General features: G+C 72.3%; 35 protein-coding genes and 1 pseudogene (1 of these 36 cut by a window edge). 24 read left to right on the top strand and 12 right to left on the bottom strand.

Features of this window, described 5'->3' with window-relative positions; translation table 11 throughout:
- A partial coding sequence (locus Cba03nite_RS26620) for a glycoside hydrolase family 6 protein (RefSeq protein ID WP_203751587.1) occupies window positions 1–459 on the top strand: 459 nt, incomplete at its 5' end.
- 67 nt (window positions 460–526) lie between these two features.
- Here Cba03nite_RS26620 and Cba03nite_RS26615 read toward each other — a convergent pair.
- The 3 genes from Cba03nite_RS26615 to Cba03nite_RS26605 form a co-directional block, all read right to left on the bottom strand.
- Window positions 527–2,827, bottom strand: a complete 2,301-nt coding sequence (locus Cba03nite_RS26615) for a transglycosylase domain-containing protein (protein WP_203751585.1) — start codon at window positions 2,825–2,827, stop codon at window positions 527–529.
- A gap of 105 nt (window positions 2,828–2,932) precedes the next feature.
- Window positions 2,933–4,810: a class I SAM-dependent methyltransferase gene (locus Cba03nite_RS26610; protein ID WP_203751582.1), complete on the bottom strand. Its 1,878-nt coding sequence runs from the start codon at window positions 4,808–4,810 to the stop codon at window positions 2,933–2,935.
- On the bottom strand, window positions 4,807–5,712 hold the full coding sequence (locus tag Cba03nite_RS26605; RefSeq protein ID WP_239126015.1) for a hypothetical protein: 906 nt from the start codon (window positions 5,710–5,712) through the stop codon (window positions 4,807–4,809). The genes Cba03nite_RS26610 and Cba03nite_RS26605 overlap by 4 nt, the downstream gene beginning before the upstream one ends.
- Window positions 5,713–5,882: 170 nt before the next feature.
- Here Cba03nite_RS26605 and Cba03nite_RS26600 point away from each other — a divergent pair, with 170 nt between their 5' ends.
- From Cba03nite_RS26600 to Cba03nite_RS26590, 3 genes and pseudogenes are all read left to right on the top strand, one after another.
- Window positions 5,883–6,452, top strand: coding sequence for a YceI family protein (locus Cba03nite_RS26600; RefSeq protein WP_203751579.1), 570 nt, complete (start codon window positions 5,883–5,885; stop codon window positions 6,450–6,452).
- 245 nt (window positions 6,453–6,697) lie between these two features.
- Window positions 6,698–7,115 (top strand): annotated as a pseudogene (locus Cba03nite_RS26595) (TOBE domain-containing protein); the annotation flags it as partial.
- 33 nt (window positions 7,116–7,148) lie between these two features.
- Window positions 7,149–8,198: an ABC transporter ATP-binding protein gene (locus Cba03nite_RS26590; protein WP_239126020.1), complete on the top strand. Its 1,050-nt coding sequence runs from the start codon at window positions 7,149–7,151 to the stop codon at window positions 8,196–8,198.
- A gap of 127 nt (window positions 8,199–8,325) precedes the next feature.
- Here Cba03nite_RS26590 and valS read toward each other — a convergent pair whose 3' ends face one another.
- Window positions 8,326–10,827, bottom strand: coding sequence for a valine--tRNA ligase (gene valS, locus Cba03nite_RS26585; RefSeq protein ID WP_203751571.1), 2,502 nt, complete (start codon window positions 10,825–10,827; stop codon window positions 8,326–8,328).
- A gap of 297 nt (window positions 10,828–11,124) precedes the next feature.
- On the opposite strand from valS, the gene Cba03nite_RS26580 reads away from it, so the two are divergent.
- The 6 genes from Cba03nite_RS26580 (at window position 11,125) to Cba03nite_RS26555 (ending at window position 15,431) form a co-directional block, all read left to right on the top strand.
- Complete coding sequence (locus tag Cba03nite_RS26580; RefSeq protein ID WP_203751568.1) at window positions 11,125–11,964, top strand: hypothetical protein; 840 nt, start codon at window positions 11,125–11,127, stop codon at window positions 11,962–11,964.
- A 127-nt stretch (window positions 11,965–12,091) separates the two neighbouring features.
- On the top strand, window positions 12,092–12,316 hold the full coding sequence (locus Cba03nite_RS26575; RefSeq protein ID WP_203751565.1) for a TM2 domain-containing protein: 225 nt from the start codon (window positions 12,092–12,094) through the stop codon (window positions 12,314–12,316).
- A gap of 115 nt (window positions 12,317–12,431) precedes the next feature.
- Window positions 12,432–13,103 (top strand): tRNA (guanosine(46)-N7)-methyltransferase TrmB, encoded by a 672-nt coding sequence (gene trmB, locus Cba03nite_RS26570; RefSeq protein ID WP_203751614.1) that lies wholly within the window; start codon window positions 12,432–12,434, stop codon window positions 13,101–13,103.
- A 171-nt stretch (window positions 13,104–13,274) separates the two neighbouring features.
- Complete coding sequence (locus Cba03nite_RS26565) at window positions 13,275–14,282, top strand: golvesin C-terminal-like domain-containing protein (protein ID WP_203751561.1); 1,008 nt, start codon at window positions 13,275–13,277, stop codon at window positions 14,280–14,282.
- Window positions 14,283–14,563: 281 nt separating this feature from the next.
- Window positions 14,564–14,761, top strand: coding sequence for a hypothetical protein (locus Cba03nite_RS26560; protein ID WP_203751558.1), 198 nt, complete (start codon window positions 14,564–14,566; stop codon window positions 14,759–14,761).
- Window positions 14,762–14,963: 202 nt separating this feature from the next.
- Window positions 14,964–15,431 (top strand): hypothetical protein, encoded by a 468-nt coding sequence (locus tag Cba03nite_RS26555; RefSeq protein ID WP_203751556.1) that lies wholly within the window; start codon window positions 14,964–14,966, stop codon window positions 15,429–15,431.
- Window positions 15,432–15,443: 12 nt separating this feature from the next.
- On the opposite strand, the gene Cba03nite_RS26550 is transcribed toward Cba03nite_RS26555, so the two are convergent.
- Window positions 15,444–17,213 carry a hypothetical protein gene (locus Cba03nite_RS26550; RefSeq protein ID WP_203751554.1) on the bottom strand — a complete coding sequence of 590 codons (1,770 nt, stop codon included), beginning with the start codon at window positions 17,211–17,213 and terminating at the stop codon, window positions 15,444–15,446.
- A 207-nt stretch (window positions 17,214–17,420) separates the two neighbouring features.
- Here Cba03nite_RS26550 and Cba03nite_RS26545 point away from each other — a divergent pair, with 207 nt between their 5' ends.
- The 7 genes from Cba03nite_RS26545 (at window position 17,421) to Cba03nite_RS26515 (ending at window position 24,907) form a co-directional block, all read left to right on the top strand.
- Window positions 17,421–18,257, top strand: coding sequence for an SDR family oxidoreductase (locus tag Cba03nite_RS26545; protein ID WP_203751552.1), 837 nt, complete (start codon window positions 17,421–17,423; stop codon window positions 18,255–18,257).
- Between the two features lie 105 nt (window positions 18,258–18,362).
- Window positions 18,363–19,187: an SGNH/GDSL hydrolase family protein gene (locus tag Cba03nite_RS26540; RefSeq protein ID WP_203751551.1), complete on the top strand. Its 825-nt coding sequence runs from the start codon at window positions 18,363–18,365 to the stop codon at window positions 19,185–19,187.
- A gap of 205 nt (window positions 19,188–19,392) precedes the next feature.
- Window positions 19,393–20,970 (top strand): cellulose binding domain-containing protein, encoded by a 1,578-nt coding sequence (locus Cba03nite_RS26535; RefSeq protein WP_203751550.1) that lies wholly within the window; start codon window positions 19,393–19,395, stop codon window positions 20,968–20,970.
- A 184-nt stretch (window positions 20,971–21,154) separates the two neighbouring features.
- Window positions 21,155–23,170 carry an MDR family MFS transporter gene (locus Cba03nite_RS26530; protein ID WP_203751549.1) on the top strand — a complete coding sequence of 672 codons (2,016 nt, stop codon included), beginning with the start codon at window positions 21,155–21,157 and terminating at the stop codon, window positions 23,168–23,170.
- A gap of 84 nt (window positions 23,171–23,254) precedes the next feature.
- Window positions 23,255–23,836: a TlpA family protein disulfide reductase gene (locus tag Cba03nite_RS26525; protein WP_203751547.1), complete on the top strand. Its 582-nt coding sequence runs from the start codon at window positions 23,255–23,257 to the stop codon at window positions 23,834–23,836.
- Entirely contained in the window at window positions 23,833–24,264 is a 432-nt protein-coding gene (locus tag Cba03nite_RS26520; protein WP_203751545.1) for a DUF4395 domain-containing protein, read from the top strand. The genes Cba03nite_RS26525 and Cba03nite_RS26520 overlap by 4 nt, the downstream gene beginning before the upstream one ends.
- Window positions 24,265–24,457: 193 nt before the next feature.
- The gene (locus Cba03nite_RS26515) at window positions 24,458–24,907 is read left to right on the top strand and encodes a VOC family protein (RefSeq protein ID WP_203751543.1); all 450 of its coding nucleotides are present in this window, start codon (window positions 24,458–24,460) and stop codon (window positions 24,905–24,907) included.
- A gap of 60 nt (window positions 24,908–24,967) precedes the next feature.
- On the opposite strand, the gene Cba03nite_RS26510 is transcribed toward Cba03nite_RS26515, so the two are convergent.
- A complete protein-coding gene (locus Cba03nite_RS26510) occupies window positions 24,968–27,253 on the bottom strand; it encodes an ATP-binding cassette domain-containing protein (protein WP_203751540.1) in 2,286 nt (761 codons plus the stop codon).
- 554 nt (window positions 27,254–27,807) lie between these two features.
- Between Cba03nite_RS26510 and Cba03nite_RS26505 the strand changes: the two genes are divergently transcribed.
- On the top strand, window positions 27,808–29,334 hold the full coding sequence (locus Cba03nite_RS26505; RefSeq protein WP_203751537.1) for a cation:proton antiporter: 1,527 nt from the start codon (window positions 27,808–27,810) through the stop codon (window positions 29,332–29,334).
- A 45-nt stretch (window positions 29,335–29,379) separates the two neighbouring features.
- Here the strand turns inward: Cba03nite_RS26505 and Cba03nite_RS26500 are convergent, their stop codons facing one another.
- Complete coding sequence (locus Cba03nite_RS26500; protein WP_203751534.1) at window positions 29,380–30,516, bottom strand: lytic polysaccharide monooxygenase; 1,137 nt, start codon at window positions 30,514–30,516, stop codon at window positions 29,380–29,382.
- A gap of 273 nt (window positions 30,517–30,789) precedes the next feature.
- Between Cba03nite_RS26500 and Cba03nite_RS26495 the strand changes: the two genes are divergently transcribed.
- The 3 genes from Cba03nite_RS26495 to Cba03nite_RS26485 all read left to right on the top strand — a co-directional run bounded on the left by Cba03nite_RS26495 (window position 30,790) and on the right by Cba03nite_RS26485 (window position 33,714).
- Complete coding sequence (locus tag Cba03nite_RS26495; RefSeq protein WP_203751531.1) at window positions 30,790–31,317, top strand: hypothetical protein; 528 nt, start codon at window positions 30,790–30,792, stop codon at window positions 31,315–31,317.
- A gap of 31 nt (window positions 31,318–31,348) precedes the next feature.
- On the top strand, window positions 31,349–32,248 hold the full coding sequence (locus Cba03nite_RS26490; protein ID WP_203751528.1) for a Gfo/Idh/MocA family protein: 900 nt from the start codon (window positions 31,349–31,351) through the stop codon (window positions 32,246–32,248).
- Window positions 32,249–32,346: 98 nt separating this feature from the next.
- Window positions 32,347–33,714, top strand: coding sequence for a serine/threonine-protein kinase (locus Cba03nite_RS26485; protein ID WP_203751525.1), 1,368 nt, complete (start codon window positions 32,347–32,349; stop codon window positions 33,712–33,714).
- Between the two features lie 90 nt (window positions 33,715–33,804).
- On the opposite strand, the gene Cba03nite_RS26480 is transcribed toward Cba03nite_RS26485, so the two are convergent.
- Entirely contained in the window at window positions 33,805–35,163 is a 1,359-nt protein-coding gene (locus Cba03nite_RS26480) for a GH1 family beta-glucosidase (protein ID WP_203751522.1), read from the bottom strand.
- 795 nt (window positions 35,164–35,958) lie between these two features.
- On the bottom strand, window positions 35,959–36,558 hold the full coding sequence (locus tag Cba03nite_RS26475; protein WP_203751519.1) for a GNAT family N-acetyltransferase: 600 nt from the start codon (window positions 36,556–36,558) through the stop codon (window positions 35,959–35,961).
- Window positions 36,559–36,787: 229 nt separating this feature from the next.
- On the opposite strand from Cba03nite_RS26475, the gene Cba03nite_RS26470 reads away from it, so the two are divergent.
- Window positions 36,788–37,543 carry an SDR family NAD(P)-dependent oxidoreductase gene (locus tag Cba03nite_RS26470; RefSeq protein WP_203751516.1) on the top strand — a complete coding sequence of 252 codons (756 nt, stop codon included), beginning with the start codon at window positions 36,788–36,790 and terminating at the stop codon, window positions 37,541–37,543.
- Between the two features lie 68 nt (window positions 37,544–37,611).
- Here Cba03nite_RS26470 and Cba03nite_RS26465 read toward each other — a convergent pair whose 3' ends face one another.
- The 3 genes from Cba03nite_RS26465 to Cba03nite_RS26455 all read right to left on the bottom strand — a co-directional run bounded on the left by Cba03nite_RS26465 (window position 37,612) and on the right by Cba03nite_RS26455 (window position 41,025).
- Window positions 37,612–38,571 carry a carbohydrate ABC transporter permease gene (locus tag Cba03nite_RS26465; protein WP_203751513.1) on the bottom strand — a complete coding sequence of 320 codons (960 nt, stop codon included), beginning with the start codon at window positions 38,569–38,571 and terminating at the stop codon, window positions 37,612–37,614.
- Window positions 38,568–39,587 carry a carbohydrate ABC transporter permease gene (locus tag Cba03nite_RS26460; protein ID WP_203751510.1) on the bottom strand — a complete coding sequence of 340 codons (1,020 nt, stop codon included), beginning with the start codon at window positions 39,585–39,587 and terminating at the stop codon, window positions 38,568–38,570. The genes Cba03nite_RS26465 and Cba03nite_RS26460 overlap by 4 nt, the downstream gene beginning before the upstream one ends.
- A gap of 91 nt (window positions 39,588–39,678) precedes the next feature.
- Entirely contained in the window at window positions 39,679–41,025 is a 1,347-nt protein-coding gene (locus tag Cba03nite_RS26455) for an ABC transporter substrate-binding protein (protein ID WP_203751507.1), read from the bottom strand.
- Window positions 41,026–41,359: 334 nt separating this feature from the next.
- On the opposite strand from Cba03nite_RS26455, the gene Cba03nite_RS26450 reads away from it, so the two are divergent.
- Both Cba03nite_RS26450 and Cba03nite_RS26445 read left to right on the top strand, forming a co-directional pair.
- A complete protein-coding gene (locus Cba03nite_RS26450) occupies window positions 41,360–41,563 on the top strand; it encodes a cold-shock protein (RefSeq protein WP_120320032.1) in 204 nt (67 codons plus the stop codon).
- A 180-nt stretch (window positions 41,564–41,743) separates the two neighbouring features.
- A protein-coding gene (locus tag Cba03nite_RS26445) for a trans-aconitate 2-methyltransferase (protein WP_203751611.1) crosses the window boundary here: on the top strand, window positions 41,744–42,176 show its 5' portion. 362 nt of this gene lie beyond the right edge of the window; 433 of the gene's 795 nt are visible here — the first part of the coding sequence; its start codon is at window positions 41,744–41,746; the stop codon falls past the right edge of the window.

The raw sequence follows: 42,176 nt of genomic DNA, 5'->3' as shown, positions 1-42,176 counted from the left end.
TCCAACATCGGCATGCTGATCGACACCTCGCGCAACGGCTGGGGCAACTGCGTGCAGACCCCGTGCCAGCCGATCCAGACCACGCGTCCCGCCGCGGCCAGCACCTCGACCGTGCTGGACACCTACATCAACCAGTCGCGTATCGACCGTCGTATCCACCTCGGCAACTGGTGCAACCAGGCCGGTGCCGGCATGGGCGAGCGCCCGACCGCCGCTCCGCAGTCGGGTATCGACGCCTACGTGTGGATCAAGCCTCCGGGCGAGTCCGACGGGTCCAGCTCGCTGATCCCGAACAACGAGGGCAAGGGCTTCGACCGGATGTGCGACCCGACCTACACCGGTAACCAGCTCAACGGCAACAACATGAGCGGCGCGCTGGGCAACGCCCCGATCTCGGGTCAGTGGTTCTCGGCCCAGTTCCAGCAGCTGATGGCCAACGCGTATCCCCCGCTGTCCTGACCGAGTAAGAAGGGCACCTTCTCATCGCTTTGCGATGTAGAAGGTGCCCTTCCTTGCGTCCTGCGGGTCAGCCGCCGATGCCGAACGGCAGGCGGAAGCGGCTGCCGCGGTCGTCCCGGCCGCCGGAGTCGCTCTCGTTCTCCGAGCCGCCGTCGTTGCCGGAGCCGTCGTTCCCGCCGTTGCCGTCGTCCCCGTTGCTCGGCGTGTCGCCGTCGTTGCCGCGGCGGTTGTCGTTGTCGCGATGACGGTCGTCGTCACGGGACTTCTCGGGCTTCGGCTTCTCCTCGGGCTCCTGCTGGCGCGGGGCGAACGCCCGCTCCTGCGACGGGGCCGGGAAGTCCTTGACCTCCAGCCCTTCCGAGCCGGTGGCCAGCGTCTGCGCGACCGCGCGGTACACCTTCGGCAGCACCGCGGCGCCCACCGCGTCGGCGTGGCTGTCCGGGTTGGCCGCGATCGCCGCCGCCGCGAGCTGCGGGGTGAACGCCGCGAACGTCTCCGTCATGTTGTCCTGCGAGCTGCCGGTCTTGCCCGCGACGGGGCGGCCGCCGAGCAGCCCGGACACGGCGGTCGCGGTGCCGCCGTCGCAACGCCCGAAGGCGCCGGTCTGGCCCACCGGGCAGCGCGCCGCGTCGGTCGCCGCGCGGGCCACCTCCGGGTCGAGCACCGGGTTGCAGCCGGGGTGGACCACGTCCAGCGCCCGGCCCGCGGCGTCGGTCACCGACTCCACCGGCTGCGGCGTGCAGTAGACGCCGTCGGCGGCCAGCGTGGCGTACGCGTTCGCGAGGTCCAGCGGAGTGGTCAGCGAGGCGCCCAGCACGAACGAGCCCCAGCCGGCCGCGTCGGTCGCGGCGTGCTCGGCGTCGTTCGGGTGGCGGAACTGCGCGCCGAGGCGCTGCGCCATGGCGATGGTCTTGTCCGCGCCGGTCTCCTGCTCCAGCCACACGAAGTAGGTGTTCACCGACCGGCCGAAACCGGTCCACATGTTGCGCCTGCCGTCCATCCAGGAGCTGTTGTCGTTCTTCGGGCACCAGTAGCCGTCGCAGCTGACCGGGCTGTCCTTCGGCTCCGGCCAGATCGTCTTCAGCCGCGACGGCGAGTCGAACGTGGTGTCCAGCGTCTTGCCGGCCTCCAGCGCGGCGAGCATGGTGAACATCTTGAACGTCGAGCCGGCCTGGTAGCCGTAGACGCTGCCGCCGCCCGCGACGAGCTGGTTCATGGTGTTGCCGGCGCCGGCCGCGGCGCTGTAGTGCCGGTTGACCGCCAGCGCGAGCACCTTGCCGGTGCCCGGCTGCACCACGGCCATCGGCAGGGCGCGCTTGTTCGTGTACCCGTACACCTTGGTGACCTGCTGCTGGGCCGCGTTCTGCAGCTTCGGGTCCAGCGTGGTGACGATGCGGTAGCCGCCCTGGCGCAGTGCCTGCTCGCGCAGCTCGGCGGTGTCGCCGAACGCGCTCTGATCACGCCACCAGCTGCGGAAGTAGTCGCAGAAGAAGCCCCAGCCGGCGCGCGAGGCGGTGCAGTCGTTCGGGCTGGCGCCGCGCTTGAACTTCGGGGTGACCGCGCGCGCCGCGTCGGCCTGCGCCTGCGTGATCGCGCCGGTGCCGGTCATCGCGGCCAGCACGTACTCGCGCCGCCCCAGCGCCTGCTTCTCGTCGCCGGTCAGCGGGTTGTCCGCCTCGGGCGACTGCAGCAGCCCGGCCAGCAGCGACCCCTCGCCCAGGGTCAGCTTCGCCGGATCCTTGGAGAAGTACGTGTGCGACGCGGCGTAGATGCCGTACGCCCCGGCGCCGAAGTACGCGATGTTCAGGTAGCGCTCAAGGATCTGCTCCTTGGTGAGCTGCTTCTCCACCGCCAGCGCGTAGCGCGCCTCACGGATCTTGCGGGTGGCCGACTGCTCCGTGGCGGCCGCCCGCTCCTCCGGCGACAGCGACGGGTCGCCCTTGAGCACGTTGCGCACGTACTGCATGGTCAGCGTCGAGGCGCCCTGGGAGACGCCGCCGCTGGTCCCGTTGGCGACCACCGCCCGCAGCACGCCCTTGAGGTCGACGCCGTGGTGGGAGTAGAAGCGCGCGTCCTCGGCCGCGACCACGGCCTGCGCCGCGACCGGGGCCACCTCGGCCAGGGTCACGTCACGCCGGTTCTCGTCGTAGAAGGTGGTGACCACGGTCTTGCCGTCGTTGGCGTACAGGTAGCTCGCCTGCGCCGTGGTGGGGTGCTTGAGCACGTCCGGCAGCTCGTCGTACGCCGGTGCGGACTGCTCCACGGCCCAGTTCGCCAGCGCCGCGGCGGGCATGGCCCCGGCGGCGACGACCGCTCCGGCGACCACGGCCAGCAACGTGAGTCGGGTCATCCGGTTGAGCTGCGGCATCACGGCACCTTCGGGGGAGGAGGCGGGGGATGCTCAAGCCTGCCCGGAGATCTCCGATCTGCCAGGTTTTGTGGGATACATCGCACTTGAGCTGGGCATATCCACCTACCTGCGGCGGAACCGCCGGGCCGCCCCCCGCGCCCAGCGGGCCGGGGCCAGCAGCGCCCGGCCCAGCCGGAAGCTCGCCGAGCCCTTCAGCTGCGCGACGGTCTGCCGCGCGGCCCGGGCCGCCTCCTCGGCCGCCCGCCGCTGCTGCTCCGCGCGGGCCGCCACCCCGCGCGCGTGTTCCAGCTCGCCGCGCAGCCGCCGGTCGGCCAGCAGCAGCTCCCGGTATGCGGCGACGTCCGGCGCGGTGCCGGTGCCGACCGTGGCGGCCCGCCGCGCCAGCCGGTCGCGCCCGGCCTGATCCAGCCCCGCGGCGGCGGCCCGCAGGTCCGCGTCGAACTCCACGGCGGCGGTCACCGCGGCCGGGTCCGGCCGTTCCCCGGCCGCGCCGACGAGGACCAGCGTCAGCTCTGCGGCGTCCAGGGTGCTGGGCCACGGGTGCACGGCGCCGCCGGTCAGCAGCCGCTCCGCGAACCGGTGCAGGGTGCGCGCCAGCACCACCGCGAGCGGCCGCGGCCCCGCCGACCACGACGGGTCGAGCACGGCCGGGCCGCCGGGGGACAGCGCCAGCCCGTCCAGACCCGTGCATGCGTACGCCCCGGCGACCTGCCCCTGCTCGTCGGTGCGGCCGCGCAGCCAGTCCGCGTACGCGGCCAGCAGCGCGCGCACCCGTGGCGTGTCCCGGCGGCGGCACGCGTCCCGCAGCACCCGCTCGAACCCGGGCCCGGCAGGGACAGGTCCGGCCACCGCCGCGACGTCCCGGGTGATCCCGAACAGCTCGCCGTCCGGGGCGGCTGAGGTGACGGCCGCACGTTCGGCTCCCGTGAAGGTCCAGGTCGCCGTGTGTGGTCCCGCTGCGGGCTCGGCATGGATCAGCTCTGGCAACACCGCGCCGGAGCGGGCGGCCGGCCGCTCGCCGCTCTCCGGCATCGGTCCGTGGCCGGGATGCATCCCAGAAGTGGCGAGGGAACCTTCTGGGATGCCTGGTCCGGCGGATGTGTCGGCCTGCGGCACCGTGGTGCTCGGCCGGACGGCCGCCACCAGCCACAGCGGGGCGAAGGCCGAGCCCAGCCCGTTGGCGAGCGCGTCGGCCGCGAGGGTGTGCGGGTCACTGAGCACCGCTGCTCCGTCCCTGCCCGCCCAGGCGCCCGCGAGCGCGAGGTCCACCGCCGCGCCCATACCCCCGGGCGCGTCGGGGCCGCAGGCCTCCGGGTCGAGCAGCAACACGGGGGCGAGCGGGTCGGGGTAGCCCAGCCACAGTCGGCGCACCGTCAGGCCGTCGCGGGCCAGCACCGCGCGCAGCCGGTCCGGGCTGCCGGGCCGGTCGGGATCGGCGGCGGCGGGCGCGTGCCAGTGCCGGTCGGCCGCCTCGTGCGGGGTGGGCGTCAGCGCGGTCAGCTCGTGTACGCCCAGCGGGTTGGCGACCCCGAGCAGCAGCAGCCCGCCCGGCGCGAGCAGCGCCGCGAGCGCGTCGAGCGCGGGCACCCAGCCCGCCTGCGGGCCCTCGGCCGAAACGACCCGGTCCAGCCCGTCCAGGGCCACGATCACGTCGTACGATCGCCCGGCTACCGCCTCCGGCCCGCCGCACACCACCTCCGCGCCGGCGGCCCGCGCCGCGTCGACGGCGTCGTGGCGCGAGCGCAGCAGCCAGGTGATCCGCTCGGGCGGCACGGGCAGCCCGGCGACGAGCGCCGGTTCGTGCGGCCCGGCGACCAGCACCCGTGCGAGCGGGGACACGGCACGGGCCAGCAGCGTCACGGCGGCGCGACCCCCGCACGGGCCCGGCGGGCCGGTGAGGTCGGACCAGTGCGGCATCTCCACCGGGGTCCGCGCGGCCGTCCCCCCGGCGGTCCGGCGATCGCGTTCGACCGTGCTCACGCTGCCTCCCTCACTGTCGCGACCGGCGTGGCGGGCCGGGCGCCGGCCGTGGTGGGGCGCGCCGCGAGGCCGGGCGGGGCCGCCGTGCCGGGCGGCTCCGGCCAGCCGAGCAGCGCGCGCAGCTCGGCGGGGGAGGCGAGGTGGGCCAGGCCCAGCTCGTCGTGGGCGATCGCGCGGGCGGTGGGCAGGTCCACCTGCTCGCCGTGCAGCGGCGCCCACTGGCGGCGGACCCGCTCGGCGCCGCCCATGGTCTGGTCCTCGCCGTCCAGGGTCATCGGGTCGCCGTACACGGCGGGTTCGCAGCCCGCGGTGATGCCGTAGAGGACCGCCGTGGACAGCCGGTTGGACGCCACCCGCCGGTGCCGCCGCAGCGTGGCGAGCTGGCGGTGCAGGAAGTCCGGGTCGCCGTCGCGCCGCCCCCAGCCGCGCCGGCCGTGGCAGACGACCTCGAACCCGGCGCGCTCGTACACGTCGCGGACCCGGGGCGCGGTGTACTCGTTCCAGTGCAGGCAGATGGTGACCGGCTCGGTCTCCACGGCGCGGATGGTGTCCACGAGCCGCCGGTGGTCGCCGAGCACCTCCTGCTTCTCCCAGCCGTGGAAGGGGTAGAAGACGGTCCCGGCGCGGGGCGCGGGCTCCTCGGGCGTCATCCGCAGCAGGTACGCCCACGGCGCGCCCAGCACGAACACGTTGCGGCGGCCGAGCGACCAGGCGCGGCGGCGGGTCTGCTCGGACCACACCAGCAGCGGATCGTGTCCCTCGATCCGGGCGTGCAGCTCCCAGCCGTCCCCGATGTTCCAGCCGTGCTGCAGGTAGCCCCGCACCCGTGGCTGCGGGTCGGTCAGCCCGCACCACGCGCCCAGGATCGCGGCGTGGCCGTAGAAGTGGTTCACGTGGTGCATGACTGTGGGCGCCCCCGCAGTTGCCTATATGTCACGCAATCCTCGCAGAAGCCGCACTGTCGCGTCCGACACGCCGGAAAAGTTCCGGCCCATGGGTGGAAATATCGTTGCGGCGCGTATAGTTGAACCATCACGTAAAGGCTTCCGCCACGAACCTGGAGGACATCGTCATGACCACGAACACCCGTACCTGGCACGGTCTCACCATCCCGACCGCCGGCACCTTCGTGCTCGACCCCGCCCACACGCGGGTCGGGTTCGTCATCCGGCACCTGGTGGTGAGCAAGGTGCGCGGCGCGTTCAAGGACGTGGCCGGTGAGATCGTCATCGCGGAGGAGCCGCTGGACTCCTCGGTCAACGCCGTGATCCAGGCCGTCAGCATCGACACCGGTGTCGCCGACCGGGACAACCACCTGCGCACCGGCGACTTCCTCGAGGCCGAGAAGTACCCGGAGCTGAGCTTCCGCAGCACGGGCCTGCGCGCGGTGTCCGGCGAGAACTTCATCCTCGTCGGCGACCTGACCATCAAGGACGTCACCAAGCGCGTCGAGCTGGAGCTCGAGTTCGGTGGCGTGCAGAAGAGCCCGTACGGCCAGGAGGTCATCGGTTTCAGCGCGACCACCGAGATCGACCGCGAGGACTTCAACGTGACCTGGAACCAGGCCCTGGAGACCGGCGGCATGATGCTCGGCAAGACGCTGAAGATCGAGATCGAGGGCGAGGCGGTTCGCCAGGCCTGACCTGGACGGGCTCCGCGCGGCCGCGACCACGCGCCGGCACGCTTTCGTTGGGGGAGCGTGCCGCGCGGACGGTCGCGGCCGCGCGTCCAAGATCCCCCGAGTTGCCTGGCACATGGGCGTATGACGGCTCAAGATACGCCCATGTGCCAGGCAACTCGGATGATCGAGACCCGGCGGGCGGGAGGCGGGGCGGGATCGGGTGAAGGGCGGCGGGTGGTCGCAGATGCGAGGGGTAGATTCGCTGCATGACCGCATTCCGGATCGGTGAGGCCGCTGAGCTGCTGGGTGTCAGCGCCGACACCGTGCGCCGGCTCGTCGACTCGGGGCGGCTGCCCGCGCGCCGCGACGAGCACGGGCACCGGGTGGTGGCCGGGGGAGACCTAGCGGCGTACGCCCGCGCGCGGGCCGACGACCCGGACGGCCGCGCCGACCGCTCCTCGGCCCGCAACCGGATGCGCGGCATCGTCACCGCCATCGTCAAGGACACCGTCATGGCGCAGGTCGACATCCAGGCCGGGCCGTTCCGGGTGGTGTCGCTGATGAGCCGCGAGGCCGTCGACGAGCTGGGCCTCGACATCGGCAGCGTCGCGGTCGCCGTCATCAAGTCCACGAACGTGGTCGTCGAACGTGACTGACCCGTCCGGGCCGCGCGCCGAGCCCGTGACCCTGGTTGGCGGGTGGCCCGCCGAGCGGGCGCTGCTCAGCGCGCATCTCGTCGTCGAGCGGCCCCGGTTCCGGCTGGACGTGGCGCTCACCGCCGGGCCGGGCGAGGTCGTCGCGCTGCTCGGGCCCAACGGCGCGGGCAAGACCACCGCGCTGCGCGCCCTGGCCGGGCTGCTGCCGCTGCACGGCGGCCGGCTGCGCCTGGGCGAGGTGCTCCTCGACGACCCGGCGGCCGACGTGTACGTGCCGCCCGAACGCCGCCGCGTCGGCGTCGTGTTCCAGGACCACCTGCTCTTCCCGCACCTGTCCGCGCTGGAGAACGTCGCCTTCGGGCCCCGCTCCCGGGGCGCCGGCCGCCGCGCCGCCCGCGTCGAGGCGCAGCGCTGGCTGGAGCGCTTCGGGCTGGCCGAGTACGCCGCGCGGCGCCCCCGGCAGCTGTCCGGAGGGCAGGCGCAGCGGGTGGCGCTGGCGCGGGCGCTGGCCGTACACCCTGATCTGCTCCTGCTGGACGAGCCGCTGGCCGCGCTGGACGCCCGGACCCGGATGGAGACGCGGGCCCGGCTGCACCACGACCTGCGCGCACACGAGGGCGCGACGCTGCTGATCACACACGATCCGCTGGACGCGCTGGTGCTCGCGGACCGGCTGGTGATCATCGAGGACGGGCGCATCGTGCAGGAGGGCGACGCCGCCACGGTCACCGCGCGCCCGCGCACGGAGTACGTCGCCCGCCTCGTCGGGCTGAACCTCTACCGCGGCCGGGCCGCCGGGCACGACGTCACCCTGGACGGCGGGTTCACCATGATTGCCGACGACGAGGTGCACGGGGAGGCGTTCCTGGCGTTCCCGCCCGCGGCCGTGGCGCTGTATCCGCAGCGGCCCGCGGGCAGCCCCCGGAACACCTGGGCGGCGACCGTGGTCGGAGTGCTGCCGCACGGCGACCACCTGCGCGTCGAGCTGGGCGGCCCGATCCAGGCCGCCGCCGAGATCACCCCCGCCGCGGCGGCCTCCCTCGGCCTGCTCCCGGGCTCGGAGGTCTGGGCTGCGGTGAAGGCTTCCGAGACCCGCGCCTACCCGTACTGACCCGGCCGCCCCCGGCCGTGGTCCGGTTACGCGGGCGGGTTGGCGAAGATCGCCGTCTCGTGTCAGAAAGTGGGGCTGGACCACACTTTCTGACACGAGACGGCGATCATGACGCGCTCGCCACCGCTCAGAGGTGAGCGAGGTAGGTGGGGTGGGGGTGGCGGGTGACGGACTCGATCACGCCGGCGTCGCGGATGTCGCGCTCGATGAGCGGGAAGTAGGCGTCGTCGGGGGCGGTGAGCAGGGGCACCGGGGTGCGCATGGACACCTTGGCGGCGGACTTGGCGCGGCGCACCGCCTCGATCGCCTCCGTCGCGGCGGCCAGCAGCGCGGGGTCACCCGCGTGGCCGTCCAGGTCGGACGCAGACGGCCAGGGGGCGCGGTGGATCGAGCCGGGCTGCCACCAGGACCAGGCCTCCTCGGTCACGAACGGCAGCACCGGGGCGAGCAGCCGCAGCAGCACCGACAGGGCGGTACGCAGCGCGAGCCGCGCCGAGTCCGCCGCCGCGTCGCCGTGCTGCCCGTACGCGCGCTGCTTCACCAGCTCCAGGTAGTCGTCGCAGAACAGCCAGAAGAAGCGCTCGGCGGCGTCCAGGGCACGGCCGGCGTCGTACTGCTCCAGCGCGTTCGACGCCTCGCCGATCACCGGGCGGAGCGCGGTGAGCAGGGCGCGGTCCAGCGGCTCGGTCACCGTGGCGGCCGGACCGGGCTCGCCAAGCCCGAGCACGAACCGGGTGGCGTTGAGGATCTTCATGGCGAGCCGCCGCCCCACCCGCATCTGCCCGGTGTCGAAGGCCGTGTCGGCGCCGGGCCGGGCGGCGGCGGCCCAGTAGCGCACCGCGTCGGAGCCGTACTCCCGCAGCAGCCCCAGCGGCGTCACCACGTTGCCGACCGACTTCGACATCTTCTTGCGGTCGGGGTCGAGGATCCAGCCTGCGATGGCGGCGGTGCGCCAGGGCAGCGTGCCGTGCTCGGTATGGGCGCGCAGCACCGTCGCGAACAGCCAGGTCCGGATGATCTCGTGGGACTGCGGCCGCAGGTCCATCGGGAACACCTTGGCGAACAGGGCGTCGTCGGACCCCCAGCCGCCCGCGATCTGCGGGGTGAGCGAGGAGGTGGCCCAGGTGTCCATCACGTCCGGGTCGGCCGTGAAGCCGCCGGGCCGTCCGCGCTGCTCCTCGGTGTAGCCGGGCGGGGCGTCTGAGCTGGGGTCGATCGGCAGCGTGTCCTCGGCCGGGGTGATCGGGCGGTCGTGCAGGGGCTGGCCGTCGGCGTCCAGCGGATACCACACCGGGATGGGCACGCCGAAGAAGCGCTGGCGGCTGATCAGCCAGTCCCCGGCCAGCCCGTGCACCCAGTGCTCGTACCGGGTGCGCATGTGCGGCGGCTGCCAGGCCAGCTCGCGCCCGCGCTCCAGCAGCCGCTCGCGCAGCGCGGCGTCGCGCCCCCCGTTGCGGATGTACCACTGCCGCGTCGACACGATCTCCAGCGGCTTGTCGCCGCGCTCGTAGAACTTCACCGGGTGGGTGATCGGCTCGGGCTCGCCGAGCAGGTCGCCGTGCTCGCGCAGCAGCGCGGTCACCCGTTCCCGCCCGGTTTGCACGGTGGCCCCGGCGAGCTGTCCGTACAGCTCGCGGCCTGCCTCGGACAGCCCGTCGGGCGCGTCGGGCAGGAAGCGGCCGTCGAAGCCGAGCACGGGACGGGTGGGCAGGTCCAGCTCGCGCCACCAGATCACGTCGGTGGTGTCGCCGAAGGTGCACACCATGGCGATGCCGGTGCCCTTGGCCGGGTCGGCCAGGCGGTGCGGCAGCACCGGCACCCGCGTCCCGAACAGCGGCGTGCGCACCGTGCTGCCGAACAGCGGCCGGTAACGCTCGTCGTCCGGGTGCGCCACCAGCGCCACGCAGGCGGGCAGCAGTTCCGGGCGCGTGGTCGCCACGATGATCGGCGCGGTCCCGTCGGGGTGGAAGGCCAGCCGGTGGTACGCCCCCGGCCGGTCCCGGTCCTCCAGCTCCGCCTGGGCCACCGCGGTCCGGAACGTGGTGTCCCACAGCGTCGGCGCCTGTGCCGGATACGCCTCGCCGCGCGCCAGTGCGCGCAGGAAGGCGCGCTGCGACACGGCGCGGGCCCGCGTGCCGATCGTCGTGTACAGCAGCGACCAGTCCACCGACAGCCCCACCAGCCGCCACACCTGCTCGAACGCCTCCTCGTCGCGGGCGGTCAGGCGTTCGCACAGCTCGATGAAGTTGCGCCGCGAGATCGGCAGCTGGGCCTTGCCCGGCTTCTCCGGCGGGGTGAAGCGCGGGTCGTAGGGCAGCGACGGGTCGCAGCGCACGCCGTAGAACTGCTGCACCCGGCGCTCGGTGGGCAGGCCGTTGTCGTCCCACCCCATCGGGTAGAACACGGCCCGGCCCCGCATGCGCTGGAAACGGGCGATGACGTCGGTCTGGGTGTACGAGAACACGTGCCCCACGTGCAGCTCGCCGCTGGCCGTCGGGGGCGGGGTGTCGATGGCGAACACGCGCTCGCGCGGCGCGTCGCGGTCGAAGCGGTACACGCGCTGGTCTTCCCAGCGCCGTGCCCACTTGTCAGGGAGACCGTCGATGGTCGGCTTGTCCGGAAGGCTCATGACCTCACCTCGGGGAACAGGCGCCCGTACGCGAGGGGGAGGCCGGGTTCGACCACCGCGCGCCGGGGCGCGGTGATCGAAGGATGACTACGCGCGGCCCGAGTCGGCTACGCGTACGACGAACGATGCGGAGAGCGCGTGGGTCATGGCTCCTCCTTCGGCATCGCTCGGTTGGCACGATGGTAGCCGGTCGGCCGGGGCGCGCGCATCCGGTCATCGCCGGATCACTCCGGAAGTGTCGTCACTCCGATGAGTCGGGCCATTGCGCTCAGTGACGACATCGATCGATAGTGGCGTGTGACCAATCCTGCCTCCCCGCGCCCGATCGCGGCTTATGTCGCGAGCGTGCTCGTCGCGGCCTGCGCGGCCTACTTCGGTTACTTCATGCTCGGCGTGCCCGGCATCGTCGCCGTGGTCCTCATCGGAGCGCTGACGCTGGGCGCCGCACAGTGGCGTGCGGCGCGGGCGAGCCGCCGCCGGGTGCCCCCGGCGGGCGGCCCCGAGGCCGACCGGCGCACCGCGCTGACGGTGGCCTGGCTCGGCGCCGGCGGCGCGGTGCTGGCAGCGCTCGTCACGGCGCTCGTGCCGGTGCTGTTCAAGGACGAGGCCGCGATCGGCCCGGCGCCGGCCGCCGCGGCCAGCGCCTCCGCCGTCCCGTCGGCTGCCGCGCCGCCGTCCCCGTCGCCGTCCGTGTCGGCGGTCGCCTGGGCGGGTCCGGGCACGGACTGCCTGGTCCTCGACGTGGACGTCGATCAGTACGGGTCGGTCGGCTCGGCGCTGGCCGTCGGGTATCAGGTCAACCTGACGGGGCAGTGGCAGCCCGCGTACGACAGCGGCAAGCTCTGGATCTTCGTGACCGGGGGCGGGACCAACGCGCACTTCCCGTACGTCGGGGAGATCGTGCGCGACGGCGGACGCTGGGTGGCGTGGGGTATCCCGCTGGGGCGCCAGGAGGTGGCCGCCGACGCCAAGATGGGCGTGCGCACCCTGGAGGTGATCGTGGCGACCCCCGACCAGGACAGGCAGCTGCGCAAGCAGGTCGACGCGCCGGACTTCTGGACCAAGGGCGGGCAGGTGCAGCAGCTGCCCGCCGGGGCCGCCGCCGTCGCCCGGATCCCGGTCGACCGCATCTGCTGATCAACCGTCAAGCCAGGGCGGTGTGCCCGAGTGACGGTTGTTACCGGGAGTGCCTGTTGTTACGGTCCGAACTCGCCGATCACGGCTCGGTGATCGGTACACCCCTTTGATCCGAAGGAAAACGACTGTGACCACCGCTCCGGCCACCACCGGCAAGTCCTGGCTCGTCACCCTGCTGCTCTGCATCTTCCTGGGCACCCTGGGCGTGCACCGCTTCTACACCGGCAAGATCGGCACCGGCATCCTGCAGCTGATCACGCTCGGCGCCTTCGGCATCTGGACGTTCATCGACTTCATCCTGATCCTGATCGGCAAGTTCGACGACAAGCAGGGCCAGCCGCTCGTCAAGTGACCTGACGCGGTCCGTGCGGCCCCTCGCGCCCGGCGGGCGCGGGGGGCCGCCGCTGTATCCTGACTGTCTTGTGACCACCTCTGACCTGGCCGGCGCGCGCGAAGACGGCCGCCACATGACGCGCATCACCACCTTCTACCCCCGTCGCGGGCGGGTGAGCGGGCGGCACGAGGACGCGCTGACCAGGCTGTGGCCGACCTACGGCGTGACCATCGCCGACCCGTACCCACCGCTGGACCAGGCCGCCCTGTTCGGCCGCAGCGCGCCGCTGGTGCTGGAGATCGGTTCCGGGATGGGCGACGCCACCGTGGCCATGGCCGCGGCCGATCCGGACCGCGACTACCTGGCCGTCGAGGTCTTCCCGCCCGGCCTGGGCAACCTGCTGGCCGTGGTCGAGGAGCGCGGGCTCACCAACGTCCGGGTCGCCCAGGGCGACGCGCTGCACCTGCTCCGGCACATGATCGCCCCGGGCTCCCTCGCCGCCGTGCACGTCTACTTCCCCGACCCGTGGCCCAAGGCCCGTCACCACAAGCGCCGCCTGATCCAGCCGGACAACGTGGCGCTGATCCGCTCGCGCCTGGTCGTCGGCGGCGTCCTGCACTGCGCCACCGACTGGGCCGACTACGCCGAGCAGATGGCCGAGGTGCTCGCCGCCGCCGACGGCCTGGCCAACCTGCACGACGGCTTCGCCCCCCGCCCCGCGCACCGCCCGGTCACCAAGTTCGAGCAGCGCGGCGTCGCCGCCGGCCGCCAGATCTTCGACCTCCTCCACCACCGCACCCACTGAAAGGAAGGGCACCTTCTTAACGCTATGCGTTGTAGAAGGTGCCCTTCTTAACCCTCGGCTTAGGACGTAGCTAAGTTTCGTCGTCTACTTGTTACTTGTAGGTTCTCGACGGAATCGATGCATTCTCATTAATGTCAGGCCACCAGTCCCTCTTACCCCGGGAGGACCTCCATGGTGGCCACCCTGTCACCCCTGCTGCGCCGTGCCGCGGCGTTCGGCGGCGGCGTCGCGCTGACCCTCGGCACGCTGCTCGCCGTGCCCACCGCCGCCCAGGCCAGCACCGACTACGGCCCGGCGGCCTGGGTGCCGGCCAGCACCAGCAACTACACCAACGCCAGCCGCGAGTCCGACTACAACATCAACTACGTGGTGATCCACACCATCCAGGGCTCGTACACCAGCGCGATCAACTGGTTCCAGAACCCGGCCGCGCAGGTCAGCGCCCACTACGTCGTCTCCAAGGGCGGCGCCGTGACGCAGATGGTGCGCGAGGCCGACGTGGCCTGGCACGCCGGCAACTGGACCTACAACACCCAGTCGATCGGCATCGAGCACGAGGGCTACGTCGAGCAGGACGGCTGGTACACCGAGCAGATGTACCAGGCGTCGGCGGCCATCGTGCGCAGCGTGACCAGCAAGTACGGCATCCCGCGCGACCGTGCCCACATCATCGGCCACAACGAGGTCCCCGGCGCCACCCACACCGACCCCGGTTCGCGGTGGAACTGGACGTACTTCATGCAGCTGGTCAACGGGACCACGCCGCCGTCGTGGACGCAGACCGTGGACAACACCACCGCGGGCCGCTTCACCGCCTCGGCCAACTGGGGCACGTCGACCTACTCGGCGCAGCGGTACGGCGCCGACTACCGGTACGCCAACCCGCAGGCCGTCTCGGACGCCGCCTGGTACAAGTTCGCCGTCCCGGCGACCGCGAGCTACCGGGTCGAGGTCTGGTATCCGGCCGTCGCCGGGTACAACACGACCACGCCGTACGTCGTCGTGACCACCGGCGGCAACACCACCGTCCAGGTGAACCAGCAGGCCAACGGCGGTAAATGGGTCACCCTCGGCACGTTCACGCTGGCCGCGGGCGACTACAACGCCGTCGGCGTGAGCCGCTGGACCAGCACCTCCGGCTACGTCATCGCGGACGCGGTCAAGCTGACCCGCGTCTGATCGCCGGCTCCGGCCGATCTGCGACGCGCCCGCCATGTCGCACCCACGGCATGGCGGGCGCGTCGGCCGCGGGTGGGCCGTTTCGCAGGTGCGGATCATCGTGGGGCCTGCTAGGCTCCTGCGCATGTACATCTGAGCGTGATCCCCACGCCCGCGCCGCTCGACGTGCGCGGTGAGCGTGCCGCGCCGCCCCGTCGAGGGCCGCGCGCCTGATCCGTCGTTTCCCCACGCCCTGCCCGCGAAGGCGGCTGTCGGCGTGCCCGCATCCGTAGGAGACACTCATGCGTGAAGATCACAGCTCGGAGCAGCCCGCGCCGGACGAGACCGCCGAGGCCGAGCAGCAGCCGATGAACCGCGCCGAGCGGCGCGCCAAGGGCAAGCAGTCCGGCCAGCAGCAGGCGTACGGCAAGCAGGCGTTCGCGCCCAAGAAGAGCCAGGGCCACGGCCCGCGCCTGTGGGCGAACCGCCGCGCCGGCTGAGCCGTTTTCGCACCTCGATCCGCCGATCCCGGTCCCGCCGGGGTCGGCGGATCCGTGTTTGTCGGTCCCCCTGCCTAGACTCCGCCGGCATGACGATGCCGACCATTGTGGACTGTCTTGCCGAGCACGGAGAGCCGCCGGGTGACCGGTGCCCGGTGCCGGGTGGAGTGCCGACCCGGGCGGGTGGCAGATGCCCCGGCCGGTGACCTATGCCGAACACGTCGACCAGGTCACGGCGTGGATCACGAGCGGTGACCTGGACGCCGCCGCGGCCGGGCTGGTGGCCGCGCGCCGCGCCGGCGGAGGCGCGGGGCTGCGGCCGCTGCTGGAGCCGGTGGCCGGGCTGCCCCGCCCGCAGCTGACGGCGCTGGTGCACGCCCTGCTGCGGCAGCGCCGCGCGCACGGCGGCTGGCCGGTGGACAGCGTGCTCGGCGCGGTCTGCCCGCTGCTGCCGCCGGACCTGCCCCCGGATCTGGTCGCCGAGCTGCTCACGTTCGCGGTGGACAGCTCCTACGACCTTCCGGTGATGACGCTGGCCGGGCTGGTGGCCCAGCAGTTGCGGCACGGCGCGCTGCCGCCCGCGGTGCTGGCCCTCATGGAGCGGCGCAAGCGGGAGAGCCTGTGGCTGCGCGAGCTGGCCGCCTCGGCGGCGGCGCGTGCGGTGCGGTAGGGGGTGGGCGGATCAGGGGCGGGCCGCGGGGGACCGCCCGCGATCGGTGCACACCGGCGGTGACATCACGGTCTGCTCGGCGCTGTACACGAGCGTGACGGTGACGCAGTAGTCCCGCCGTGGGCTGAGGCCGAGCAGGGTGAACGTCTGGGTCCCGGCGGGCAGCGACTGCATGGCGCGCATCGGCTCACCGGCCGGGGCGGCCGACAGCACCACCGCCGCGGCCACCCCTGCCGGGTACTGCCAGCTCACGCGCAGTTTCTCGCCCTCGTCGGCGAGGGCCAGCCCGGTGGCGGCCGGGGGCGCCGACGGCGGCGGCGCCGAACTGGCGGCGGCGGGCGGTGTCGGCTCGGGCTCCGGATCGGACCCGTCGGCCAGCAGGAACGCCCCGACCAGCGCGGTGATGGCGACAAGCGCCGCGCACACGGCCAGCGCCGCCGCGCCCGCGCCGCGCCGCCTGCGCACGGGCGGGGAGTAGGACGTGCGCAGGCCCGGCGGGAGCGTGGTCGGCACCGGGAACGGCAGATCCTGCCTGCTCGGTGCCGCCCGGCCGGTCCGGTCCGGGTACACCAGCGGCACCTGCTGCCCGCCGAACCCGACGGGCGGGCCACTCCGCTCCGGCGGGCCGCCGTCGCGGGAGGTGCGCTGCTCAGGCCACCTGCGGTCAGGCGCCCCGCCCTGCTCGGGCCAGGCCCCGGCGGATGCCCCGCGCTGCTCGGGCCAACCGCCTGCCGATGTACCGCCCTGCTCGGGCCAACCCTCGGCGGATGTTCCGCCCAGCTCGGGCCGGGCTCCGTCCGGTGCGGTGCGCTGCTCGGGCCGGCCACTGGCGGGTGTGGCTCCGGTCGCGGGGTGGTGGCCGGATGCGTCCCCGGCGTCGGGGGACGACGGGGCCTGACGGGTGCGGCGGATGCGCGCGGGGTCGTCGTAACGCTCGAAGATCTCGTCGTCGGGCCACTCGTCGGGGTCCCCGGCGCGGGCGGGGCCGGTGTGGTGCGGCCCCGGGATGAGGTCGTCCGGGTGGGGCACTAGCACCGGCAGCACGCCCGGCCCGGGGTCGGCGGCCCGCAGGCGCTGCTCCTCCGGCGGGGGCGTGCCGCAGCGGTGCTCGGCGTCGGCCACGGCCCCGGTGGCGGCCTGCAGCAGCCGGTGCGTGTCGTCGTCGGCGGGCAGCCAGGCGGACTCCTCGCGGGCCTGCTCCAGCAGCTCGTGCGCCCGGTCGAGGTCGCCGCAGTCGCGCCACATCCCGGCCAGCCGGACGGTCATGCGTACGTTGACCGGATGCCCCGGGCCGTGCCGGGACACGTGCGCGGCGAGCGCCTCGGCGAGGTGGCGGCGCCCTTCGGCGCAGCTGCCCCGGGCGTGCTCGACCACGGCCGCGTCCGCGCGGGCGGCCAGCGTGCGGTCGGCGTCGGGTCCGTCGGCCCGCGAGAGGTCGCGGATCAGGTCGTCGTAGACGTCGGCCGCCCGGTCCAGCGCGCCGGTGCGGTGCAGGCAGACCGCCAGCACGCCGAGCGCGTGCAGGGTGCGCCGGTCCAGGTCGCCGTGCAGCGCCTGGGCGGCGGCGTGGGCGTACGCGGCCCAGCTGCGGGCCGCGTGCGGTTCGCCCAGGTGCAGCAGCACGCCGGCGTACAGCGCGGCGGTGTCGGCCTCGGCCGCGTCGGCGTGGCGCGGGTCCTGGTGCGCGAGCGCGAGCTGGTCCCGGAGCAGCTGCCGGGCAGCCGGGAAGTCGAGTCCGCGCACCAGCTCGCGTGCGCGGGCCAGCCGTCCCCCCTCAGGCATGGAACCCATCGTGCCCGCTCACCCACGACCTGTGAAGTCCCCAGATCAACACTCCTGACCCGACGGACCCCCTCACCCCGTCCAAGGTCATCCGACTTGCCTGGCACATGGGCGTATGACGGCGCAAGATACGCCGATGTGCCAGGCAAGTCGAACGATCACGCCGACGGTAGGGTCGGCGACCACGTGGGCGAGGGGAGTGCGGCAGTGGGACGGGACGTGGCGGGGCTGACGGTGGCGGTGACCGGGGCGGCCCGGGGGATCGGCGCGGCGGTGGCCGCGCGGCTGGCGGGAGCCGGAGCACGGGTCGTGCTCGGTGACCTCGACCTCGCGGCGGCCGAGGCGACGGCGGCGGCGCTGCCGGGGGAGGTGCTCGCGGCCGGGCTCGACGTCACCGAGCAGGACTCGGTGGACGCGTTCCTCGACCGCGCCGAGCAGGCGTACGGGCCGGTGGACGTGCTGGTCAACAACGCGGGCGTGATGTGGGTGGGCCCGTTCGAGGCGGAGCCGGAGCGGGCCGCGCGGCGGCAGTTCGACGTCAACGTGCACGGGGTCCGGCACGGCTTCCTGGCGGCCGTGCCGCGCATGCGGGCGCGCGGTCGCGGGCACATCGTCACGGTCGCGTCGGCGGCCAGCCGGATCAGCCCGCCGGGCGAGGCGACCTACGCCGCCACCAAGCACGCCGTGTACGGGTACGCCGCGGCCGTGCGCCAGGAGCTGCGCGGCAGCGGCGTACAGGTCAGCCTGGTCATGCCGTCGGTGGTGGAGACGGAGCTGGCGCTGGGCACGAGCCACGGCTCGGTGCCCCGGCTGCGCCCGGCCGATGTCGCCGCGGCGGTGGAGCGGGTGATCCGCCGTCCCCGGTTCGAGGTCTTCGTGCCGGGGCGGCTGGACCCGCTGACCCGCCTGCTGGCGCTGCTGCCGCAGGCCGGGCGGGATCTGGCGTACCGGCTGCTGGTGCCGGACCAGGTGGCGCTGGGCGACGGCGGGGCACGGGCGGCGTACCAGGTCGAGGCGGGCCTGTCCGAAGCGGACGGCCAATAGGGACATAACCCTTGTGACCTAGGTCACCTGGATATTACCCTTCGGTAACCGCGTGCCCGCGCGGTATCAGGTTCCTCCCTTCGTACCCCCGGAAGGCAGGCTCCCATGCGTCTCGCGCGCCCGTCCCTCGCGCTCGCCGCCGGTCTGGCCGTGGCGCTGCTGTCGGCGACCCCGGCAGCGGCCGTCGGCCCCGTCCCCAACTCGATGGCCAGCATGGGTGACTCGATCACCCGTGGCTTCAACGCCTGCGGCTGGTACAGCGACTGCACCGACCGCTCCTTCAGCACCGGCGGCTACGCCTCGGTCAGCTCCCACTACCGGCGGATCCTCGCCAAGAACGCCGCCATCAGCGGCCGCAACTACAACCAGGCCAAGAGCGGCGCGAAGGCCGCCGACATGCCCGGCCAGGCGACGGCGGTGGTCGGCCGCAACGCCGACTACGTCACCATCCTGATCGGCGCCAACGACGCCTGCACCAGCTCCGAGGCGGGCATGACCTCGGTCGCCGGGTTCCGGGCGTCGATCGACACGGCGCTGGCCACCCTCAAGAGCGGCCTGCCCAACGCCCGCGTCGCGCTGATCTCGATCCCCGACGTGAAGCGGCTGTGGGAGGTCGGCAAGGGCTCCTCGTCCGCCCGCAGCGCCTGGTCGCTGTTCGGCATCTGCCAGTCGCTGCTGGCCAACCCGACCTCGACCGCCGCGGCCGACGTGGCCCGGCGCGACCGGGTGCGCCAGCGGGTGGTCGACTTCAACGCCCAGCTCGCGCAGGCCTGCGCGGCGTACGGGTCCAACTGCGACTTCGACGACAACGCGGTGTTCGGCTACCCGTTCGCGCTGTCGCAGGTGTCCACGTGGGACTACTTCCACCCGAACACCGCGGGCCAGGCCGTGCTGGCCCAGATCTCCTACGCGGCCGGTCACAACTGGTGAGACCGGCGGAAGGGCGCCCCACGGCACCGGGGCGCCCTTCTTTACGTGCCAGAATCGACAACACTCTTTACTGTTAACCGTCTTTAATTTAGTGTGGCCGTAGGCCCTCATGAGCGCTTGATCCGTCCCACCAGCTCGCCGTCGGGCGACGAGCTCCCCGAAGCCGTCGCCCGCCGCGCGCTCTCTGCGAAAGGACAACCGCGCCATGAGAAGGTCCCTGCGGGCCGGTCTCGCCACGCTCGGCGTGGCACTGCTGGCCGGCGCCATCTCCCTCGTCGCGTCCTCGCCGGCCCACGCCGCGACCGCGACCTTCACCAAGGTCTCCAGCTGGGGTAGCGGGTACGAGGGCAAGTTCACCGTCACCAACAACTCCTCGTCGACCATCACCAGCTGGAACGTGCAGTTCGACCTGCCGTCCGGCACCACCATGGGGGTGTTCTGGGACGCCGCGGTCACCACGTCCGGCCAGCACGTCACGGCCACCAACGTGGGCTGGAACGGCACCCTCGCCGCCGGCGCCTCGACCACCTTCGGCTTCAACGCCAACGGCTCGGGCAACCCCACCAACTGCACCGTCAACGGCACCACCTGCACCGGCGGCACCCCGCCCAGCTCCTCGCCGCCGCCCGCGGGCGTGCCCGGCAAGCCCGGCAACCCGAGCGTCACCTCGGTCACCAACAGCGCCATCTCGCTGAGCTGGGGCGCCTCCACCGGCACCGTGACCGGCTACCGGGTGTACGAGGGCAGCACCGTGCGCGCCACCGTCACCGGCACCTCCGCCACGCACAGCGGCCTGGGCACCTGCACCGCGCACACGTACACGATCAAGGCGTACAACAACAGCGGTGAGTCCGTGGCCAGCAACGCCGTCACCGGCACCACCTCCGGCTGCCCCACCGGCACCTTCAAGGGCGCCGCGCCGTACTACTACGTCGGCTGGGGCAACCCGCCCGCGCCGGCCACGGTCATGAACGCCACCGGCATCAAGTGGTTCACCATGGCGTTCATCCTGTCCGGCGGCGGCTGCACGCCGGCCTGGGACGGCAGCCGGCCGCTGACCGGCGGCGCCGACCAGAGCACCATCAACGCCATCCGCGCGGCGGGCGGCGAGATCGTGCCGTCGATCGGCGGCTGGAGCGGCAACAAGCTCGGCCCGAACTGCTCCTCGGCCACCGCGCTGGCCGGGGCGTACCAGCAGGTCATCAACGCGTACAACCTCAAGGCGATCGACGTCGACATCGAGAACACCGACGAGTTCGAGAGCGAGGTCGTGCAGGACCGGATCCTGGGCGCGCTGAAGATCGTCAAGCAGAACAACCCCGGCCTCAAGACGATCATCACGTTCGGCACCACGACCACCGGCCCGAGCTACTGGGGCACCCGCCTGATCAACCAGGCGGCGGCGCTGGGCGCGAACATCGACATCTTCACGATCATGCCGTTCGACTTCGGCGGCGGCGCGAACATGTACCAGAACACGGTCAACGCCGCGGTCGGCCTGCGCAACGCGCTCAAGACCGCTTTCGGCTGGAACGACGCGACGGCCAACGCCCACCTGGGCATCTCCGGCATGAACGGCCTGTCCGACCAGCAGGAGCTGACCAGCACCGCGACCTGGACCCAGATCCGCGACTGGGCGAACAGCAACGCCATCGCCCGGCTGTCCTTCTGGTCCGTCAACCGCGACCGCGGTTGCGCGGGCGGCGGCGTCCAGTCCGCCTGCAGCGGCATCGCCCAGCCCGACTGGGAGTTCACCCGCATCACCGCCGGCTTCACCCGCTGACCCTCCCACCCCGAACCCCCGGCCCGCGACCATCCCCCCGATGCGCGGGCCGGGTCCCTCTTGATCCACCGACCTGCCTGGCAGATGGGCGAATCGCGCGTCAAGATACGCCCGTCTGCCAGGCAACTCCAACGATCATCGCGAAGCCGGAACACCGGGGCGGACCGGTATTTAGTGTGATCATATGGACCGCGGGGGCGAGCTGAGCTCGGTGCGGCGCAACGCCGTGTTCGTCACGGTGGCGACCGGCCTGCTGCTCGCGGCCCTGGACCAGACCATCGTCGGCACCGCGCTGCCGACCATCGTCGGCGATCTCGGCGGCGCCACCCACCTGTCCTGGGTGGTCACGGCGTACCTGCTGGCCGAGACGATCGCCACCGCGCTGGCCGGCAAGCTGGGCGACCTGTTCGGGCGCAAGCTGGTGTTCCAGGTCTGCGTGGCGGTCTTCGTGATCGCCTCGGTGTTCTGCGGACTGGCGCACAACATGGCCTGGCTGGTCGCCTGGCGGGGCGTGCAGGGTGCGGGCGCGGGCGGCATCCTGGTCACCTCGATGGCGCTGATCGCCGACTACATCCCGCTGCGCGAGCGCGGCAAGTACCAGGGCGCGCTGGGCGCCGTCTTCGGCGTGGTGACCGTGCTCGGGCCGCTGCTGGGCGGCCTGTTCACCGACCACCTGTCCTGGCGCTGGGCGTTCTACGTCAACGTGCCGCTCGGGGCGCTGGTGATGGTCATCTGCGCCACCAGCATGCCCAAGCTGCCCACGACCCGGCGACCCGTCATCGACTACCTCGGCATCGGCATGATCGCGGTGGCCTCCACCTGCCTCATCCTGATGACGAGCTGGGGCGGCACGGAGTACCCGTGGCTCTCCCCGGAGATCATCGGGCTGGGTGTCGCGGGTCTGCTGGCGTTGGCCGCGTTCGTGCTGATCGAGCTGCGGGCGCGGGAGCCGATGCTGCCGATGCGGCTGTTCCGCAACCCCGTGTTCAGCATCTGCGGGGTGCTCAGCTTCATCGTGGGCTTCTCCATGTTCGGCGCGCTGACGTTCCTGCCCACGTTCATGCAGTACGTGCAGGGCGCCTCGGCAACCGCGTCCGGGCTGCGCATGCTGCCGATGGTGCTGGGCCTGCTGATCACCTCCATCGCCAGCGGCACGATCGTCGGCCGCACCGGGCGTTACAAGTGGTTCCCGGTGGCCGGGGGCCTGCTCACGGCGCTGGGCATGTGGCTGATGTCGCTGATGACGGCGTTCACCCCGCTGCTGACCGAGGGGATCTTCCTGTTCGTGCTGGGCCTCGGGCTCGGCATGAGCATGCAGACGCTGACCATCGTCGTGCAGAACACGGTCAACTACCACGACCTGGGCGTGGCCACCTCCGGCGTCACCTTTTTGCGCACGATGGGCAGCGCGTTCGGGGTGGCGCTGTTCGGGACGGTGTACACCCACTCGCTGCAGGACCAGCTGGCGCGGTTCGGCCCGCTGCTCGGGGCGCTGGACCAGCGGCGGCTGGAGAGCCCGGCCGGGGTGCACGGCCTGCCCGAGGCGATCCGGATCCTGGTCGTCGGCGGCTACACCCAGGCGCTGCACACGGTCTTCCTGGCCGCGGTCCCGGTCGGCCTGCTCGCCGCGGTCATCGCGCTGTTCCTCAAGGAGGTGCCGCTGCGCGACACCGCACGGGCCGCGGCGCGGGACATGGGCGAGGGCTTCGGCATGCCCGAGTCCGCCGACCGCACCGAGCAGCTGGAAAGGGCCATCGCCACGGTATGGCGGCAGAAGGGCCCGATGGCCGCACCGGGCGTGCTGGCCGGGGCCGGGGTCGACGGAGGCGTCGGGCTGGCCTGGTGCCTGGCCCGCGCGGTGCTGTTCGCCGAGCACTACGGGCAGGCCAGGGTCGCCGACATCGCCGCGCACCACCACCTGCCCGCGCAGGTGCTGTGGCCCGTGTTCCAGCGCTGCGTGGCCGACGGCTACCTGGTCGAGGCGGCCGGCGCGGTGGCGCTGACGCCGCGCGGCACCGCCGAGTACGACCGCATCGCCGCCGCGTGGCGGCAGTGGCTGTCCGGCGAGCTGTCGGACTGGGACGACGACACCACGGACGAGGAGTTCGAACGGGCGGTGCGCCAGGCTTCGCGGCAGCTCGTCTTCGAGGACGAACCGGCCGCCGAGCCGTCGGAGGCGGTCCCGGCGCGGCGTGAGTGAAAACACCGCTAACGAAGTGTGAACCGCGTCCGCTCCTCGGGATGATCGTTCTGATCGCCCCTGCTCACGTGGCACGCTGGCGGCATGGATCTCACCGGGCCGGCCGCGGCGGGCGTCGCGCTGCTCGCGGCGACCGCTTACGGGCTGGTCCACCGCCGCCGGGCGGGTACTGTCCGTGCCGTGCCCGCCGCCGACGACACCCACGCGCCGCTGCTCGCCGAGCTGGGCGTACGCCCCGGCGCGGTCACCCTGCTCCAGTTCTCGTCGGCGTTTTGCGCCCCGTGCCGGGCCACCCGCGTGGTGCTCGGGGAGGTCGCCCGCGCCACTCCCGGCGTGGCCCACGTCGAGGTCGATGCGGAGAGCCGCCTGGACGCGGTCCGCGCCCTCGACATCTGGAAGACCCCCACCGTGCTGATCGTCGACGGGGAGGGCCGCATCGCGGGCCGTGCCCAGGGCACCCCCACCCGCGCTCAGGTCCTCGCCGCGATCACCCCGCTGCTGCCCACGGCCGTGCCGCCAGCCGTGCTGTCTTCGCCGCCCGGGTCGGCCGTCCGCGCGGCGGCGGCCCACGCCGGGTCGGTCCGCGCCGAGCCCGCCGGGGTCGAGTCCGTCCGCGCCGAGGCTGCCCAGGCCGCGGCTGCCCAGGCCGAGAGGAAGTCCGCATGATCGACCCCCGTGGTCCGCGCTTCGCCGCGGCGGTCACCACCGTCGTCATGGTCGTCGTGCTGCTCACCGGCTCCGGCTGGCTCGCGCTGGCGCAGGCTGCCGTCTTCGGCCTCACCGCGGCCCGGCCGCGCCTCGGCCCCTACGGCCTGATCTACCGTGGTCTGCTCGCGCCGCGGCTGGGCCCGCCCGCGGAGCTGGAGCCGCTGGCGCCGTTCCGCTTCGCGCAGACGGTCGGGTTCGTCTTCGCCACCGTGGCCACGCTGGGCTACCTGCTGGGCTCGCCGGTGACCGGCGCGGTCGCGGCCGGGTTCGCGCTGGCCGCCGCGTTCCTCAACGCCGCCTTCGGCCTGTGCCTGGGCTGCGAGATGTATCTGGCGTACCGCCGCCTGGCCGGCCGCCCGCTGGCCGCCCGTGTCCCTGTGGCTTGACGCTCGCCTGGCGAACACCGTCCGGTCCGGCACCAGCCAAGATCGGCTTTTCGTGTCAGAAGGTGCGGTCTGACCTCGGCTTTCGACACAAAGTGGTGATCATGCGAGGCGAGGCGAGGCGAGGCCGGCGGAAAGGTCGGGGTCTGCTGTTAGACAGGCGGGGACCGGATATCCGACCTTGAGGAGCGGCACGATGGCGACACGGATCCAGGTGACGATCGACTGCGCGGACCCGAACCGGCTGGTGGAGTTCTGGGCCGCCGCCCTGCACTACCGGCCGCAGCAGCCGCCGGAGGACCACCCGACCTGGAAGTCGTACTGGCTGAGCAAGGGCATCCCGGAGGACGAGCTGGAGGGGGCCGAGAACACCGACTCGATCGAGGACCCGGACGGCGTCGGCCCGCGCTTCTGGTTCCAGCGGGTGCCTGAGTCCAAGGCCGGCAAGAACCGCCTGCACCTCGACCTGTCCGTCAGCGGCGGCCGGGCCGTGCCGGTGGAGACCCGCCGCGAGCGCGTCCACGCCGAAGCCGAGCGTCTCATCGCCCTGGGCGCCACCCGCCTGCGCATCCTCTACACCGAGGGCGTCGACCACTACGGCGAGACCCTCCAGGACCCCGAGGGCAACGAGTTCTGCCTCCACTGAAAGGAAGGGCACCTTCTTAACGCTATGCGTAGAAGAAGGTGCCCTTCTTAACCTCAGCGGTCAGGAGCGACCGGGTTCGTGGCGGCGCAGCGCCAGGCGGGTCAGGCCGATCAGCACGATCATCTGCACGCCCATGAACACCATGTACTTGATCCAGTTCTCCGCGGTGTGTCCCCACAGCGGGTCCTGGTAGCTCTTGGGCAGCATGGCCCCCATGTCGACGGTGGCCGCGCCGGCCGCGAAGCCCCACCGGGTCGGGAAGACCCAGGAGATGATCTCCATCGCGGTCTGCCCGGCGAGCAGGAACAGGCCGCCGGAGAACACGAGCTGCGCCATGACCACGACCACCATGGCGGGCGTGGTCTGCTCGGTGGTCCGCGCCAGCGAGCTGATCAGCAGGCCGAGCACGGTGGACACCAGCGCGATGCCGACCATGGCGACGATGATCTCGGCGGTCTGGCTCGGGAGCACCAGCGCCTCGGTCGGCGGCCCCTGGAACAGCGCCAGGTACACGAACAGCGCCACCTGCGCCGTGTTGATCAGGAAGAACACGGTGAGCTTGGAGCTGAGGTACGCCGCGGCGGACAGGCCCACCGCCCGTTCCCGGGCGTAGATGGGCGCCTCGGCGACGATCTCCCGGACCGCCGCGGCCGTGCCCATGAACGCCGCGCCGGTGACCAGCACGACCAGCAGCTGCTGCGCCGTCAGGTGGACCGGCCCGAGGTTGGCCAGGCCGGAGTCGCCCGGCACGGTGTACGACAGCACCGCCAGGATCAGCGGCATGGCCAGCAGGAACATGCTGAAGCCGCGGTCGGAGAAGATCACGTTGAGCATGCGCATGCACAAGGTGAAGTACTGCCGGATCGGCGCGCTGGGGTTGCGGGCGAACAGTCCCCAGGTCTTGCGGTCGATGTTGGCCCGGCCGGGTTTCGCGGCGGGCACGTTCGGCCGGGCACTGGACGCGGCCAGCGCGTCGTCGACGCTGACCGAGGCGGGCTCGGCGTCGTCGACCGCGGCCGTCGGCAGCGCCACCTCACCGGTGGTGCCGAGGTCGGGCTCGTCGGTGCGCTGGGCGGGCACGAGCTGCACGGGCGCCGTGACCTCGGCCGCGTCGTCGGCCACCGCCTCGGCGGCGGGCGCCGGGGCTGGCGCGGCGGCCACGGGGCGCGCGGGCTCCTGCCGGGTGGCCGGGGTCACCGCGCTGACGTAGCGCGCGTACAGCGGGGAGTTGCGGAAGGCGCGGGTCCAGCGCTCCGGCTCCTCGGTGATCTTCGTGAAGACGTCGGCGTAGTCCTCGGCGCCGAAGAAGCCGAGCAGCTGGTCCGGCGGGCCGAAGTAGCCCATGGTGCCGCCCAGGCACATGACCAGCACCCGGTCGCAGATGTCCAGGTGCAGCACGCTGTGGGTGACCACGACGACGGTCTTGCCCTTGTCGGCCAGCTCCCGCAGCTCGCCCATGACCTCCTTGTCGAGCGCGGGGTCCAGGCCCGAGGTCGGCTCGTCCAGGCACAGCAGCGACGGCTCGGTCAGCAGCTCCATGGCCACCGAGGCGCGCTTGCGCTGGCCGCCGGAGAGCACGTCGATGCGGGCCTTGGCGCGCTGGGTCAGCCGCATGGTGTCCATGACCTCGTCGACCTTGGCCCAGCGCACCTTGCGCGGCACGTCGTCGGCGAAGCGCAGCGCGGCGGCGTAGCGCAGCGCGGTGCGGACCTTGAGCTGCTTGTGCAGCACGTCGTCCTGCGGCACCATGCCGATGCGGTAGCGCAGCTGCGCGTAGTCGGCGTAGAGGTCGCGCCCGCCGTACCAGAGCCGGCCCTGGGTGGCCGGGCGCAGCCCGGTCAGCGCCTTGAGCAGCGTGGACTTGCCGCAGCCGCTGGGGCCGATGAGGGCGAGCAGGCTGCCCTCGGGCAGCGCGAAGCTCACGTCGTCGATGAGCACCTTCTCGCCCAGGCGCACGGTCAGGTCGTCGGCGATGATCGAGGCGGGGCCGGTGTCGACGTGGTCGTGCAGGCGTACGCCGTCGAAGAGCAGCTCGTGCCGCCCGATCGAGACCATGTCGCCGGCGTGCATGAGGGTGGGCTTGGCGACCTGGCGTCCGTTGAGGAACGTGCCGTTGCGGCTGCCCAGGTCGACGAGCGTGAAGGTGTCGCCGGTGCGGCGCAGCTCGGCGTGGTAGCGCGAGGCCTGCAGGTCGGCGAGCACGATGTCGTTGTCGGCCTCGCGCCCGAGGCGGATGCGCACCGCGCCGTCGGCGGGGGCCGTCTGTCCGGAGTCGACCGCCGCGGCGGCCTTCTTCGCGGGGCTCCGGCGGCGGGCCGGGCGTTCGGTGGAGGGGTCAGTTGACACCCGCACATCCTTGCGGCAAGGCCTGTGCAGATCAAGCGCCATCCGGCTCGATAACCCCACCGTCCGGAACCCGACCCGCGTGCCGCCCCTCGATCACTCGACTTGCCTGGCAGACGGGCGAATGCGGCGGCAAGATACGCCCTTTTGCCGGGCAAGTCGGAGGATCATGGTGTTCCCGGTACGCGAGTGAAGATCGTCACGGCGTGGGAGGTTCGGCAGGGGCGGGATTCGGCGCTATGGTGGTCGAGGTCGGTGCGTGGACAGTGTCCCCGGGCCTCAACTACAAAAGCCTTCACGGAATACCGTTCGGCTGGAGCCGTGTCGCGCCACTCGCCGCGAGGCGACCGCACGCACCGACCATGACTTCCTTGTTGCCCGCCCGCTCCGGTGCCCGATCATCACCGGAGCGGGCGGTGCTTCTCTGCCCGCCGGCTGGTGCATACCGCCGTCGTTACTTCGGCGAGACTACCAACAAAATCGGCGAGAATCCATGGCCTGCCGCGTCGATCGTGTCGTGCCGGGCATAACCGCTGGCCGTGGTGTGCGATGGCGGGATGGACCAACGCACGGTCATCCTCGTGCTGCTGGTGCTGGGCCTGCTCTGCGTGCCGGTCGGCGCGCGCTGGCGGCTGCCCGCGCCGGTGGTCGCCACGCTGTTCGGCGCGGCGCTCGGCCTGGTGCCCGGGGCGAGCCTCGACCCGCCGCCCGAGCTGATCCTGCCCGTGCTGCTGCCGCCCCTGCTGTACGCCGCCGTCCAGCAGACCTCCTGGCGCCGGTTCGCCCGGGGCTGGCGGCCGATCCTGCTGCTCGCGGTGGCGCTGGTCTTCGTCACCACGGCCGCGGTGGCCGCGGTGGCGGCCCGGATCGACCCGGTGCTGCCGCTGGGCGCGGCCGTCGTGCTGGGCGCGATCACCGCCCCGCCGGACCCGGCCGCGGTGTCGGCGGTGGCCGGGCGGCTCGGGCTGCCCCGCCGCACGATCACCCTGCTGGAGGGCGAGGGCCTGTTCAACGACGTCACCGCGCTGACCATCTACCAGGTCGCGGTGGCGGGGGTGGCGACCGGGACGCTGTCGGTGTGGGGCGCGGCGGCCGAGTTCGGCTACACCGCGCTCGCCGGGGCGGTCGTCGGGCTGCTCACCGGGCTGCTGTTCGGCTGGCTGTTCGACCGGCTGCCCACCGCCGAGCTGCGAGCCGGGCTGAGCCTGCTCATCCCGTACACCGCGTACCTGACGGCGGACTCGGTGCACGCGAGCGGGGTGCTGGCGGTGCTGGCGGCCGGGTTCTGGCTGGGCGGGACCCGGGCCGACCCGGACGACGTCGCCGGGCGGCTGTCCGGGCGCAACTTCTGGGACGTGATCGAGCAGCTGGTCACCGGCTTCACCTTCGGGCTGATCGGGCTGGAGTTCATCCAGGCGCTGGACGACCTGCAGAGCGGGCTGTGGGCGTACACCCGCTTCGCGCTTTTGATCTGCCTCACGCTGGTGGTGGTGCGCTTCGCGTGGATGTTCGGGGTGCGCGGGCTGACCCGGCGGCTGAGCGCCCGCGATCCCGCGGACGTGCCGGTGGGCTGGGGCGAGACGCTGATCGTGGCGTGGGCGGGGATGCGGGGGGTGGTCACCATCGCCACCGCGCTGGCGCTGCCGCGCGACTTCCCAGGGCGTACCCAGATCGTGTTCGTCGCCGCGGTGGTCGCCGTGGCCACCCTGCTGGTGCCCGGCGTGACCCTGCCCTGGCTGGTCCGGCGCACCGGGCTGACCGGCGGCGCGCTGCGGCGGCAGGAGGCCGCGCGGCGGATCGTGGCGGCCGCCCAGGAGGCCGGGCTGCACCGGCTGGAGGAGCTGCGCGCCGACGGCACGGTCGGGCCGGAGACGGCCCGGCGGCTGGGGGAGTGGCAGCGGGCGATCCTGCTGGACGAGGACGCCGAGGACGCGGAGTGGGTGAGCCAGCGCAAGCGCCTCGGCGAGGTACGGGCGCAGCTGCTGGCGGCGTCCCGGGCGGCGGTGCTGGAGCTGCGCGAACGGGAGCCGGAGGCCGCCGACGACGTGCTGCGGCGCCTGGATCTGCACAGCGCGGTCTACTGAGGCCGGTGGCGCCCCCCGGGCGGGAGGCGCCACCGGTTCATAGCGTCACGGACTCGTACAGGTCAGCGTCGGCGGGTTGTTGGTCCCGCTGTGGTTGCCCAGGAATCCGAAGGTGGTGCTGCCGCCCGCGGAGAGCGACCCGTTCCAGGACACGTTCTTGAACGTGGTGAACCCGGAACCGTTGGTGTAGGTGCTGCTCCAGCTCTGGTTCACGGACTGGCCGTTGGGCCAGGTGGCCCGCACGGTCCAGCCGTTGATCGAGCCGCCCGCGGTCACCTTGATCTCCCCCTGGAACCCGTTGTTCCAGTTGTTGGTCTGGGTGTACGTCGCCGCGCAGATCGACGGCGTGGGCGGGGCCGGGGTGGACGGCGCCGGGCTGCTCGGCCGCGGGGACGCCGCGCTCGGCGACGGCGAGGTCGAGCGGGACGGCGACGCCGACGGCGAGGTCGGGTTCGACGGGATCGGCGACGGGCTGGTGGGCGGGTTGTTGATGCCCGTCACCTGGCCGTTGCCGCCGTCGAAGATGACGTCGGAGCAGCCGTAGAAGGTCTCCTGGCTGTCCGAGCGCTTCCACACGGAGTAGATGACGTGGCGGCCGGACTTACCGGAGGGCAGGTTGCCGTTCCAGTAGTAGTAGCCGTCCGGCGCCGGGGCGTTCATCTGCGGGTGGTCGACGCTGAGGAACGGCTGCTCCTCCATATCCGCCCAGGTCAGCGCCTGGTTGGGGTTGTAGCCGTCCTTGGTGACGTACAGGTAGAACCAGCCCGGGTGGGCGGCCCAGTTGCTGTAGCGCCAGGCGTGGTTCGCGCCCGAGGTGAGGTGGGTCAGCGGCCAGTCGCTGCGCGGCGCGTCGAAGCCCGCGAACTTGGTGTTGCCGCCGCTGCACAGCGCGCCGTCCGGGATGAAGCCGCGGGTGCGGCCCGCCCCGTCCGAGCGCAGCACGCCGAACCAGTCGTAGAACGGCTGCGCGCCGCCCACGCTCATCGCGTTCTGGCAGGCGCCGTTGGTCGGCCGGATCTCGCCGGTGCTGGACTTGCCGTCCACGTAGCACAGGTAGGTGCGGCTGCCCGGGGTGAGCATCGCCCCGTGGGCTGCGGCCGGGCCGGCGTTGATCATCGTGAGCGCCACGCCGGCGGCGAGCGTGGCGGCGGCCGCGAGGGCGGCCGCCTTCAGCTTGTTCATGCTGCTGTCCTTTCCAGCACGGACACACCCGCCGCCGGGCCGAGCCCCAGGTCGCGAACGGAATGTGCCGAGCTGCGCATGCGGGATCACCCCTGCCGCGGCCTCGGGGCCGGGGACAGGGGTCGGGGACGGTCCGTCGCGTGCGTGCGGCTCGTGCTGGCCGCGGTCCGCTCCACGGATGCCCTCGCGGCACCACGGCATCGACATTCCACCATGTGATTTACCGGTCAAGCAACCATTGCGCCGTGCCATCCCGTTTGCGAGCATGTGCCGGTGTCGATGACCACGCTGCGCCGCAACGCCTGGTGGGTGCTGCCCGAGCTGGCGGCCCTGGCCCTGGTGGCGGTGCTGGGCCTGGTCGCGGCGCCCGCCGGGCTCGACGACGCGCTCGCCGCGCGGGTGGCCGCGATCCTCACCGAGTCCTCCCCGGCCGAGCACCACGCCCACGGCCACGACGTGGCCGCCGAGGACACCGTCATGTGCACCGCCGAGACCATGGGCACCGAGCCCGCCACGGCCACCCGGATCGAGGACGTGCGCGTGGTGTACGCGTACTTCATGTGCGCCGCGGGTGAGCCGGGCCAGCCGTGGGACTTCGCGGCCCGCATCTCCGGCCCGGTGGTCGTCGAGCTGGGCGAGCCGCCCGTGGTCCGCATCGCGCAGGCCGGGCTCGGCTACCGCGACCGGGTCACCGCCATGCTGCCCGACCAGTACGAGGACTGGGCCTTCAGCGGCTTCCGCGACAAGGAGCTGCCGACCGCGCTGCAGCGCCGCTACCTCGACGAGGTGGCCGGAGCCTGATCCGCGCGGGCGCACCTCTACGCTGATCACCATGCGATTCGGATTGTTCGGCACCGGCTACTGGGCGGAGCAGACGCAGGGCGCGGCGCTGGTCGCCCACCCCGGCGCGGAGCTGGTGGGCGTGTGGGGCCGCGACGCGGGCAAGGCCGCCGCGCTGGCTGAGCGCCTGGGCACCCGGCCGTACGCCGATCCCGACGCGCTCATCGCCGACGTGGACGCCGTCGCCGTGGCGCTGCCGCCGGACGTGCAGGCCCCGATCGCCGAGCGGGCCGCCCGCGCCGGCCGCCACCTGCTGCTGGACAAGCCGCTCGCGCTCACCGTCGCCGACGCCGACCGGGTCGTCGCGGCCGTCGACGCCACCGGCGTGGCCAGCGTGGTCTTCTTCACCGGCCGCTTCGACCCGGTGGTGACCGCCGCGCTGGACGAGGCGGCGGCCGCGGGCGGCTGGAGCTCGGCCCGGGTCATCATGTACGGCTCGATCTTCGCGCAGGGCGGTCCGTACGCCGGTTCGGTCTGGCGCAGGCTGCACGGCGGGCTGTGGGACCTGGGCCCGCACGCGCTGTCCCGGCTGCTGCCCGTGCTCGGCCCGGTGACCGCGGTGACCTCGCTGGCCGGGGCGCACGCCACCAGCCACGTGCTGGCCCGGCACGAAAGCGGCGCGGTGAGCGTGCTCATGCTGACCCTGGACGCCCCGCCCACCGCGCTGCTGTTCGAGTACCAGCTGCAGGGCGAGGCAGGGATCCTCGACCTGCCCGGCGGCTCGGGCGACCCGGTCGCCGCGTTCGGCCGCGCGATCGACGAGCTGCTCGCCCAGGTGCGCGCGGGCCGCCCGGAGCACCCGTGCGACGTGCGTTTCGCCCGTGAGGTGGTCGCCGTGCTGGCCGCCGCGCAACAGTCCCAAGAGGAGGGACGCACGGTCCCGGTGCGCTGACCGACGCCGCTGGTCGCGGCCGAACCGGGCAAGTGATCTGCAATCGTTGCCGGGCAAACCGTTGACACCGCGGCTGATCATGCCGCAACGTGCCGTTCATGACCGACTACAGCTACCCGCTGCGCGCCGGCGACCTTCTGGTCGAGCGGTATCGCCTGATCGACAGGATCGGCGCCGGGGGTATGGCGGTCATCTGGCGGGCCCGGGACGAGACGCTGGACCGGCTGGTCGCGCTGAAGGTGCTGGACCCACGCCTGTCCGGCGACGAGCGGCTGCGCGAGCTGGCCCGGCGCGAGGCGTGGGCGGTGGCCCGGCTCAACCACCCCGACGTGGCGGGTGTGCACGACTTCGTGCGCACCAGCACGCCCGACGGCCGCGAGGTCGCCCTCATCGTGCTCCAGCTCGTCGCCGGCGAGCCGCTGGCCGACCGCATCGCGCTGGGCGCGCTGGCCTGGCGCGAGGCGGTGCGCATCGGCGTGCGCATCGCGACGGTGCTGGAGGTGGCGCACCGCCGCGGCGTGGTACACCGCGACATCACCCCGGACAACGTGATGGTGCACGGCGAGCAGGTCACCGTGCTGGACTTCGGCATCGCCGCGCGCATCGGCGAGCCCGACGACGACAGCACCGGGGCCAGCTTCGGCACGCCCGCGTACGTCGCCCCGGAGCGGCTGGACGGCATGCCCGCCGAGGCCGCCACCGACGTGTACGCGTTCGGCGTGGTGCTGTACGAGATGCTGACCGGCCGCCCCCCGTTCCGGGTGCGCGGCTGGGACGACGTGGCCGCCGACCACGGCCCGCCGCCGGTGCCCGAGGTGCCGGAGCTGCCGCGTGCCGTCGCCCAGCTGGTGACCGCGTGCCTGCAGCGTGAGCCGTCGGCCCGGCCCGTGGCCGCCGAGGCGGCCCGGGTGCTGCGCGCCGCGCTGGCCCGGCCGCAGCGCCGCTGGCTGGTGCCCGCGGCGGCCGGGACGGCGGCGGTGGTGGGGCTGGGCGTGCTGGCGTGGGCGCTGCCGCTGCGCGACTCGCCGGACGACCCGGGCCAGGCCCGGACCAGCCCGCCCGCGAGCACCCCGGGCTTCGGCGCGCAGGGGCCGGGCTCGCCCACGGCCGCGGCCTCCGCTCGCCCGTCCGCGGCGGCGTCCCCGTCGGCCCGGCCCGCGACGAGCGCGAGCGCGTCGCCCGGCGCATCACCGGCCGCGCTGACGGTCAAGCAGGCGCAGTCGGCCGCGCTGGCCACCATCGCGCTGGCCGAGCAGCAGGGGCTGCGCTCCGATGTGGCGCTGGACCTGCGCAACCTGGTGAACAACCTGGCGAACTCACGCGCCACCGGGCGGCCGCTGGACGCGGAGATCCAGTCGGTGTACGCGAAGATCGACTCGCGGGTGGGGGAGGGCACGCTGAGTCCCGAGATGGGCGAGCGGCTGCGCGGCGACGTGGCGGCGCTGGCCCGCGCGAAGTCGGCCTGAGAAACACGTACGGGCCGGGGACCTTTCGGTCACCCGGCCCGGTCACCCGGCGGCGTGGACTCGCGGGTCGCCCACCGCCGAGGAGGTCTGTCAGAGGCCGTTGTCGCGGATCACCTGGGAGTACCAGTGCGCGCTGGCCTTGGGGACGCGGCGCTGGTCGGCGTAGTCGACGTAGACCAGGCCCCACCGCTGGTCGAAGCCCTGCTCCCACTCGAAGTTGTCCATCAGCGACCACACGTGGTAGCTCTCCAGGTTCACCCCGTCGGTGATGGCCCGGTGCGCCGCCGAGAAGTGGTCGCGCAGGAAGGCGATGCGCCCGTCGTCGCGCACCGTGCCGTCGTCGCCCAGCGTGTCCGGCGTGGGCAGCCCGTTCTCGGTGATGGTCAGCGCGATGTCGCCGTAGTCCTTCTTGATGCGGGTGAGGATGTCGTACATGCCCTCGGGGTAGATCTGCTGCCAGAACGCCTCGCTGGTGCGGTGCTTCTGCACCGTTTGGCCGTCGGCGGTCACGTACAGCGGGCAGTAGTACTGCACGGCCAGCAGCTCCACGGGGGAGCCGATGACGTCCAGGTCGCCGTCCTTGATGTGCTCCTGCATCGGGGAGAACGTCGCCACGTCGTCGAGCACGTCCTGCGGGTAGGCGCCCTTCAGGATCGGGTCGAGGTAGAGGCGGTTCTCGTACCCGTCGTGCAGGATGGTGCGCGCCCGGGCCTCGTTGGTCTCGTCGGCCGGGTAGCACGGGTGCAGGTTCAGCGCCGGGCCGATGCGGGTCGACGCGCTCAGGTGCGGGCGCATCGCCTGCACCGCGAGGCCGTGTCCGAGCAGCTGGTGGTGCGCCACCACGTACGCCGCCGCGGGGTTGCGGTGGCCGGGGGCGTGCGAGCCGTAGAGATACCCGTTCTGCACGATGGTCTTGGGCTCGTTGAGGGTGAGCCAGTTGGGCACGGCGTCGCCGAGCGCCTCGGCGAGCACGGCCGCGTAATCGGCGAACCGGTAGGCGGTGTCACGGTTCTCCCAGCCGCCGTCCACCTGCAGCTCGTGCGGGGTGTCCCAGTGGTAGAGGGTGACCATCGGGGTGACGCCGCGCTCGCGCAGGCCGTCCACCAGGCGGCGGTAGAAGTCCAGGCCCTTTTTGTTGACCGGGCCGCGGCCGCCGGGGATGACCCGCGGCCAGGAGATGGAGAAGCGGTACGAGCGCAGGCCCAGGTCCCGGATCAGGTCCAGGTCGTCGGCCCAGCGGTGGTAGTGGTCGGCGGCGACGTCGCCGGTCTCCCCGTTGCGAACCTTGCCGGGCTTCCTGGAGAAGGTGTCCCACACTGACGGACCGCGCCCGTCGATCGCGGTCGCGCCCTCGATCTGATACGCGGAGGTGGCTGCTCCCCAGATGAAGCCGTCGGGGAACTGCAGACCGAGCGATGTGGGCGCCGGCTGCGGCGTGTTGCCTGGCATTGGTGCTCCTCAAATACTGGGAAAAGGACTGATCATGGGTGGGAACGCTCCCATGATCGGGTACAGTCGTCCCTGTCCCGGTGACGGGTGGAGATGTGGTTTCTGACTTTCGCATACTGGCGCAAGTCTGGTGCTGATGAGCCATGTGGCGGAGAATGCCGATTGGTATGGGGACGGGGAAGGGCAGTCCCCGCCCCCATCGGGTGCTCACGCCCTGTGCCTGCCGGGCGGCAGGGTCACGAGGCAGCGTGACGCGCGGGAGCCGTTGGCACGCGACGTAGTCGCGAGCTTCACCTCCTCTCCGGCACCCGGAGGGAGGTCGGTCGCCGGTCGTAGGGAGATCGGCGACCGACCGCCTCGGGAGCGGCCGGCGATGGCGTCCGGGCGGGCCATCGACGGGACGAATTCTTACATTGATGAACATCCGTGGAAGCGTTCCCATGGACGTTTGATGGAACGATAGCGACAACTGAGCGCGGAGGGAAGACCCTTCACCGCTCCAGAATCTCCAGGCAACCACCAGGAAATCCTTGCCTGCTAACCGAATCGGCCGCGACCTGCGGAAGCGCTCCCATGGCAGGCCGCCGATGTGTCCGGCGTGTTTCCACATTGACACGCCTCGGGGTACGGGAGGGCCGGGATCCATCTGCGGCCGACGCCCACCGCGGCCCGGCCACGCGGCCGCCGCGCCATGATCGTGGGTTCGTGTCGGAAGGTGCGGCTGGAGCGAAGGTCTGGACACGAACTCGCGATCAACCCCGGCGGGGTGCGGTCGTGAGGCCCTTGGCCGGGTCGTCAGCGCGCCGGGCGCGGGTCGCGCCACAGCGTCCACTGTGGCGGGCCGGAGCGCATCGGCGGCTCGCCGGTCACCGTGAACCCGTGCCGCCGGTAGAAGCTGAGGTTGCGCTCGTTCGAGGACTCCAGATAGACGGGCAGGCCCGCCTCGTCGAAGCGGGTCAGCGCGTCGTCCAGCAGCAGCGAGCCGAGCCCCGTGCCGCGCGCGGCGTCGGTGGTGCCGATGAACTCGAGATACCAGTGGTCGGCGGGCTGGCGCTCGTGCAGCCGGTCGATCTCGCCCATCCGGCCCAGCAGCCGCGGCAGCCGGCTGCCCGTGGCGCGCAGCAGCGGCAGCGCGGCCCGCGCCACGGCGGACGTCGGCAGCCGCCACTCCCGCGGCGGTGCCCACATGGTCACCGCCTGCCGGTCCGCCGTGGTGTAGACGTGGCCGCGCGGGATCGCATACCGCAGCAGCGCCCCGAAAATCCGCTCCAGCCGCCCGTGGCGCCCCTTCGGCGGCACCATCCAGCACCACACCGGGTCATCCCCGAACGCCTCCGCCAGCGTGGCGGCCAGCGCCCCCGCATCCCCCGCCACCGCAACACGAACATCACTCACATCCCGCATCCTGCCCCACCCACCCGCCCCGCGCACCCACCCGTTCGGCCCGCCCTGCCCGCCACCCGCCCTGCCGCCGCTTCGCTGCCGCTTCGCTGCGTTGATCATGAACTTATGGCACGGGTCGACGGCGTGTCGCGACCCTAACTTCATGATCAACGCTTGGTCCGCGGCACCCGGCACCCGGCGGCAACCGGCGGGGTGGGGGGAGGGGCGTTAGGGTGCAGGGATGAATGATCATGGGGAGGGAAGGCCGCTGGCGGTGGTCAGCGGTGCGGGCACCGGGATCGGTGCGGCCACGGCGCTCGCGCTGGCCGAGCGCGGATACGACGTCGTCGGGATCGGACGGCGGGAGGAGGTGCTGGCCCGCAGCGCCGAGCGGATCCGGGCGGCGACCGGGGCGGAGGTCGGCATCGTCACCGCCGATCTGGCGGAGCCGGAGACGGTCGAGCGGGTCGCCGCCGAGCTGGCGGGCCGGACCGTGGACGTACTGGTCAACAACGCGGGCGGGTTCATCGGGCGGGACGGTGACGGGCTGGCAGCGGTGGCGCGGCAGTGGCGGGCCACGTTCGACGCCAACGTGCTCACCGCCGTGCTGCTCACCGAGGCGCTGCTGCCGCTGCTGCGCCGCCCCGGCGGCCGGGTGGTGCTGCTCAGCTCGATCGCGGCGCAGCGGGGCGGTGGCGGGCCGTACTCGGCGGCCAAGGCGGCGCTGCACGGCTGGGTGCTGGACCTCGCGGCGCGGCTCGGCCCGGAGGGCGCCACGGCCAACGTGGTGTCGCCGGGCTACGTGGCCGAGACGGAGTTCTTCGGCGACCGGATGACCGCGCAGGGCCACGCCGACCGCGTCGCGCAGACGCTGGTCGGGCGGGCGGGTGTGCCGGGTGACATCGCCGGGGCGGTGTGCTGGCTGGCGGGGGAGTCCGGCGGGTACGTCACCGGGCAGATCATCAACGTCAACGGCGGCTCGGTCCTCGGCCGCTGAGCCCGCAGGTTGAGAAGGGCACCTTCTTATACGCGGAGCGTTAAGAAGGTGCCCTTCCTTGCGTACGGTCAGCCCTTGACGCTGCCGGCGAGGAGGCCGCGGACGAAGTAGCGCTGCAGGGAGAGGAAGACGGTCAGCGGGACGATGATCGAGACGAAGGCGGCGGCGGTGAGGCGCTGCCATTCGTTGCCCCGGTTGCCGGCCAGCTCGGCCAGGCGGACCGTGAGCGGGGCGTTCTTCGGGCCGGGGGCGAAGATCAGGGCCACCAGCAGGTCGTTCCAGACCCAGAGGAACTGGAAGATGCCGAAGGAGGCCAGCGCCGGCACGATCAGCGGGAGCACGATGCGCCGGAAGATCTTCGCGTGGCTCGCGCCGTCCACCTTGGCCGCCTCGACCAGGTCGCCGGGCAGCTCCGCCATGAAGTTGTGCAGCAGGAAGACGCCCAGCGGCAGCGCGAAGCAGGTGTGCGCGAACCAGACCGTGATGAACTTGCCCGGCCCCTCCAGGTCCCACGCGGGCAGCACCTGGACGCCGCCGAGCGAGACGCCCTCGTTGAAGAACGACAGCAGCGGGATCAGCGCCATCTGCAGCGGCACGATCTGCAGCGCGAAGATGCCGACGTACACCCAGTCGCGGCCGCGGAAGCGGGTCCAGGCCAGCGCGTACGCCGCCAGCGAGCAGAACGCGAGCGGGAACAGCACCGACGGGATCGTGATCACCAGCGAGTTGATGAAGTATCCGGCCAGGCCGCCCGACGCCGAACGGGCCCCGAACAGCACCTGGTTGTAGTTCTCCAAGGTGAACTGCGGGTTGGTGAAGAAGTTCCACCAGCCGTTGGACTTGATCTCGTTCTCCGGGCGGATCGAGGAGACCAGCACGCCGAACGTGGGCACGGTCCACAGCAGCGCGATCACCAGCGATACCGCGCTGGCGGTGCGGCTGGTCAGCTTCTTGCGCACCCGCCCGGCCGCCGTGCGGGGGACCTCGGGCTCCGGAGCCGCCACCACAGTTTCCGTACCCGTGCTCATCGGGCTCCCTCCAGCCGGCGGCGGCGTACGACCCTGACCTGGTAGATCACGATGGGTATGACGAGCACGAACAGCAGCACCGCCAGCGCCGCGCCCTTGCCGTTCTCGTCGGCGCGGAACGAGTAGGTGTACATCTCGTTGGCGACGACGCTGGTGCCGAACTGGCCGCCGGTCATGGTGCGCACGATGTCGAAGATCTTCAGGGTGCCGATCGAGATGGTCACCATGACGACGACGAGCGCGGGGCGGATGCTGGGGATGGTGACCTGCCAGAACATCTGCCACGGCGTGACGCCGTCCAGGCGCGCGGCCTCGACGATGTCGGCCGGGATGGCCTTGATCGCGGCGGACAGCACGACCATGGCGAAGCCGGCCTGGATCCACACCATCACCGCGATCAGGAACAGCGTGTTCCACGGGCCGTCCAGCAGCCACTGCTGGGGGGTGCCGCCGAACGCGACCACGATCTGGTTCAGCAGGCCGATCTGCGGGGCGCCCTCCTGCCGGTACTCGTACACGAACTTCCAGATGATGCCGGCGCCCACGAACGAGATGGCCATCGGCATGAAGATCAGCGACTTGGCGAAGGACTCGAAGCGGGCCCGGTCCACCAGCACGGCATAGACGAGGCCGACCGAGGTGGAGACCGTCGGCACCAGCAGCACCCAGAGGAAGGTGCTCAGCAGCACGCCGTACTGGACGGGATCGGCGCCGAAGTCGGGAAGCATGCCGGAGTTCTTGTCGGTGAACATCCAGATGAAGTTGTCCAGGCCCACGAACTCGTCGGAGTCCGCGTCCATGAAGGCCAGGATCAGCGTGCGCACGGCGGGCACGATCAGGCCCACCAGCAGCAGCAGACCGGCGGGGGCCAGCAGGCCGAGCGCCACCCAGCGGTCCTTGTGGCTCGGCAGCACGTCCAGCACCAGCAGCAACAAGCCCACCACGGCCGCGAAGGCGACGATGCCGTACACCAGCATCATCAACTTCGGGCCTTCGGCGGTGAAGTCGAAGCTCACGCGGTTCTCCTAGGGGGCCGGTCGGGAGGAAGACTACGCCGTGTGGGCCCCGGATCGGAGCCCACACGGCGTAGGTAGATCAACTACGGCCTCACTTTGGCCAGCTGGCCTCGATGAAGTCGAGGGTCGCCTTGGTGTCCTTGCCGTTGATCCAGTCGGTCATGCCCTTCCAGAAGGAGTTCGCGCCCACGGCGGCCGGCATGAGGTCCGAGCCGTCGAAGCGGAACACCGCGCCGGTGTCCTGCAGGATGCCGACGGCCACCTTGTCGATCGGGTTGGCGACGTTGGCCACGTCCAGACCCTTGTTGGCGGAGATCCAGTTGTTCAGCTTGGCCCGGCTGTTGGCGAAGTCGGCGCTGGCCAGGTAGGTCTGCACCGCCTGCACCGCGTCGCCGTCGGTGAACGCCGCGACGAACTCGCCGCCGCCCAGCACCGGCTTGCCCTTGGCCGGGTCGATCGCCGGCAGGTAGAACGCGAACGCGTCGCCGTCCTCGGCCACCTTGGTGCCCTGCGGCCACTGGTTGGCGTAGAAGGACGCCTGGCGGTGCATGCCGCACTTCTTCTGGACGACCGGCAGGCCGCCGTCCTGGAAGGTGGTGGTGGCGATCGACTTCACGCCGCCGATGCCGCCGTTGACGTACTTCTCGTTCTTCAGGATCGAGCCGACCCGGTCGGTCGCCGACACGATGCGCTGGTCGTTGAAGGGGATCGTGTGCGCGACCCACTGGTCGTACACGTCCGGGCCCTGCTCACGCAGCAGCACGTCCTCGATCCAGTCGGTGGCCGGCCAGCCGGTCGCGTCCTGGGAGCCGATGCCCGCGCACCACGGCTTGATGCCGGCGGCGGCCATCGTGTTGCTCAGCGTGATCATCTCGTCCCACGTCTGCGGGATCTTCCAGCCCTTCTCCTTGAACAGGGAGGGGGAGTACCACACGAAGGACTTCACGTTCGCGCCGAGCGGGGCGCCGTACAGGGTGCCGTCGATCGTGGCGTACTTGAGCCAGTCGGGCGCGAAGTTCTGGGTGGCCATGGCCTTGGTCTTCTCACCGGCGGCCTTGAGCTTGCCGCCCTTGGCGAAGAACTCCAGCAGACCCGGCTGCGGGATGAAGGCGAGGTCCGGGGCGTCGCCGCCCGCCACGCGCACCTTCAGCTGAGCCTCGAACTCGCCGCTGCCCTCGTACTCGATCTTCACGCCGGTGCAGTCGGCGAACTTGGCCCACGCCTGCTCGAGCAGTCCGGCCTCGGCGTCACGGATGGGGGAGTAGATGGTGACCGTCTCGCCGGCGATGCCCGTGTAGTCCGCGAACGCCGCGCACTCGGGAGTGTCCAGCTTGCCCTCGGAGGTGCCGCCGGAACTGCCACCGCACGCCGCGACGGTGAGCGCCAGCGCCACCGCTCCGGAGAGCGCGAGCAGACGCCGCTGTCTGTTGGATGCCATTGGAGTTTCCTCCTCGTAACTGTGTCGGAGCGCAGCCCACTGGGTGACGGACTACCGCAAGGTGACGCAAGTTATGCAAGCGCTTTCGATCTCGAACTGTCCAGCGCTGACAACAGTAAGGTTCGTAACGATTCGGAAACCAGCCCTGCACGTGATGTGACGATCATCCCGGCCCCCCACGGCGCGATCGTCTGGGCTACACTGGCGGCGGTTTTTGTGTAAGTGGTCTGCTCGCGTTGCCCTCCCTGAGAGGACCGCAGGTGCCGCTGCTCAAGTGGCCAGCCCCCGCACGAGGTGTGCGGAGCGGTTCGTTTTGCGCAAGGAATTGGTGAAAATGGCTCAGGGAACCGTCAAGTGGTTCAACGCCGACAAGGGCTTCGGCTTCATCTCCGTCGACGGTGGTGGCGCTGACGTCTTCGTGCACTTCTCCGCGATCCAGGCCAGCGGCTTCCGCAGCCTCGAGGAGAACCAGCGCGTGGAGTTCGAGATCGTGCAGGGCGCCAAGGGCCCGCAGGCGGACGCGGTTCGCCCGCTCTGATCTCCCCGACACCTTACGGGCCGGTCTCGGACCGGCCCGTTTGTCGTTCCGCGCTGCCGCACGGCGCGCTGGAGCGCTCCGAGCCCCGCATCCTGCCCTGTATGCGGGGCTCGTTGCTGTCCGGAGCCCGCAGGCGTTATCGTAAACAAGACGGACGTACGGTTTGCGATGGAGGACGCCATGTGGAACCCGGACACCTACCTGCGCTTCGCCGACGAGCGCGGCCGTCCCTTCGCCGACCTGCTCGCGCGGGTACGGGCGGACAAGCCGCGCGAGGTCGTGGACCTCGGCTGCGGCCCCGGCAACCTCACCGCGACGCTCGCCGCCCGCTGGCCCGGGGCGGCCGTGCGGGGCATCGACTCCTCGGCCGAGATGATCGAGCGCGCGGTCGCCGACCAGGGCGCGGACGGCCCGGTCGACTACGCGGTGGGTGACGTACGCGACTGGCGCCCCGGCCCCGAGACGGACGTGGTCGTCACCAACGCCGTGCTGCAGTGGGTGCCCGGCCAGGAGGAACTCGTCAGCGTCTGGGCGGGGGAGCTGCCCGCGGGCGGCTGGCTCGGGCTCCAGGTGCCCGGCAACCATGACGCCCCCGCCCACCAGGCGCTGCGTG

Source organism: Catellatospora bangladeshensis, assembly GCF_016862575.1.
Taxonomy (GTDB): Bacteria; Actinomycetota; Actinomycetes; order Mycobacteriales; family Micromonosporaceae; genus Catellatospora; species Catellatospora bangladeshensis.
The sequence above is the reverse complement of the archived record's forward strand: the minus strand, read 5'-3'. Positions and strand labels throughout refer to the sequence as shown.

What these genes read in the sequence shown, in the direction of transcription:
- Cba03nite_RS26615 (WP_203751585.1), bottom strand. Translation starts at nt 2,827, where the DNA reads ATGCCGCAGCTCAACCGGATGACCCGACTCACGTTGCTGGCCGTGGTC.
- Cba03nite_RS26605 (WP_239126015.1), bottom strand. Translation starts at nt 5,712, where the DNA reads ATGCACCACGTGAACCACTTCTACGGCCACGCCGCGATCCTGGGCGCG.
- Cba03nite_RS26600 (WP_203751579.1), top strand. Translation starts at nt 5,883, where the DNA reads ATGACCACGAACACCCGTACCTGGCACGGTCTCACCATCCCGACCGCC.
- valS (WP_203751571.1), bottom strand. Translation starts at nt 10,827, where the DNA reads ATGAGCCTTCCGGACAAGCCGACCATCGACGGTCTCCCTGACAAGTGG.
- trmB (WP_203751614.1), top strand. Translation starts at nt 12,432, where the DNA reads ATGACGCGCATCACCACCTTCTACCCCCGTCGCGGGCGGGTGAGCGGG.
- Cba03nite_RS26565 (WP_203751561.1), top strand. Translation starts at nt 13,275, where the DNA reads ATGGTGGCCACCCTGTCACCCCTGCTGCGCCGTGCCGCGGCGTTCGGC.
- Cba03nite_RS26560 (WP_203751558.1), top strand. Translation starts at nt 14,564, where the DNA reads ATGCGTGAAGATCACAGCTCGGAGCAGCCCGCGCCGGACGAGACCGCC.
- Cba03nite_RS26550 (WP_203751554.1), bottom strand. Translation starts at nt 17,213, where the DNA reads ATGCCTGAGGGGGGACGGCTGGCCCGCGCACGCGAGCTGGTGCGCGGA.
- Cba03nite_RS26540 (WP_203751551.1), top strand. Translation starts at nt 18,363, where the DNA reads ATGCGTCTCGCGCGCCCGTCCCTCGCGCTCGCCGCCGGTCTGGCCGTG.
- Cba03nite_RS26535 (WP_203751550.1), top strand. Translation starts at nt 19,393, where the DNA reads ATGAGAAGGTCCCTGCGGGCCGGTCTCGCCACGCTCGGCGTGGCACTG.
- Cba03nite_RS26530 (WP_203751549.1), top strand. Translation starts at nt 21,155, where the DNA reads ATGGACCGCGGGGGCGAGCTGAGCTCGGTGCGGCGCAACGCCGTGTTC.
- Cba03nite_RS26525 (WP_203751547.1), top strand. Translation starts at nt 23,255, where the DNA reads ATGGATCTCACCGGGCCGGCCGCGGCGGGCGTCGCGCTGCTCGCGGCG.
- Cba03nite_RS26520 (WP_203751545.1), top strand. Translation starts at nt 23,833, where the DNA reads ATGATCGACCCCCGTGGTCCGCGCTTCGCCGCGGCGGTCACCACCGTC.
- Cba03nite_RS26515 (WP_203751543.1), top strand. Translation starts at nt 24,458, where the DNA reads ATGGCGACACGGATCCAGGTGACGATCGACTGCGCGGACCCGAACCGG.
- Cba03nite_RS26505 (WP_203751537.1), top strand. Translation starts at nt 27,808, where the DNA reads ATGGACCAACGCACGGTCATCCTCGTGCTGCTGGTGCTGGGCCTGCTC.
- Cba03nite_RS26500 (WP_203751534.1), bottom strand. Translation starts at nt 30,516, where the DNA reads ATGAACAAGCTGAAGGCGGCCGCCCTCGCGGCCGCCGCCACGCTCGCC.
- Cba03nite_RS26490 (WP_203751528.1), top strand. Translation starts at nt 31,349, where the DNA reads ATGCGATTCGGATTGTTCGGCACCGGCTACTGGGCGGAGCAGACGCAG.
- Cba03nite_RS26485 (WP_203751525.1), top strand. Translation starts at nt 32,347, where the DNA reads ATGACCGACTACAGCTACCCGCTGCGCGCCGGCGACCTTCTGGTCGAG.
- Cba03nite_RS26480 (WP_203751522.1), bottom strand. Translation starts at nt 35,163, where the DNA reads ATGCCAGGCAACACGCCGCAGCCGGCGCCCACATCGCTCGGTCTGCAG.
- Cba03nite_RS26470 (WP_203751516.1), top strand. Translation starts at nt 36,788, where the DNA reads ATGAATGATCATGGGGAGGGAAGGCCGCTGGCGGTGGTCAGCGGTGCG.
- Cba03nite_RS26465 (WP_203751513.1), bottom strand. Translation starts at nt 38,571, where the DNA reads ATGAGCACGGGTACGGAAACTGTGGTGGCGGCTCCGGAGCCCGAGGTC.
- Cba03nite_RS26455 (WP_203751507.1), bottom strand. Translation starts at nt 41,025, where the DNA reads ATGGCATCCAACAGACAGCGGCGTCTGCTCGCGCTCTCCGGAGCGGTG.
- Cba03nite_RS26450 (WP_120320032.1), top strand. Translation starts at nt 41,360, where the DNA reads ATGGCTCAGGGAACCGTCAAGTGGTTCAACGCCGACAAGGGCTTCGGC.